The 55,991-nt window shown below is 65.8% G+C and carries 50 protein-coding genes and 1 pseudogene (1 of these 51 running past the window's edge); 24 read left to right on the forward strand and 27 right to left on the reverse strand.

The window, feature by feature from the left end; all coding sequences use genetic code 11:
• Positions 1-263, reverse strand: a pseudogene (locus BMZ48_RS07250) (IS481 family transposase); the annotation flags it as partial.
• A gap of 46 nt (positions 264-309) precedes the next feature.
• Between BMZ48_RS07250 and BMZ48_RS13015 the strand changes: the two are divergent.
• Positions 310-804, forward strand: coding sequence for a hypothetical protein (locus tag BMZ48_RS13015; protein WP_091533441.1), 495 nt, complete (start codon positions 310-312; stop codon positions 802-804).
• Between the two features lie 15 nt (positions 805-819).
• On the forward strand, positions 820-2,646 hold the full coding sequence (locus BMZ48_RS07260; RefSeq protein WP_091533443.1) for a DUF1302 domain-containing protein: 1,827 nt from the start codon (positions 820-822) through the stop codon (positions 2,644-2,646).
• A 143-nt stretch (positions 2,647-2,789) separates the two neighbouring features.
• Here BMZ48_RS07260 and BMZ48_RS07265 read toward each other — a convergent pair whose 3' ends face one another.
• From BMZ48_RS07265 to BMZ48_RS07280, 4 genes are read right to left on the reverse strand one after another with little or no spacing between them, the layout of a single operon-like run.
• Entirely contained in the window at positions 2,790-3,467 is a 678-nt protein-coding gene (locus tag BMZ48_RS07265; protein ID WP_091533445.1) for a SanA/YdcF family protein, read from the reverse strand.
• A complete protein-coding gene (locus BMZ48_RS07270; protein ID WP_234981558.1) occupies positions 3,464-3,865 on the reverse strand; it encodes an MAPEG family protein in 402 nt (133 codons plus the stop codon). The genes BMZ48_RS07265 and BMZ48_RS07270 overlap by 4 nt, the downstream gene beginning before the upstream one ends.
• 33 nt (positions 3,866-3,898) lie before the next feature.
• Positions 3,899-5,671, reverse strand: coding sequence for a metallophosphoesterase family protein (locus BMZ48_RS07275; protein WP_143383653.1), 1,773 nt, complete (start codon positions 5,669-5,671; stop codon positions 3,899-3,901).
• A 27-nt stretch (positions 5,672-5,698) separates the two neighbouring features.
• Positions 5,699-6,877, reverse strand: a complete 1,179-nt coding sequence (locus tag BMZ48_RS07280; RefSeq protein ID WP_091533619.1) for a vWA domain-containing protein — start codon at positions 6,875-6,877, stop codon at positions 5,699-5,701.
• Positions 6,878-7,037: 160 nt separating this feature from the next.
• Between BMZ48_RS07280 and BMZ48_RS07285 the strand changes: the two genes are divergently transcribed.
• Together BMZ48_RS07285 and BMZ48_RS07290 are read left to right on the forward strand one after the other, a co-directional pair.
• On the forward strand, positions 7,038-8,102 hold the full coding sequence (locus BMZ48_RS07285) for a porin (protein ID WP_159431113.1): 1,065 nt from the start codon (positions 7,038-7,040) through the stop codon (positions 8,100-8,102).
• Between the two features lie 123 nt (positions 8,103-8,225).
• Entirely contained in the window at positions 8,226-8,864 is a 639-nt protein-coding gene (locus BMZ48_RS07290) for a DNA-3-methyladenine glycosylase family protein (protein ID WP_091533449.1), read from the forward strand.
• A gap of 23 nt (positions 8,865-8,887) precedes the next feature.
• On the opposite strand, the gene BMZ48_RS07295 is transcribed toward BMZ48_RS07290, so the two are convergent.
• The 4 genes from BMZ48_RS07295 to BMZ48_RS07310 all read right to left on the reverse strand — a co-directional run bounded on the left by BMZ48_RS07295 (position 8,888) and on the right by BMZ48_RS07310 (position 13,381).
• Positions 8,888-9,718 carry a UDP-2,3-diacylglucosamine diphosphatase gene (locus BMZ48_RS07295; protein ID WP_091533450.1) on the reverse strand — a complete coding sequence of 277 codons (831 nt, stop codon included), beginning with the start codon at positions 9,716-9,718 and terminating at the stop codon, positions 8,888-8,890.
• Between the two features lie 177 nt (positions 9,719-9,895).
• Positions 9,896-11,092, reverse strand: coding sequence for a hypothetical protein (locus tag BMZ48_RS07300; RefSeq protein WP_143383654.1), 1,197 nt, complete (start codon positions 11,090-11,092; stop codon positions 9,896-9,898).
• Positions 11,093-11,404: 312 nt separating this feature from the next.
• Positions 11,405-12,265: a hypothetical protein gene (locus tag BMZ48_RS07305; RefSeq protein ID WP_091533452.1), complete on the reverse strand. Its 861-nt coding sequence runs from the start codon at positions 12,263-12,265 to the stop codon at positions 11,405-11,407.
• A 45-nt stretch (positions 12,266-12,310) separates the two neighbouring features.
• Positions 12,311-13,381 (reverse strand): OmpA family protein, encoded by a 1,071-nt coding sequence (locus tag BMZ48_RS07310; RefSeq protein WP_091533453.1) that lies wholly within the window; start codon positions 13,379-13,381, stop codon positions 12,311-12,313.
• Between the two features lie 308 nt (positions 13,382-13,689).
• On the opposite strand from BMZ48_RS07310, the gene BMZ48_RS07315 reads away from it, so the two are divergent.
• From BMZ48_RS07315 to BMZ48_RS07345, 7 genes are all read left to right on the forward strand, one after another.
• Positions 13,690-13,944 (forward strand): hypothetical protein, encoded by a 255-nt coding sequence (locus BMZ48_RS07315; RefSeq protein ID WP_143383655.1) that lies wholly within the window; start codon positions 13,690-13,692, stop codon positions 13,942-13,944.
• Positions 13,945-14,022: 78 nt separating this feature from the next.
• Positions 14,023-14,940 carry a hypothetical protein gene (locus tag BMZ48_RS07320; RefSeq protein ID WP_143383656.1) on the forward strand — a complete coding sequence of 306 codons (918 nt, stop codon included), beginning with the start codon at positions 14,023-14,025 and terminating at the stop codon, positions 14,938-14,940.
• A 108-nt stretch (positions 14,941-15,048) separates the two neighbouring features.
• Positions 15,049-15,504 carry a hypothetical protein gene (locus tag BMZ48_RS07325; RefSeq protein WP_143383657.1) on the forward strand — a complete coding sequence of 152 codons (456 nt, stop codon included), beginning with the start codon at positions 15,049-15,051 and terminating at the stop codon, positions 15,502-15,504.
• Between the two features lie 121 nt (positions 15,505-15,625).
• A complete protein-coding gene (locus BMZ48_RS07330; protein WP_091533457.1) occupies positions 15,626-17,440 on the forward strand; it encodes a long-chain-acyl-CoA synthetase in 1,815 nt (604 codons plus the stop codon).
• A gap of 111 nt (positions 17,441-17,551) precedes the next feature.
• Positions 17,552-18,040, forward strand: a complete 489-nt coding sequence (locus BMZ48_RS07335; RefSeq protein WP_091533621.1) for an SRPBCC family protein — start codon at positions 17,552-17,554, stop codon at positions 18,038-18,040.
• Positions 18,041-18,057: 17 nt separating this feature from the next.
• A complete protein-coding gene (locus BMZ48_RS07340) occupies positions 18,058-19,353 on the forward strand; it encodes an acyl-CoA dehydrogenase family protein (protein WP_091533624.1) in 1,296 nt (431 codons plus the stop codon).
• A 10-nt stretch (positions 19,354-19,363) separates the two neighbouring features.
• On the forward strand, positions 19,364-20,572 hold the full coding sequence (locus tag BMZ48_RS07345; RefSeq protein ID WP_091533458.1) for an acyl-CoA dehydrogenase family protein: 1,209 nt from the start codon (positions 19,364-19,366) through the stop codon (positions 20,570-20,572).
• Positions 20,573-20,585: 13 nt separating this feature from the next.
• Here the strand turns inward: BMZ48_RS07345 and BMZ48_RS07350 are convergent, their stop codons facing one another.
• Positions 20,586-21,422: a metal-dependent hydrolase gene (locus BMZ48_RS07350; protein ID WP_200769559.1), complete on the reverse strand. Its 837-nt coding sequence runs from the start codon at positions 21,420-21,422 to the stop codon at positions 20,586-20,588.
• Between the two features lie 205 nt (positions 21,423-21,627).
• Between BMZ48_RS07350 and BMZ48_RS07355 the strand changes: the two genes are divergently transcribed.
• On the forward strand, positions 21,628-22,479 hold the full coding sequence (locus BMZ48_RS07355) for a MerR family transcriptional regulator (RefSeq protein ID WP_091533459.1): 852 nt from the start codon (positions 21,628-21,630) through the stop codon (positions 22,477-22,479).
• 24 nt (positions 22,480-22,503) lie between these two features.
• Here the strand turns inward: BMZ48_RS07355 and BMZ48_RS07360 are convergent, their stop codons facing one another.
• From BMZ48_RS07360 to BMZ48_RS07390, 7 genes are all read right to left on the reverse strand, one after another.
• A complete protein-coding gene (locus BMZ48_RS07360; RefSeq protein WP_091533460.1) occupies positions 22,504-25,083 on the reverse strand; it encodes an efflux RND transporter permease subunit in 2,580 nt (859 codons plus the stop codon).
• Positions 25,084-25,105: 22 nt separating this feature from the next.
• Complete coding sequence (locus tag BMZ48_RS07365; RefSeq protein ID WP_234981560.1) at positions 25,106-26,059, reverse strand: WD40/YVTN/BNR-like repeat-containing protein; 954 nt, start codon at positions 26,057-26,059, stop codon at positions 25,106-25,108.
• Between the two features lie 193 nt (positions 26,060-26,252).
• Positions 26,253-27,800: a DUF1329 domain-containing protein gene (locus BMZ48_RS07370; protein WP_234981561.1), complete on the reverse strand. Its 1,548-nt coding sequence runs from the start codon at positions 27,798-27,800 to the stop codon at positions 26,253-26,255.
• Between the two features lie 96 nt (positions 27,801-27,896).
• Positions 27,897-30,086, reverse strand: coding sequence for a DUF1302 domain-containing protein (locus BMZ48_RS07375; protein ID WP_091533462.1), 2,190 nt, complete (start codon positions 30,084-30,086; stop codon positions 27,897-27,899).
• Positions 30,087-30,206: 120 nt separating this feature from the next.
• Entirely contained in the window at positions 30,207-31,232 is a 1,026-nt protein-coding gene (locus BMZ48_RS07380) for a hypothetical protein (protein WP_091533463.1), read from the reverse strand.
• A gap of 5 nt (positions 31,233-31,237) precedes the next feature.
• Positions 31,238-31,450 carry a hypothetical protein gene (locus BMZ48_RS07385; protein WP_091533464.1) on the reverse strand — a complete coding sequence of 71 codons (213 nt, stop codon included), beginning with the start codon at positions 31,448-31,450 and terminating at the stop codon, positions 31,238-31,240.
• A 128-nt stretch (positions 31,451-31,578) separates the two neighbouring features.
• Positions 31,579-32,589 (reverse strand): AraC family transcriptional regulator, encoded by a 1,011-nt coding sequence (locus BMZ48_RS07390; protein ID WP_091533465.1) that lies wholly within the window; start codon positions 32,587-32,589, stop codon positions 31,579-31,581.
• Between the two features lie 213 nt (positions 32,590-32,802).
• On the opposite strand from BMZ48_RS07390, the gene BMZ48_RS07395 reads away from it, so the two are divergent.
• Positions 32,803-34,035, forward strand: a complete 1,233-nt coding sequence (locus BMZ48_RS07395; RefSeq protein ID WP_091533466.1) for a DUF445 domain-containing protein — start codon at positions 32,803-32,805, stop codon at positions 34,033-34,035.
• Between the two features lie 5 nt (positions 34,036-34,040).
• Positions 34,041-34,475 (forward strand): DUF4282 domain-containing protein, encoded by a 435-nt coding sequence (locus tag BMZ48_RS07400; protein WP_159431116.1) that lies wholly within the window; start codon positions 34,041-34,043, stop codon positions 34,473-34,475.
• A 46-nt stretch (positions 34,476-34,521) separates the two neighbouring features.
• On the opposite strand, the gene BMZ48_RS07405 is transcribed toward BMZ48_RS07400, so the two are convergent.
• Positions 34,522-34,923, reverse strand: coding sequence for a gamma-glutamylcyclotransferase family protein (locus BMZ48_RS07405; protein WP_091533468.1), 402 nt, complete (start codon positions 34,921-34,923; stop codon positions 34,522-34,524).
• Positions 34,923-35,537: a 2-hydroxychromene-2-carboxylate isomerase gene (locus BMZ48_RS07410; protein ID WP_091533469.1), complete on the reverse strand. Its 615-nt coding sequence runs from the start codon at positions 35,535-35,537 to the stop codon at positions 34,923-34,925. Before BMZ48_RS07410 ends, BMZ48_RS07405 begins: the two co-directional genes overlap by 1 nt.
• 186 nt (positions 35,538-35,723) lie before the next feature.
• On the opposite strand from BMZ48_RS07410, the gene BMZ48_RS07415 reads away from it, so the two are divergent.
• Positions 35,724-37,544: an acyl-CoA dehydrogenase C-terminal domain-containing protein gene (locus BMZ48_RS07415; RefSeq protein ID WP_091533470.1), complete on the forward strand. Its 1,821-nt coding sequence runs from the start codon at positions 35,724-35,726 to the stop codon at positions 37,542-37,544.
• 65 nt (positions 37,545-37,609) lie between these two features.
• Here the strand turns inward: BMZ48_RS07415 and BMZ48_RS07420 are convergent, their stop codons facing one another.
• The gene (locus BMZ48_RS07420) at positions 37,610-38,215 is read right to left on the reverse strand and encodes a Slp family lipoprotein (RefSeq protein WP_159431117.1); all 606 of its coding nucleotides are present in this window, start codon (positions 38,213-38,215) and stop codon (positions 37,610-37,612) included.
• A 296-nt stretch (positions 38,216-38,511) separates the two neighbouring features.
• Between BMZ48_RS07420 and BMZ48_RS07425 the strand changes: the two genes are divergently transcribed.
• Positions 38,512-39,183, forward strand: coding sequence for an HDOD domain-containing protein (locus BMZ48_RS07425; RefSeq protein WP_159431118.1), 672 nt, complete (start codon positions 38,512-38,514; stop codon positions 39,181-39,183).
• Positions 39,184-39,199: 16 nt separating this feature from the next.
• Positions 39,200-39,361 (forward strand): hypothetical protein, encoded by a 162-nt coding sequence (locus BMZ48_RS13020; RefSeq protein ID WP_159431119.1) that lies wholly within the window; start codon positions 39,200-39,202, stop codon positions 39,359-39,361.
• A 28-nt stretch (positions 39,362-39,389) separates the two neighbouring features.
• Here BMZ48_RS13020 and BMZ48_RS07435 read toward each other — a convergent pair whose 3' ends face one another.
• On the reverse strand, positions 39,390-41,438 hold the full coding sequence (locus BMZ48_RS07435) for an NADPH-dependent 2,4-dienoyl-CoA reductase (protein WP_091533474.1): 2,049 nt from the start codon (positions 41,436-41,438) through the stop codon (positions 39,390-39,392).
• Between the two features lie 138 nt (positions 41,439-41,576).
• On the opposite strand from BMZ48_RS07435, the gene BMZ48_RS07440 reads away from it, so the two are divergent.
• On the forward strand, positions 41,577-42,374 hold the full coding sequence (locus BMZ48_RS07440; RefSeq protein WP_091533475.1) for a crotonase/enoyl-CoA hydratase family protein: 798 nt from the start codon (positions 41,577-41,579) through the stop codon (positions 42,372-42,374).
• 61 nt (positions 42,375-42,435) lie between these two features.
• Here the strand turns inward: BMZ48_RS07440 and BMZ48_RS07445 are convergent, their stop codons facing one another.
• Positions 42,436-42,975: a thioesterase family protein gene (locus BMZ48_RS07445; protein ID WP_091533476.1), complete on the reverse strand. Its 540-nt coding sequence runs from the start codon at positions 42,973-42,975 to the stop codon at positions 42,436-42,438.
• A 263-nt stretch (positions 42,976-43,238) separates the two neighbouring features.
• Here BMZ48_RS07445 and BMZ48_RS07450 point away from each other — a divergent pair, with 263 nt between their 5' ends.
• Positions 43,239-43,502 carry a hypothetical protein gene (locus BMZ48_RS07450; RefSeq protein ID WP_091533477.1) on the forward strand — a complete coding sequence of 88 codons (264 nt, stop codon included), beginning with the start codon at positions 43,239-43,241 and terminating at the stop codon, positions 43,500-43,502.
• An 8-nt stretch (positions 43,503-43,510) separates the two neighbouring features.
• Here BMZ48_RS07450 and BMZ48_RS07455 read toward each other — a convergent pair whose 3' ends face one another.
• A complete protein-coding gene (locus BMZ48_RS07455; RefSeq protein ID WP_091533478.1) occupies positions 43,511-44,731 on the reverse strand; it encodes an EAL domain-containing protein in 1,221 nt (406 codons plus the stop codon).
• A 157-nt stretch (positions 44,732-44,888) separates the two neighbouring features.
• On the opposite strand from BMZ48_RS07455, the gene BMZ48_RS07460 reads away from it, so the two are divergent.
• Complete coding sequence (locus tag BMZ48_RS07460) at positions 44,889-45,170, forward strand: acyl-CoA-binding protein (RefSeq protein ID WP_091533630.1); 282 nt, start codon at positions 44,889-44,891, stop codon at positions 45,168-45,170.
• Positions 45,171-45,180: 10 nt separating this feature from the next.
• On the opposite strand, the gene BMZ48_RS07465 is transcribed toward BMZ48_RS07460, so the two are convergent.
• Both BMZ48_RS07465 and BMZ48_RS07470 read right to left on the reverse strand, forming a co-directional pair.
• Positions 45,181-45,870, reverse strand: a complete 690-nt coding sequence (locus tag BMZ48_RS07465) for a TetR/AcrR family transcriptional regulator (RefSeq protein WP_159431120.1) — start codon at positions 45,868-45,870, stop codon at positions 45,181-45,183.
• 104 nt (positions 45,871-45,974) lie between these two features.
• Positions 45,975-46,637, reverse strand: a complete 663-nt coding sequence (locus BMZ48_RS07470) for a hypothetical protein (RefSeq protein WP_091533480.1) — start codon at positions 46,635-46,637, stop codon at positions 45,975-45,977.
• 80 nt (positions 46,638-46,717) lie between these two features.
• On the opposite strand from BMZ48_RS07470, the gene BMZ48_RS07475 reads away from it, so the two are divergent.
• A complete protein-coding gene (locus BMZ48_RS07475) occupies positions 46,718-48,763 on the forward strand; it encodes a S46 family peptidase (RefSeq protein ID WP_091533633.1) in 2,046 nt (681 codons plus the stop codon).
• Positions 48,764-48,807: 44 nt separating this feature from the next.
• Here the strand turns inward: BMZ48_RS07475 and BMZ48_RS07480 are convergent, their stop codons facing one another.
• Positions 48,808-49,290 carry a MarR family winged helix-turn-helix transcriptional regulator gene (locus BMZ48_RS07480; RefSeq protein WP_091533481.1) on the reverse strand — a complete coding sequence of 161 codons (483 nt, stop codon included), beginning with the start codon at positions 49,288-49,290 and terminating at the stop codon, positions 48,808-48,810.
• A 79-nt stretch (positions 49,291-49,369) separates the two neighbouring features.
• Between BMZ48_RS07480 and BMZ48_RS07485 the strand changes: the two genes are divergently transcribed.
• The 3 genes from BMZ48_RS07485 to BMZ48_RS07495 are packed head-to-tail and all read left to right on the forward strand — an operon-like array spanning position 49,370 to position 54,995.
• Positions 49,370-50,497, forward strand: a complete 1,128-nt coding sequence (locus BMZ48_RS07485; RefSeq protein WP_159431121.1) for an efflux RND transporter periplasmic adaptor subunit — start codon at positions 49,370-49,372, stop codon at positions 50,495-50,497.
• Positions 50,494-53,622 carry an efflux RND transporter permease subunit gene (locus tag BMZ48_RS07490; RefSeq protein ID WP_091533483.1) on the forward strand — a complete coding sequence of 1,043 codons (3,129 nt, stop codon included), beginning with the start codon at positions 50,494-50,496 and terminating at the stop codon, positions 53,620-53,622. The genes BMZ48_RS07485 and BMZ48_RS07490 overlap by 4 nt, the downstream gene beginning before the upstream one ends.
• Positions 53,619-54,995 (forward strand): efflux transporter outer membrane subunit, encoded by a 1,377-nt coding sequence (locus BMZ48_RS07495; RefSeq protein WP_091533484.1) that lies wholly within the window; start codon positions 53,619-53,621, stop codon positions 54,993-54,995. Before BMZ48_RS07490 ends, BMZ48_RS07495 begins: the two co-directional genes overlap by 4 nt.
• Before the next feature lie 593 nt (positions 54,996-55,588).
• On the opposite strand, the gene BMZ48_RS07500 is transcribed toward BMZ48_RS07495, so the two are convergent.
• Positions 55,589-55,991, reverse strand: partial view of an acetyl-CoA C-acyltransferase gene (locus BMZ48_RS07500; protein ID WP_091533485.1) — the 3' end only. It continues 785 nt past the right edge of the window; only the last 403 of its 1,188 coding nucleotides appear in the window; the start codon falls outside the window, past its right edge; it ends in the stop codon at positions 55,589-55,591.

Genomic DNA, 55,991 nt, shown 5'->3' on the forward strand with positions numbered 1-55,991 from the left:
ACTGCCAGCAGGTCATCCAGCGAAAGGCCCAGGCTTTTACGCAAGACGAGCACGATGGACTCCTGGGCCGGCGTCAGCGTGGTTTGCAGTCGATGAGGGGTATGGGAGGCGTCATGAACCGATGCACGCTTCTTCCAGCGAGCGATGGTGGAGACACTCACGCCAAAGCGCTGGGCCAGAACCCTCATGGGCTCCTTGCTGACCTGGATCTCGGCGCGGATCCTGGGTGTCGTGGTGGCGTTCTTGTGCAGCCTCAGATGCATCGTTTCAGCTCCAGCATGACCTCTCGCGCCAAGAGTAAACCACGGCGTGAACCAATTAACCAATCATCCGGGACACGACACCTACGAAACCTTCCTGCGCTTCGCCCAGACCATCGTCGACGATGGCGATCCGATCAACTACGCCGCGGCGGCCACGGCCCATCGTGCCACGCTGATGTTCGAGGTGCGCGGCGACACCGTCGTCCCCAACTGCACGATCGCCGGCGACCCCAACTGCCCGGCGATCGACACGCTGCCGATCTCCGCCTGGCTGTCCGGCACCGATCCGCTCGCGCGCGTAATGGGGCTTGACTTCCTGCCCGGACCGACACAGTTCGACGGTTATGACGTGCCGCTCGCGGCGCAGACCCTGGTCGATGCCGCCGGCATCGATGCCGTCGTGCGTTTCAACCAGGGCGATCACGGTTCGATCCTGAGTCCGGTCGCCAATCCCCTGGTGACCTGCGAGATGCAGAAACAAACAGCGGTGTATCTGGCCAGCAACGGTGCGCAGCTTGCGCTCGGCACCTGTGCGAACTGAGAGGAGAACGACAACATGAAGCGGAATCTCATCGTGCTCGCCGCGGCGTCCCTGTGCACGGCGAGCGGCAGTGTCGCGGCGTTCAGCACCGAGCGCGCCGGGGTCAACATCCAGCTCGACAACAAGCTGTCGGCCGGTGTCGCCTGGCGCGTGGCCTCACGCGATCCGGATCTCGTCGGCAAGGGCAATGGCGGCAACGCCTATTCCACGAACAGCGACGACGGCAACCTGGCATTCGATCCGGGCGACGTCGTCTCCGCCGCCGCCAAGATCACGTCCGATCTGACCCTGACCAGGGGCGCTTTCGGGATCTTCGTGCGCGGCAGCTATCTGTTCAATGACCGTCTCCACAACTACGACTTCTTCAATCCCGACAACTACTACACACCCGGCGCGGTGGACCCCGGCGTGGGGTTGACCCCGACCGGCCGCCCGTCGGAGGTGCCGATCGCCGTCTACCACGCGCGCACCGCCGAGGTGCGCGATGCCGTCGGCAGCGACGCCGACCTGCTCGACGCGTACGTGTTCGGCAGCCTCGATCTCGGCGTCCGTCAGCTCGCGTTCAAGATCGGGCGCCAGGTGATCAACTGGGGCGAATCGACCTTCGTCCTGCACGGCATCAACAGCATTCTGACCTTCGACCAGAACCAGCAGCGTGTTCCTGGGTTCGAGATCGAGGAGCTGCTGCTGCCGACGTCGATGGCCTGGTTCTCGATGACCTTGTTCGAGGGTGTCTCGGCCGAGGCGTTCTACCAGCTCGATTGGGATCACACGACCATCGATGCCGCTGGCACCTACTGGTCGACGAACGATTTCGCCGGCATCGGCGGCAAGCGCGCCAACATCACCTTCGGCCTGCCGCCGGAGAACTTCCCCGGCACGACGATTCCGCGCGCGCCCGACCGCAAGCCCGGCGACGACGGCCAGTACGGCGGCAAGCTCAGCTTCCTGATTCCGGCGCTCAACGACCTCGACCTGTCGCTGTATGCGATGAACTACCACAGCCGGCTACCGCTGGTCAGCGGCACGTCGAAGGCGAGCTTTGCGGCACCGGCGAGCACCGGCAGTTATTTCATCGAATACCCCGAGGACATCCAGCTCTACGGCCTGTCGTTCAATACTGCGATCGGTGACTGGTCGCTGCAGGGGGAATACAGCTACAAGGTCGATCAGCCGCTGCAGATCGACGACGTCGAGGTTCTGCTCGCCGGCGTCGGCTTGCCCAGCCAGCTGACGCCGCCGCCGGCCCCGGCCTTCGGCTCCGCGCTCGGCGGCAAGTATCTGCGCGGCTGGCGGCGGCACGACGTCAGCCAGGCTGACCTGGGCGTGACTTATCTGTTCGGGCCGTCGGCCTGGGCGGGGTGGGATCAGCTCCTGTTCCTCGGCGAGGTGGGAGCCGTGTACGTCCATGACCTGCCGCCGTCGAGCGTGCTGCGCTACGAGGGACCCGCCACCTACACGCCGGGCGATGCCGCCACCGCCGCGCTGGTATCGGCCTCGACGGTGCCGGCCTTCGGCTCCGCCGTGCCGCAGGAAACCGGCGGCTATGCGACGGATTTCTCCTGGGGCTACAAGCTCGTTGTGCGGGCGCAGTACAACAACGTTTTCGGCGTATTGCGGGTCGAACCCGGCCTGCGGTTCGATCACGACGTGCGCGGCGTGACGCCGACGCCGATCACCAATTTCATCGAAGACCGCATGATGCTCACGACCACCCTGGCCGTGCACTACCTGCAGGAATGGTCGTTCGAGGCCGGCTATACCAACTACTTCGGAGCCGGTCGCCGCAACCTGCTGGCCGATCGCGACTTCGTCGATCTGGTCGTCAAGTATTCGTTCTGAAGCGGGTCGGCCGGGCACTCTGCAAAGGCCGGCCTTGCCGGCCTTTGCGCGTTCATGTCCGGCGCATGCCCGGATGGCCGCGACCTGCCCCGCGACGGATCAAGAGCATGCTGGGGGTGCGCGGTCGGATCTGGTCTGCGTGCTCAGGTCTGCTCGGCTTCCGGCGAGATCCGGATCGGTTGTGGTTCACCGAGGAAACGCGGCGAGGTGCGCAGCAGAAAGATGTCGAGCACGGCCTTGGTGCGCGCAAAGATTTCGCGCGGTGGATTGCGCATCCCCATGCCGCCGTCGCTGGTCGCCGGTGCGAGGTAGGCGACCACGTTGAGCCCGAGTTTGCGGCCGATGAACACGGCGCGGTAACTGTGATAGCGCTGGGTGATAACGGTGAAGCGATCGAGTCCGAATACGGCTTGTGCGCGCACGATCGAATCGAGCGTGCGGAAACCGGCAAAGTCCATCGTGATCGCCCGCTCCGGGACGCCGAGCTTGACCAGCTCCTGATACATGAACCTCGGTTCGTTGTAGGTCTCGTCCGGATTGGCGCCGCTGACGATCAGATGCTTGACCTTGCCGTTGCGGTACAGCTCTGCGGCCGCCTCGATGCGGCCGCGGAATTCGGGGCTGGGTCTGCCGTTTTCCAGGTACTTGCTGGTGCCGAGCACCAGCCCCACATCGTTGAACGGCAACAGCGCCCAGCTCTTGAATACATAGGCGTCCGTGCTGTTGATGACCCAGCGATTGCTCAGCAGCACGACCAGGACAAAGGCGACGGCGCCGCCGATGATCCAGCGGCGCAACAGCCGACGTGTCGAGGGCTTCAAGCGGCCAGACCCCACAGCAGATAGGCGAACAGCGCGATCTGGATCGCGAAGAACGTCGCCCGAATCAGCACGAGGATATGCGAGGTGCCGACCAGGTGGGTGACGCTCTGGGCGATGCGCGCATACAGCACCCAGGCGGCGACGGCATCGACCATCGGCGATTTGCCGATGGCCTGTGCGACGAGCACGATCACCGCGAACACCGGCAGGTTCTCCAGGCAGTTGAGGTGCGCATGTTCGGCGCGCTTGACGAAATCCGGGGTTTGCGCGGCGGCGCCACGCGTCCAGCTGTTGGCGGGTTTGCCGCGCAGCACCTCGATCACGCGCCAGACCACGACGAGCGCAACCAACACCAGCGTCCATGCCGCGAACCCGACCAGCGCCATCATGCCGCTCATATCCGTGTTCTCCGTTGGGTGGACGGTCGCATTCTACCGGTCCGGCATGCGGAACATCAGCTCGACGTTGCGGTCACCCGGCGTGCCCGGGCGGATACCACCTTGCAGGCACAATCCGGCGAGGCCGGCCTCGCTGATCGCAGCCGCGACCGCCGCGGGATCGCTCAAATACAGCGCGCAGCGATCGTCGGCCGCAGCCAGCGCCTTGGCGCGTTCGAAGCGGTGTTGCAGCACCGAGGCGCGGATCGTGCCGGTGCCGTCACCGTTGTCGAAGATTTCGATCAGACGTTGTTCCTGTGGATGATCGATCAGCGAGGCGGTCTCGATCTGCCAGAAACCGCTGCAGGCACCCTCCCGTTTGCACTGGACCGGAACTTCGACGGTACCATTGCGGCCGATGCCGGTTTCGACCTTGAACGCGCGGATGCGGTGTTGGTGCGTATGTCCGGCGATCCACGCGATCAGGTGAGGCCAGCTCGCCAGTTCGGCGTCGAGTTCGGCGGCGGTGACCTCGATCGGCACGAGGCTCGAGAACATGCCGTACTCGGCGAACGTCAAATCCGGATGGTGGGAGAACACCAGCGCGAGTTGGCCACGCGCCCACGACATCGCCAGCTCGTTCTTGAGCCAGTCGAACTGGGCGCGGTCGATCGAGCCGTCGGACAGGGCAAACGGGTTGCGCAGCACGTCGAGCGGTATGCGTGGGTCGACGCCATCGATGATCGTGTTGAGCACGATCAGGCGTACGGATCCGCCAGCGGCGTCGGTGGCGTAATGGCCATCGTTGCGCCGGTCGTCGTCGAGGCGCCGCGCCATGTCGGCGAAGTTGAAGCCATGGCCGACCGGCCCGGGGATGGGTTGGGTAAAGAAGAACTCGTCGATGAATTCGTGCGCATCGAACATGTAATGGCGCCCGGTGAGCTGCGACAGCTCATTGACGCCGAGCACCAGCGCGACAGTGCCGCGCAGATAGCCGTCGTGATTGCCGAAAGCGACATACCACGGCATCTGCAGGGCGACATTGGCACAGCCGGGACCGGCATTGCAGCGCAGCACCTCGGGCAAGCCCGGCGAGCGTGTCGCCGTCTGCCGTGCCGGGTCGGTGGAACCGTCGGCGGCACGCCCGGCCAGCGCAGCCTGCTCGGTGGCGAGCAGCTGGCGCAGGCTGCGGCTGAGGATCAGCTGGAAGCTCGGATCCGACGGATCCGGGTCGGGGGTCTGCGTGTCGGCGACGCCGCGGCCGGTGAAACGTGTGCACTGCAGCGCGATCTGCTCGGCGGAAGCCCCGGCGCCCAGTGCGGCCACGCAGGCCGTCTCGAAGGCGCTCATCTGATCGAAGCGCCCGTCGAGGTTGTCGATGAACCGCCGGGTTTCGGCGACGGTGGTCAGATCGGCACTGTCGCCGGTGACGATCATGAATTCGGCCGGATACTGCCGGTGGCACTCGTTGACCTGGATGATCATGTCGTTGAGTACTTCATCGGTGTACTCCTCCTGCAGCCGCTGCGCCGCCTCGAAGCTCGGGTGTAGCGGGTCGAGGATGGAGGCGCCGTTGATCGCCTGGCCGTCGTCGTCGAGGATGTGGTCGTCGCTGAACTGCACGAAGCGCAGTACGAGCCGAGCGTCGTCGCGCCGCTGTCCAGGCGCGAGCTCGGTGCGGGTGACGTAGTCCTCGGCAGCGATCGCGGCGCACCGCGCGCTGCCGCCGGCTGGCTGTACCGGCGCGCGGGGCTTGCCGTCGCCCTGGCCGCAGGCGGCGAGCATGAGTGCGATGCCGAGCATCGCGCTGGGTCGGGTGGCTGTCATCATCGTCTCCCTGCGTCGGTTGCGCGGTCAGTGCGCCAGCCGGCGCATTGCCTGCTCCAGCCCGGACAAGGTCAGTGGGAACATGCGCGCTTTGCCGAGCAGTTCCTGGGTGAGCTGGATCGATGGGGTGTAGTCCCAGTGCGATTCCGGTTCGGGATTGAGCCAGACCAGATGTGGGAAGACATCCAGCACACGCTTGAACCAGACGGCGCCGGGCTCTTCGTTCCAGTGTTCCACGCTGCCGCCGGGATGCACGATCTCATACGGGCTCATCGTCGCATCGCCGACGAAGATCACCTTGTAGTCCGGCGTGTACTTGTGGAGGATGTCGAACACCGGGATTTTCTCCGAATGCCGGCGCGCGTTGTCCTTCCACACCGCCTCGTAGAGGAAGTTGTGGAAGTAAAAATACTCAAGGTGCTTGAACTCGGTCTTGCACGCGCTGAACAGTTCTTCGCAGACGCGCACGTGCGGGTCCATCGACCCGCCTACGTCGAAAAACAGCAGCACTTTTACGGCGTTGCGCCGTTCCGGGACCATTTTGATGTCCAGGTAGCCGGCGTTGCGCGCGGTGGCCTGGATGGTGTCGTCGAGGTCGAGCACCGCAGGGGCGCCCTCGCGCGCGAAGCGGCGCAGCCGGCGCAGCGCGAGCTTGATGTTGCGCGTGCCCAGCTCGACGGAGTCGTCGAGATTGCGATACTCGCGCCGCTCCCAGACCTTGACGGCGGAACGCTGCCCGCCGGGACCGCCGATGCGGATGCCCTCGGGGTTGTAGCCGCCGTGGCCGAACGGCGAAGTGCCGCCGGTGCCGATCCATTTGCTGCCGCCCTGGTGCCGGCCCTTTTGCTCTTCCAGCCGTCGCCTGAGCGTCTCGATCAACTGGTCGAGTCCGCCGAGCGCCCGGATCTTGGCTTTTTCCTCGTCGCTGAAATGGCGGTCCGCCATCTTGCGCAGCCATTCCTCGGGGATGTCCCCGAACAGCTCGCCGGTGAGCGTCTCGACCCCCTTGAAATACGCGGTAAAGGCGCGGTCGAAGCGGTCGAACTGAGTTTCGTCCTTGACCAGCGCCGCACGCGCCAGATGGTAGAAATCCTCGAGAGAGAAAATCGCCACATGCCTGGACAGCGCTTCGAGCAGCGTCAAAAACTCGCTCAAGGACGGTTTGAGTCCGGCAGCTCGCAGAGTGAAGAAAAAGCTCAAGAGCACGGCAGCGCACGCTTGCAGGCCTGGGCCATTGTAGCGGCGCATCCGGCGCTGTGCCGTGTGTATCCATGGGGCCACGTATCGCGTATGATCCGTCGGCGAGCACTTCTGCTCGGAACCACTGGGGAAGAACAAGATGAAACGGATCAATGCTTGGATGAGGATGTCGAAGACGATTGGACTCGCGCCTTTGGCGCTGGCGGTGCTGCCGGCGGCCGTACAGGCGGCAGCCACGGTCGAAGGCGAGGTGTATGCCGATCTCGGCTATGCCTACAGCCACTATGACGACAAGGGCGCGGCGCCGCGCAGCAATCTTTTCGATGACACGAACTCGCACGCCGGCGTGGCCTTGACCACCCGCGAGGGGGCGTACTCGGCGACACTGGTTTACGAGCGCGCCCTCGATGCCGATAGCGTCAGCAACGCGGATCTGGTGCGTCAGTCCTATGTGCGCGTCTCGACGCCGGTCGGTACCGCGCTCTATGGCCGCGCGCCGACGGCGTACAAGCTCTCCGGCGAGGCCCTCGACCCCTTCTACAACACCGCCGTCGGCACGATCAACGGTGCGGCCTTTGGCGCAGCCACGGCCGTCGTGCGCGGGCCGAGCTATGGCCTTTCCGCGCTGACCAGCGATGCGCGCGGCAATGGCTTTGTCGCCAACCAGCTCGCCTATGTCTCGCCGGCGTTCGGCGGGCTGCGTGTCAATGCGGCGTTCTTCATGAACGAAAATCCCGCACCCGCGGACGATCACGATTATGGTCTGGGCGCCGAATGGAGCGGCGACTGGATGGGCGGCGAGGCCACCGCCGGCGTGCAGTATCTCGATGTGCGCTCATCTGCGAACTTCTCGGCGATCGGCATTCCTGGCAGCGGTGCGGTCAAGGCGACGCGGGTGTATGCCGCGTATGGGCGCAACGATTGGGGGCTGAGTGCCTCCTGGGAGCCGCTGGATCTCAAGTCCGGCGCCGCCGATCGCGACTATGTGTTCGCCGCCGGCTGGCTGGGGTTGACCGAGCAGACGCGCGTGGCCCTGGCGCTGGGGTACACCGACAACACCCCGTTCGAAGGCAACAGCGCGACACTCGGTGTCTTCCACAAGCTGTTCACGGGCTTTGAGGTGTATGCGGCCGCGCGTTACACCGACCGCGATGCTGCCCCCGAGCAGTCGAACAACCTGGCCGTGGGCGCGACGTACACCGTTCGCTTCAAGGGCTCCAAGACGCTGTGAGCGTCTGATCCGGCGAGGTACCGGCGCGGACGGGGCCGCGACGCCCCGTCCGCGTTGTTTTGTTGTGGATCGTCCCCGCGCCGCTCCGGCTTGGGCGGCGGACGTCGCACCAACCGCCCATCCATGCCTTCGATTCATCAGACCCTGCGTCTGGCCGAGCGTCGGCTCGCCGAGGTCGACCCCGTCATCGGCGGCCTGATCGCGCGCTATGGCCCCTGCCAGCTCGCCGCCCGTCGGCGCGAACCATTTCAGGTGCTGTGCGCCTCGATCGTCAGCCAGCAGATTTCGAGCCGCGCGGCGGATGCCATCCTGGCCCGCATCACGGCTGCTTTTGGCGAGCGTGGCCGTATCCGCCCCGAGCGTCTGGCCGAGGCTTCAACCGAGGCGCTGCGCGCCTGCGGGCTGTCGCATTCCAAGGCGAGGTGGTTGCAGCATCTGGGCGCGGCGACGGCGAGCGGGGCCCTGGATTTCGCCCGGCTGCGCGCGATGGACGACGAATCCGCGATCGCCCAGCTCGATGCCTTGCCCGGCATCGGCCGCTGGACCGCGGAGATGTTTCTGATCTTCGCCCTGCACCGCCTCGACATCTTCGCGATGGACGATCTGGGCCTGCGCCGCGGCGTCGACACGCTCTATGGCAACGGCCGCCGGCTGTCCGATGCGCGTACGCTCAAGATCACGCGCACATGGGCACCCTACCGGTCGGTGGCGAGCTGGTATCTCTGGCGCCTGGCCGATCCAGACACCCAGACCTGGGATTGAGCGGCGGTTTGCCCGCCGGTCATTCAGGCCGCGACCGCACGACCGCGGCGCAGCGGCGTGACTTTGGCCGAGGACTGTCCGTGATCGATCCGCGTCCAGCGGATCACCTCGATGCGCCCGTTCATGTCCTCGCCCAGGGCCGTGCACGACTCCACCCAGTCGCCGCAGTTGTAGTAGGCCACGCCGTCGATGCTGCGCACCTCGGCGTGATGGATGTGTCCGCAGACGACGCCATCCAGACCGCGCCGGCGGCATTCGCGTGCCAGCGAGGTCTCGAACGCCGAGACGATGTTCACCGCGGCCTTCACGTGCTGCTTGGCGAAGGCCGACAGCGACCAGTACCGCATGCCGAGCATCGCCCGCGCCCGGTTGAACCAGAAGTTGAAGCGCATCGTGCCCTCGTAGAGAGCGTCGCCGGCGAGCGCGATCCATTTGTGATAGCGCGTGATCACGTCGAAGGCATCGCCGTGCGTGACGAGCAGGCGCCGGCCGTCCGCGGTCTCATGCACGGCCTCGTTGACGAGGGCAATGTGGCCGATCTCGAGCCGGTAACCGACGAACTTGCGCAGGAACTCGTCGTGGTTGCCGGTGACGTAGATCACCCGGGTGCCGCGCTTGGCCTTGGTCAGCACCTTGCGCACGACGTTGGTGTGCTCCTGCGGCCAGTACCAGGCCGTGCGCAGCTTCCAGCCGTCGATGATGTCGCCGACCAGATACAGCCGCTCGCACTCGTGCTGCTTGAGAAAATCGACCAGATGATCCGCCTGACAGCCGGGCGTTCCCAGATGCACGTCCGAGATCCAGATCGTGCGGTAGCGTCGCTTGCCGGAGATGGGTGTGGGCTGGCCGTTCATGGCGCCGGTAGGATCGCAGCACAAGATGATCGGCACATGACAGCCGGATGAAGCGGGGATGACAGGTGGCGATGGGTGTGTGCCCGGCCGCGCGAGGTGCTGGGCCGGCCGCCGGATTGCGCGCATGAAAAACCGGGCGCCACCGGCCGGTGGCGCCCGGCGTGGGCGCGCAGGGATTTACGCCTGTCCGCAGAGCAGGGACAACAGCGGCAGACCGGCGAACGGGCAAGTGGTGCCGCCGCCTGGCAGGCCGCCGAGGAGTGTGCCCAGCAGGCTGTCGACGAGGTTGACGACCGACGCCAGCGGGGTCCCGGCGAAGATGCCGCTGAGATCGTCGAGTCCACCGCTGGCGAGCGCATCGGCGAGCGCGCCGAGCAGGGTCGGCAGCAGTTCGTTCTCGATTGGGCCGAGCACCGGATCCAGCGCGCCAGCGAGCAGTTGCGCGAACACCGGCGCGGTGACGGTGCCGGCCACGGTGGCGACCTGGGTGGCGAGTTGTGCCGCCGCCGATTCGATCCGGCCGGAAATGACGCCGGGCTGGCCTGCCTGCTCTTCGATCGTGCGCAGCGGCACGACGTGGGTGAGCAGGCCGACGAGGGCGTGGTCGAGCAGGTGCTGAAGCCCTGTGCGCGTCGCGTTGCTGTCGTAGGCGATCACTGCATGCACGAGGCTGCGGGTGTCGTCGAGCGCGGTCGAGAGCGTATCCAGCGCCCCGCCGACGACGGGTGCGGCCTGTGCCTGCGCCGGAATTTGTGCAAGCGCCAGCTGCAGCGCCGCGTGCAGCTGATCGAACAGTTGGGCGAGGGTGTTGAGCTGTACGCCGCCGCCTCCCGTGCCGCTGCTGCCGCTACCGAGTGCGGCGATCTGTGCAAGGATCGGGGCGAGTTGCTCGCCCAGCGGCGCCAGCGGCGTGCCGGCGAGCGGATTGCTGCCCAGACTGCTGGCCGGCAGCGAGCCGGTCAGACAGGCCTGGGCATCGCCGGCGAGCGCTTCGAGCAGGCCTTGCAGGCTGACCGCGAGCGTCTGCAGCGCGGCGGTGAGCCGTGCGGGATCGGGCGTCGGTGCGGCTGCGCCAGACTGCAACGCGGCGAGCAGGGCATCCGCGATGTCGAGCGTGCCGTAGGTGACCGTTGCGTCGGTGCAGCGGATCACGCCTGCGAGCGGCGTGCCTGCGAGCGTATCGCCCAGCGGGCTGAAGACCGCGTCGCTCAATTGATCTTGCAATGGGTCGAGCGGACCCTGGACACGCTGGACAGCGATATCCCCACCGCCCGGCCGCGGACCGTTGTTCGACGGATCCGATCCGCCTCCGCCGCAGCCGGCCAGGAGAATGAAGCTGCCAATCGTGACGGCATACATGCATCGCTTGAACATGACTGCTCCCTGAAATGAGCACGCTGGATTTGCGCGTCACCACCTTACGAAGGGAGGGTGTAGGAAAGCGCAGATCCTGCCGCGAACGGTCGCATTGCGTTCCTCAGCGGTCGTTTCGGCTGTTGTCAATGCCATCGATCCGTTGCTGGCTGCATTTCGTCGGCCGAGCAATGGCCGCTTCCGGCTTTTTCCGACACGGATCGTCAGGGATGCCGTCGGGGAGAACCCGGAAACGCGGCGAGCGCCGTGCAAAGCGTCGGGCAAAAAAACACCCGGCCGTAGCCGGGTGCTTCGTGCATCGCGGCGCGGCGCTCAGGGCGCACTGATGATGCGGCCGCCAGTGCACAGTTCGTGGACGTACATGGCTTCGCCGATGTCTGCGGCGAGCAGATCCGCCTGCAGGCCGATCGTCGCGCGGTCGTAGGGGCGGGTGACCTTGCGGCCGATGAAGGCATACCGCGGGCCGGCGACGCCCTGACCGAGCAGGTCGAGCGCCGTGGCATCGAGTGTCACCGGCGGTTCCTGCTGTGCGTCGCCGAGATAGGTCGTCACTGTGACGGAGGTGAGCAGCCCCAAGTTGAGCAGCCCCGGTGGGAACGAGACGGCAAAGACGGCGTAATCGCCCGCGTTCACACGGGTGCCGTTCGGCAGACGGATCGTCTGGTCGACGCTGTCGACGATCCCGCCGAGCAGGCTGGCGGTCAGTGTGAACGTCGATGCGGTGCGCAGCGTGCCGTCGATCGCCAGCTCCTTGTCGCGGACGCTGTTGAGCAGGGCCGTCGCACTGGCGCCGCCGAGCAGGTTCAGCAGATCGGTCAGCGGGCCGCCGACCAGGCCGTTGGCGCCGACCGAGGTCGTCGCGCCAAAGAACGACTGCGCCGTCGCCGTGCAGATGAAACGGCCGTTGGTGCCGTCGCCGGCGATCGGGGTGTCGCCCTCGACGACGGTGCCGCCATCGACGCTGCCGTCGTTGGGGAAGCCGGTATCGGTATTGCCGCCGTCTCCCGTGGGGTTGCCGTTGTCGTCGATGCCGTCGTCCGGATCGACCGGCGCCGTGCCATTGCCATTCGGGCCAGCCGTCAGCGAGCCGTCGCTGTCGGCCCGGCAGCCCGCGATCCCCAGCGTGAGCAGCGCCACGGCCAGAGAGGTCTTGATCAGTCGATGGGTGTTCATGGTCCGGTGTTCTTCGGTTGATGGTTGATCGAGCGGGCGTTCTGCTCAGTTGAGGATGCGCAGTTCGACGCGACGGTTGCGCTCGCGGCCTTCCGCGGTGTCGTTGCTGGCGCGAGGCTCGGATTCGCCGTACCCCTTCACGCTGAGCTGCGTCTCCGGCACGCCGTGCTCGACGAAGTAATCCTTCACGGCCTGCGCACGGGCCTCGGAAAGCCGCCGGTTGTAGGTCTCCGTGCCGATGCTGTCGGTGTGGCCGGCGATCTCCACCTGCATGTCCGGATACTTCTTCAGGATCTCGACCGCCCAGTCGAGGATGGTCTGGGCATCCGGACGCAGGCGGGTCTTGTCGAACTCGAAGGTCACACCCTTGAGTTCAATGATCTTTTCCAGGGTGCAGCCGTTGCCGTCGACGCGATCGCCGGCGGGTGTGTCGGGACACTGGTCTTTCTCATCGATCACACCGTCGCCATCGGTGTCGAGCAATCCGGTGGGGACTTGTACGACCCGGGTTTCCTCGCGCATCGGGGGTAGCGCGATTTCGCGTTCCTCGAACAGCGGGATTTCGATGCCCAGGGCAAGACGCGGCTCGGCATAGCCTTCACCGAAGTCATCGTAGACATAGCGGCCCTCACCGCGGATGCGGATCTGGCCGCGCCGGGTCACTGGCTTGGTGACAAAGCCCACGCCTGCGTTGACGAACCAGGACCAGTCATCCTGGCTGTCTGGTAAGGCGTCGTTGTAGGCGCCGCCGATGCCGGCGATCAGATAGGGCGTGAACGCGCTGCGGTCGCCGAAGGCATAGGTTGCGTCGAGCCCCAGCCCGTGCCGGTAGTAATCGACCGAAACCGTCTTGTCGGTTTCGAAATTGTCGAAAAAGTAACCGATTTCGTAGCCCCAGCGGCTGTTCTCGAACATCTGTCCGTAGAGCAAATGGATGCCGGTGGCATAGTCGAGATCATTGCTGCCGCGCTGGTCGTCGGCGAGGGTGTAGGTCCCGAGGGCGGCGAGATGGGCGGGGGCGACCAGTTGCGAAGTGGTCTGGGCGAACGCCGTGACCGATGCGGCCGCAACCAGTGCACCGGCGATGCAGGCGGATGGTGTCGTTTTCGTTTTCATGCGGGATTCCCTGGACAGTTGGGGGGCGTGCCGCAGGGGAACACGCGGATCCACCGAACCTGGTCACCGTGCGGCACGGCGTTATGCCAGAGTTTTATATTATAAGCGGTATGGACTTGTGCCCGCGCCAGCCGGGATGCGACCAGAGCTGTCGGAGAAATCCGTCTGATGGATCAGGGTTTCCCTGACGATTCGTGGACTTGAAGGCGCATCGTGTGGACGGATCTGCCGCGGCGATGCCAAAGGTGATATGGTGCGCAGCCCTTGGCGGCCCCTTAAGAGAAAGCCGCCGGTTTTTCGATGCATCCATGACCAAACCCCGAATCACCGCTGCGATGCTGCGCAAGCGCCCTGCCGCGCCCTCCGCGCCGCCCCCGCAGCAGGGCGATGCCGGTGAACGCGCATCGCCCGCGGATCTCCAGCCGTGGGATCCGGACGACTCGCTCGTGCATCATCCGTCGTTTCGCGCGCCGCAGTTCGGTATCCGACCGCGAATGCCGGCACCGGTGAGCATCACCGTGCAGCGTGCCGGCCGGCGCAGACCGCACGGCGAGTCCAACTAGCCGCCGTTCGTCCGCCGATGTGAGCCGGCCGGATGGTGCCACGGCCGGTGCGCTGTCGTGCGGCCGTACAGTCGCGGCATGAGCCGTGATGCTTGCGCGCAGTCCGCCCGTTTTTCGCCCACCCCTGCCACGTGGGCCGCGTGTGCGGCCGAGGATGCCGCTGCCCAGCGGCTGTGGTTCAACGTCCTCGTCGCCGCCGGCCACGAGGCTGAGATACAGCCCCTGCAGCGGGTGCTCGGTCATGCCCAGGTGCTGCCCTGGCGCTCTGCCGAGGAAGTCGAGCGCGAGGTCGTTTATCTCGCACTGCGTCGTTGCGGACGCCGCATCGAGACGCTGGATATCGAGGACGTGCTGCGCGCCTGCGAGGAAGTCGAGGCACGGCATCTGATCGAGGATGGCGCCATCGCACGCCATTTCCGCAGTTTGTGGCATATCTCGAGCGCGTATTGCAGGTACTTCATGCGGGGTTTGCTCGCACGGCGCCCCGGTGATGTGGCCGCGGCGGTGCGTGCGTCAGCCGCCGGCGGGCCGTTCCGCGAGGGGTTTTCGCTGGCGCGGATCGTCTTGCCGCCGTACCGGGTCTTGCAGGGGTCTTACCGTTACGCGGGCCGTAGCTGGTGCCGGCGCCACTGGGGCACGCCCGAGGATGCGCAGCGGGTCACGCACCACGTCGAGCGCGTGGCGGCGGATGTCTGCTTGGCGGTTTATCAGTTCGAAACCGTCGATGGTGCGCCAGTGGGCGTGCTGCGCCGCCTCGGCGAGCGCTACGCCGCCCTTGCGTTCGGCTGGGTGGCCGTCGAAGCCGGCAGCGGACAACGCTGTGCCGGTCGCCTGGGTCGGCAGGCGCCGGCGCAGTTCGAACCGCTGGCCGCGGTGCCCATGACGGGCGGGGGATTGCGTGCCTGCGGCTATGTCGAGACGCTCGCGCTTGCACGCGAGCTGGCGCTGTCACGCCTGGTGCCACATCCCGGAGACGCGCATCGTGTCGCCGCCTGATCCGGTCCGCGCGGACCCGCTGCCCGCCCCATTTGGGGGCATGCGCCGGTGGCGGCGCTGTGGCGAGAATCGTGCGTCGTCTGCCGTCTGCTGCATATCCACGAGTCCATGATGGGCGTCACTTCGTCGCCGCAGGAGGTTTTGCACACCGGATTCGACGCGCGCGGTTTTCTCGAGGCGCTACGCAACCGCGTGCTGAGGGTGACGCTGGCGATGCGTCCAGGCGTGCAGCGCCTGGAACTGGCCATCGAGGTGTTCTGGTACGCCGCGTTGGAAACAAAGGCCGGCGAGCAGCCAGTGCCCTGGTCGACGTATGCGCGGCCCGATCATCCGCAGCGGGGATTGCTCGTGCCGGTGCGACTGATGCTGCGCTCCGAGCTGATCCACTGCGGCATTGCCCGGCCCGATTCCATCCTGGACGAAGTGATGGGCCGCCTGCTGGCCGTGGCCCAGGAGGAGGCGCGCCTGGGTCGGGCGCAGCCTGCGCTGCGCGAGCGCTTCTTCGCCTGGCTGCGGGCAACGGTGCGCACGGCTTCGCCACTGGCGGTGGAGCCGGTCGGCTGAACGCCCGCGGGTACGCTGGCAATGCCGCCACGCGCCGGCGTCGGCGCAGCCCTTGCACGTGCGCATGCATCCGCGCAGTCTGCTGGCTTTGTGTCGGATCAGTCGAGGAGCCAGGACGCCCATGCGCCGTTCCGAAGATATCGTGCGTTTCCGTGATCTCGTGCGCGGTGCGCTCAAGGGATTGCCCGATGCGCTGACCGTCCAGCGCGGCCTGCTCAACCTGGCGCTACTCAAGCCGGACAAGGCGCATTCGATCGGCAGCGTGCTCGCCACGCTCGCACGGCGGCAGCCGCAGGCACTGGCCCTGCGCTTTGAGGATCGGTGCTGGACTTACGCGGAGTTCAACGCCTGGGCCAACCGCATCGCCGCCGTGCTGCGCCGCCACGGCGTGCGCCGCGGCGAGGCGGTGGCGATCCTCATGGAGAACCGTGCCGAGGTCCTGGCCTGTGTCGCGGCCACGGTCAAGCTCGGTGCGATCGCCGGCATGCTCAACCACCAGCAGCGCGGCGAGGTGCTCGCACACAGTCTGCGGTTGACCCGGGCGCGCGTGCTCATCGCCGGCGCGGAATGTCTCGAGGCTCTGCAGGATTGCGGTTACGTCCCGGGCCGGGTCGGCGGGCTGTGCGGACTCTACGACGGCGACGGACCTTGCCCCGAGGGCTGGATCGACCTGCGTGCCCTGACCGCCGGGGCGGACGACGCCGATCCGCCGGAAACCGCCCTGGTGAAACTGCGCGACCCTTGCTTTTATATCTTTACGTCCGGGACCACGGGTTTGCCCAAGGCTTCGGTGATGACCCATTACCGCTGGCTGCGTGGCATGGCGGGTCTGGGCCAGGCGACGCTGCGCCTGAAGCGCGACGACGTGCTCTATTGCTGTCTGCCGCTTTACCACAACAATGCCCTGACCGTGTCCTGGGGCGCGGTGCTCGGCAGCGGTGCAGCGCTCGCACTCGGCCGCAAATTCTCGGCCTCGCGTTTCTGGGACGAGATCCGCCGGCATGATGCGACGGCGTTTTGTTACATCGGCGAGCTGTGCCGTTATCTGCTCAACCGTCCGCCGTCGCCGGACGATCGCGCGCACCGCGTGCGGGTGATCGTCGGCAATGGTTTGCGCCCGGAAATCTGGGAAGCTTTCCAGACGCGCTTTGGGATTGAGCGGATCTGCGAGTTCTACGGCGCCAGCGAGAGCAATCTCGCCTTTGCCAACGGCTTTGGTCTTGCGCGCACCGCCGGGTTTTGCCCGTTGCCGTTTGCGATCGTGGCCTACGACGCCGACAGCGAGGCACCGCTGCGCGGCGCCGATGGCTATATGCGCAAGGTGCGGCGCGGCGAGGTGGGTCTGCTGATCACGGAGGTCACCGACAAGGCGCCGTTCGACGGCTATACCGACGAGGCAGCCAGCGCCGCCAAGCTGCTGCGCAACGTCTTCAAGCCCGGTGATTGCTGGTTCAATACTGGCGATCTGGTGCGCGATCAGGGATTTCGCCACATCCAGTTCGTGGACCGTCTTGGCGATACCTTCCGCTGGAAGGGCGAGAACGTGGCGACCACCGAGGTCGAGGCAGCATTCGCCGGTTTCCCCGGCGTCGGGCAGGCCGTGGTCTATGGCGTGCAGGTCCCGCACGCCGACGGCCGCGCCGGCATGGCGGCGCTCACCCTCGAACGTGCGCCCGACGCCGCGTTGATGCAGGCGCTGGCGCAGCACCTCGTGCAGGTCTTGCCGCCGTATGCGGTGCCGCTGTTTGTGCGTATCCGCCGCGCGCATACGCTGACGGCGACGCTCAAGGCGCGCAAGGTCGAGCTCAAGCGTGAGGGCTTCGATCCCGGCCGTATCGACGAGCCCCTGTTCGTGCTACGCGACCGCAAATCCGGCTACGAACCGCTGACGCCGGAACTCTACGCCGCGATCGTCGCCGGCGAGCTGCGGTTCTGAGCACACCGGTTACTCGCGATTGGCCGCGTCGCAGATGCGCCTGTTCTGGCGGCCAAAGGCGCGGGGGGCGGCAACTGCCATGCTCACTGCAGGTAGTCAAGCGAGATGGTCATGAAGGTCAGCATCAGCATCGCGCGCAGCGTCGAGGTGCCGGCGCCCGGTGAGCGCGTGCGGACCCTGCTGCAGGATTACGAAAGCGCGATCCGCCGTTTCCCCAAGCTGCGCAAGCTCACGGCGCTGGCCCCCAACACTTACCTGTGGGAGATGGCGCCGATCGGATCGCGCACTGCGGGGATCGCGCACGAGGTCAGCTATGCGGCGCGCTACCACGTCGATCTGCGCGCCGGTGTGCTGCGCTGGGAGCCGCTGCCTGGGCATGGCAATGCGACGATCGAAGGCCAGATGCGGCTCGAAGAGCGCGGGCCGTCCACGCGGCTGTTCTTCGATGTGCGCGGCGAGCTGCGCGACGTGCCGGTGCCGTTCATGTACCGCCTGGTCGCGCCGCCGTTCATCCAGGGCACGTTCACGCGGCTGGTGGATGTGTTTCTCGAACAGACGCGCGATGCATTGATCTTGAGCGATAGCGGAACACGACGATGAGCATCAGCGGCAAGGCGATGGGACTGGGGTTGCGGGCGCTCAACCGGTTCGCGGGTCTGCCGTGGGTCGACCGCTTCGGTTTGCGCAAGCCCGCCGAGCGCGTGCTCTTCCACGGCGCAAAACTCGGCTTTCGCACCGCAGGCGCGCTGGCGCGCCGTTTCCGCGCGACGCAGCAACTGCTTGCGCCGGTGCGGCCGGCGCCGGCGCAAGCGCCCGCATTGTTCGATCTGACGCCGACCGAGGAGCAGCAGATGCTGCGCGAGGCCGCGCTCGGGTTTGCCCTCGAGCGCATGCGGCCGGCCGCGCAGGGCGCGGACACGGCGGGCGCCGCACCCGACGACATCCTCGCGGGTATCGCCGAGCTGGGAATCGCGCAGATGGCGATTCCCGAGGCGCTGGGCGGTGTCGGCGGCGAGCGTTCGGCCATCACCAACGTGTTGATCGCCGAGGCGCTCGCGCAGGGCGACATGGGGCTTGCGGTGGCGGCCCTGGCGCCGGTTGCGGTTTCGACGGCGCTCGTGCTCTGGGGCGACGAACATCAGCAGGCGACGTATCTGCCCGCGTTCGTCGGCGAACGAGCGCCGGCCGCGGCCTTGGCCGTGCTCGAACCGCGGCCGCTGTTCGATCCCCTGGTGTTGCAGACACGCGCCCGCCGCAGTGGCACCGACTATGTGCTCGACGGCGTCAAGGCTCTGGTGCCGCGTGCGCAGGCCGCGGAGCTATTCGTCGTCGCGGCCGAGCTCGAAGGCCAGGGGCCGGCGCTGTTCATCGTCGAATCGTCGAGCGCGGGGCTCAGCGTCGAGCCGGACCCCGCGATGGGGCTGCGCGCGGCATCGACCGCCCGGCTGCATCTGGAGGGTGTGCGGCTTCCGGGAAATGCCCTGCTCGGTCAGGCCGACGCGGCGATCTACCGCGACTGTCTGCGCCTGGGCAGGGTGGGCTGGTGTGCACTCGCGGTCGGCACCGCGCAGGCGGCCCTTGACTATGTCATCCCGTACGTCAACGAGCGCGTCGCGTTCGGCGAGCCGATCAGTCACCGGCAGTCGGTTGCGTTCGCCGTCGCTGACATCGCGATCGAGCTCGAAGGCATGCGGCTTGCCACCTGGCGCGCGGCCAGCCGCGCCGAGCAAGGGCTGGATTTTGCCCGTGAGGCTGCGCTCGCCCGGCGGCTGTGCGCCGACAAGGGGATGATGATCGGCTCGCAGGCCGTGCAACTGCTCGGTGGACACGGTTTCGTCAAGGAACATCCGGTCGAACGCTGGTACCGCGATCTGCGCGCTGCCGCAGTGATGGAAGGCGTGCTGCTGGTGTGAGGGATACGCGATGATCAATCTCGAAACCCCGAAGAAGTTCCGCATGCTCGTCGAGCAGGCGCACCGCGTCGCCGAGGAAATTTTCCGGCCCAACTCGCGCCGCTATGACCGCGCCGAGCACCAATATCCCAAAGAACTGGACATGCTCGGTGCCCTGCTCGATGGCATGAACGCCAGCGGCAGCGGCGAGGGCGCCGGCGCAGCCGGGGTGCGCCGTTCTGGCGATGGCGACACCGGCAACCGCAACGGCAGCAACCTGGCGACCGTGCTCGGCACGATCGAGTTGTGCTGGGGCGATGTCGGGTTTCTGCTGACCATGCCCCGGCAGGGTCTGGGCAATGCTGCGATCGCCAGCGTCGCCACCGATGAGCAGCTCGAGCGCTTCAAGGGCAAATGGGCGGCGATGGCCATCACCGAGCCGCACTGCGGATCGGATTCGGCGGCAATCCGCACCACGGCACGGCTCGACGGCGATCACTACGTGCTCAATGGCGACAAAATCTTCGTCACTGCCGGCGAGCGGGCCGATCTGATCGTGGTCTGGGCCACGCTCGACCGCAACGCCGGCCGCGCAGCGATCAAGTCCTTCGTCGTCGAGAAAGGCACACCAGGGCTCGAGCTGGTGCGGCTCGAACACAAGCTCGGGATCCGCGCATCCGATACCGCGCAGTTCGCACTGCGCGACTGCCGTGTGCCCAAGGAAAACCTGCTCGGTGATCCGGAAATCCGCACCGACAAGGGCTTCGCCGGCGTCATGCAGACGTTCGACAACACCCGCCCGCTGGTTGCGGCGATGGGGGTGGGGCTGGCGCGCGCCTGCCTCGAGCAGACGCGGCAGTTGCTGCAGCAGGCCGGTGTCGATCTCGATCCGGACCGGCCGGCCTACGCGCAGCATGCCGCCGCCGCCGAACTGTTGCGGCTGGAGGCCGACTTCGAGGCCGCGCGTCTGCTGACCCTGCAGGCAGCCTGGATGGCCGACAACCGTAAGCCCAATTCGCTACAGGCTTCGATGGCCAAGGCCAAGGCCGGCCGCAGCTGTGTGGAGATCGCGCTCAAGTGCGTGGAGCTGTGCGGCGCGCTCGGCTATGCCGAGACCGAGCTGCTGGAAAAATGGGCGCGCGATGCGAAGATCATCGACATCTTCGAAGGCACCCAGCAGATCCAGCAGCTGATCGTCGCGCGCCGCCTGCTCGGCAAGACCTCCGCGGAATTGAAGTAAGCCCGCAACCGCATCACGCGGCTGCGGGCAGCCTGCCGTCCACGGCGGCGACGACCGCATCGACCTCGCGCAGCAGCGCGCGGTTGTCGTGATCCCAGGGGTGGAAGCTGGGCCGGAAGTAATCCAGCCACGGCCGCAGCAGCTTCGGGAACAGGCCGCGGCGGGGGCCGTAGAGGAAGGCGAGCATGCGTCCCCAGCCGCGCAGCCGCGGGGTCTTGCGGTCGGCCGCGATCAGGCGCAGGTGGAAGGCGAACACCAGCGGCCAGAACACCAGCGAGGCGCCGAGCAGCCCGATCGCGCGCACCACATAAGCGCGCACGCCGCGCCCGAACACCGAGTCGTAAACATCGAAGGCAACCGCCTTGTGCTCGGTTTCTTCGAGTGCATGCCAGCGCCACAGCGCCGTATAGCGCGGATCCGCCCCTTCGATGAAGTGCGGGTTGCGCAGCAGCGCGTCGGCCATGATCGCGGTCAGGTGTTCGAGTGCGATCGTCGCCGACAGTTGCAGTTGCGGCGGCAGGCGTCGCTTCAGGCGCTCGAGCAGGCGGATGACGATGCCCTCGAGCTGTTGAACGGGCAGGCCGGCCTCGACCAGCGCGCGGTTGTAGTCGCTGTGCTCGCGCCCATGCATCGCTTCCTGGCCGATGAACGCGGTGACGGCAGCCTGCAATTCCGGATCGGCGATGCGGTCGCGGTAGTGGCGCACGCTGTGGATGAAGAAGCGCTCGCCTTCCGGAAAGAAGATCGACAGCGCGTTGTAGAAGTGCGTGATCTTGCGGTCATCGGGATGCCAGTCGCAGACACGGGCGGGGTCGAGCTGGAAGCGGATGTCGCGGCGGATCGGCTGCATGATCGTGCTCCGTGCTTGAGGTAATTGTTACATCAAACGATGTCAAATAACCGCCGGCCTGTCAATCCCGTGGCTGCCGCTGCCGCGCCGGCGGGGGCGGCTTGTTTTGAGCAGACTTCTCCGCGGCTGCCGGGAAACCTTGTCAGTGAATGCTGGCAAGGTTGACGTGGATTCTCGAGACGGGGCTGTCGGCTATCATGACCGGATGGCCAATGCACGAAGATCGAAGAACCCGGCGGGGGAGCAACAGCCGCCAGCCGTAGCTGGGGATCCTGCGCGTCCGGCGCTGGAATACAGCATTGCCGAACTGGCGCGCGCGGCGCGCACGACGGTGCGCAACATCCGCGCCTACCAGGACCGCGGATTGATTCCGCCGCCCGAGCGGCGCGGGCGCATCGGTGTCTACAACGAGGGGCATTTGTCCCGGCTGCGCATCATCGGTCAGTTGCTTGCACGCGGTTACACGCTCAGCAGCATCGGGGAATTGCTGGAGGCCTGGGAGCGCGGTTCGGACCTGAACGGCCTGTTCGGGCTGGAGTCTGCGGTGTCGAGCCCGTGGACCGACGAAGTCCCCCGGGACTATTCGCTCGCCGAACTGGTCGAGATGTTCGGCGGCCATTTCGATCTGCGCTGGCTGGTCAAGGCGGCGGACCTGCAAATCCTCGTGCCCGAGGGTGCGCGCTTTCGCGCGCAAAGCCCGCGCATGATCCAGGCGGGTGCCGAGCTGGTGAAGGCCGGCATTCCCCTCGATGAAATGCTCGACGTCGTCGCCCAACTGCGCGCGAACGTGGAGCAAGCAGCCGACCGCATGGTGCAACTGGTCGAGCATTACCTGTTCGACCGCTATGGCAAGGCGCTGCCGCCACCGCAGGACGCGCCGGAGCTCGGCCGCATCATTTGGCGTCTGCGTCCGCTGGTCGAGATGGCGGTGCATGCCGAGGTTGCGCGCGCGATGGAGCTCGCGGCGACACGCCATCTGGGCGACCGGCTTGCCGCCATTCTCGACCGGCTCTCGCAGCCGGGGCGCAAGGCGGCAAAGAGAGCGGGTACCGCATAAGCCGCAGGTACCCGCAGGATCGTTTCAGGATGCTGGGCGGTCCCCGGCCGGCTGGGCTTGGTCCCGCGGCGCATGCGGGTACAGGAAAGATGCGATCGCCGGCAACACGAAGATGGCGCCGAGCATGTTTGCAGTGAACATGAACAGCAGCAGCCGGCCCATGTCGATCTGGAACTGCAGCTCGGATATCAGCCAGGTCAGCACCGAGGCGCCCAGCGTCGCGCCGGTGAAGATCACGGCCTTGCCGGTGCTGCGCAGCGTCTCGTAATAGGCCTGACGCAGGGACTTGCCTTCGTTGAGAGCGCTGATCATCACGCCATAGACGTAGATGCCGTAGTCGACGCCGATGCCGACGGCCAGGGCCAGCACCGGCAGCGTCGCCACTTTCATGCCGATATCCAGTGTGGCCATGACGCCATAGCCCAACTGCGACACCAGCGCCAGTGGGATGACGATGCAGGCGATCGCGCGCCAGTCGCGGAATGACAGCCACAGCAGCACCAGGATCACGGCGTAGACCCACAGCACGATCTCGCTTTCCTTGTCCTTGACGACCTCATTGGTCGCCGCCATCACGCCGACATTGCCGGTGGCGAGGGCGAAATTGACCGGGCAGTTCTGGTCGAAGGCTTCGTATTCGGCGAGCAGGCGGTCGCGCTCGGCGCTGGCGGCGCGCTGCGCCTCGGCATCGATGCCGCTTTGGTCCACCAGCTCGAAGACGCGCGCATGGGCCTTCTTGTAAGCCTGGAATGCGGCGTACTTGCGGTCGCAGTACTCGGGAGTGACCTCGGGATGGCGCGCGAAGAAATCCTCGCGGTTGGCGGCGTTGAACTTCTTCACCTCGTCCACGATGTGGCTGATCGTCTCCGCCCGGTGGTCCTTGGTGAACATGAAGACGGCGAGCGCGTCGCAGTCGTCGTTGAGCAATCCGGTGCTGGTCGGCACCAGTGCGGTGGCCTGGGCCAGTGCGTACTGGTTGCGCGGGAGCACCAGTGCGTTGAGGCGACCTTCGGACAACCCTTGATAGACGAGCTTGGCGAAGGTCAGCAGCGACAGTGTGGATTGCACGCCTGCGGTGTTTTCCATCTGCCAGGCGAAGCGGTCCACTTGTTCCATCAGCTCATAGTCGATGCAGCCGTTGGGGCGTGTTTCCGCGATGACCTTGAAGATGTCGACGGCGATCTGGAAGTTGTCGGTGATCGCGTTGAAGTCTTGGTTGAAGCGCGAATCCGGACGGAACTCGGGCACGCCCTTCAGGGCATCACCGATTTTGAGATCCTTGGCCGCCCAGAACGACCAGCCGGCGACGATGGCGCAGACGACGATGACCGCAGCCGCCACGGGAGTGCGCGTCACGCCGGACATCCACCACCAGGCTTTGTCGAGGACGGCGTCGCGCTTGTTCTGCCGCGCGATGAAGGCATCGACGTTCTTGATGCGGATCATCGTCAGCCAGATCGGCACGAACAGCTTGTTGGCGACGATGATCGCAAGTCCGCCGAGCACGGCGTTGATCGACATCTCCCGGATGATCTGGATCTCGATCAGGTAGATCGTCGCAAACCCGGCGACGTCGGTGGCGAGCGCGATGGTGCCGGCGATGGCCAGGCGCCGGAAGGTCTCCAGGGACGCATCGTAGTTGGAGCGGCCGGCATGGATCTCATCGACCCAGGCGTTGACGTACTGCACGCCGTGGCTCACCGAGACTGCGAGAATCAGGAAGGGAACGAGGATGGCGAATGGATCCAGGCCGTAGCCGAGGGTCCGCAAAAGACCCATTTCCCAGATCACGGCGATGATCGACGAGCCCAGTGGGATCAGCCCGAGCACAAACGAGCCACAGTACAACCACAGCAGGATGCCGGTGATCACCAGCGTCAGACCAAAGAAGGCGGCGATTTCCAGCGACGCCTTGGTCATGTCGTCGACGATCTTGGCGAAGCCGATGATGTGAACGGTGATCCCGTCTTTTTCATACTTTGCGCGCAACTGTTCGAGGTAGTTGCCGACTTCGCGGTAGTCGAGCTTCTCGCCGGTGCGCGGATCGATCTCGAGGAGCTCGGCCATGATCATCGCGCCGCGCTGGTCGTTGGTGACCAGCCGGCCGATGACCTGGGCCTTGGCGACGTTGGATCGCACTTTCTCCAGCATTTCCGGGGTGGGCTGGTAGTCCGGCGGGATCACGGTGGCGCCGGACAGTCCACCCTCGACGTTCTCGACGTAGTTGACGTTGGGCGTGAACAGCGACATCACGCGCGCCCGGTCCACGCCGGGCGTGAAGAAGACGTCATCGGTCGCCTTCTGGAGGATGTCCATGAAGTGTGGGTTGTAGATGTCGCCCTCTTTCTGGATCAGCGCGAACAGCACCGTATTGGCGCCGCCGAAGTCGCGGTAGTACTCGCGGAACTTCTGCATGTACGGATGGTTGAGCGGCACCGACTTGAGCCAGCCAGCGTCCGGTTCGAGCCGGAAGGTCTGTACCAGGAAGAAGGCAGTCAGTGCGATCAGAATCGCGTGCGTCAGATGACGCCGGCCATAGACGATCGGCTCGACGACGCGCAGGATGCGTTCGGTGATCGGTCCGCTGATGGCGGCTCCAGCCATGTCGATATCCCCCGGAAATGGTTCAGCGTGTGAGCGGCAGGCGCTGCACGCCCGCGGTGCCGACGACGATCAAATCACTGCCGGCGAGGCGACCGGCGTTCAAGTTGCTCTCTGGCGCGGCGGGCAGACGGTGAAGGCGCCTTGATGTCAAATCCACCTGCATCACATGGCCATTCATGCCAAATAGCAGCACGCGGCCATCCGCGGTCACTGTGCCGCCAAACAGACTCTCGTAATCATCGTTCTCCAGCCTGGTCCAACCGCTGACCTCGCTTACGGGATTGATGTGGGCGGCGGCGGCCGTGGGGTCGAGCGCGGCTTCGCGCAGCGCTTGTGCCGCCTCAGCGCTGAGGACTTCCGCTGCCCGCAGGTCAGCGGCATAAAAAGCATGGCCGCGCAGGCCGAAGATCACCACGCCCTGTTCACCGACGGGCAGCGCGCCAAAGTAAGACCCGCTATACGGCGAACGCAGCCGCTGCCAGGTGGTGCCGCGATCGGTCGATCGCGCCAGAAAGCCCCGTTCTCCGGCCAGCAGCAGGCTGCCATCGCCCAGAGCCGCAAGACTGTACAGGTTGGGACCGTCCTCGAGCACCGGTGTGTCGATGCTCTGCCAGGTTTGTCCGCCATCCGCGGTGATCATCAGCGCGCCATTGGTGCCGGCGAGCAAGATGTGTTCGGCGTCGAGAAACAACACATCGAACCACGGCTTTCCCCATTGCGGATCGAAGCGCAGCAGCGTCCAGCTGCGGCCACCATCGCGTGTTTCGAGGACGGCGCCGTCATAACCGAGCGCCCAGCCGCGCGTGTCGTCGAAAAAGCGGACGCGGGTGAGCATCACATCGACCGGAGACGGCATTTGCTGCCAGTGCTGGCCGTCGGACGAACGCAGGATGACGCCGCGCTGGCCGACGACGATCCAGTGTTCGCCGGCACGCGCGATGTCCAGCAACAGCGAAGTGGCCGCGCGCGGTGCCATGACCGCAGGGCGGGGAGCGAGCGTGGGGTCAATGTCCGCCGCGTGCTGGGCGGCAGCAGGCAGCGAGACAGCCCAAAGGCAGGCGAGCACGAACCGGCGCAGCGCCGTGCGCATGCGCCGGCCGTACGTCGCCGCACGGCTGTTTGGGCCAGCAATCCCGTGCCGGCCGAAAAGCAGTGCGTGAGCGTCCATATCAGCGGCTCTGTGCCCGGCGCGTAAGGCCGTTGGGGGCGAAATCCTTGTCCTCGAGCTTGATCTTGAAGTCGCTGATGCGGTCCTCGTTCTGCAATGCGGTGACGAAGTAGCGGCCGCTTTGCAGGTCATAGATGATCTCCGGGATGCCGGTGACCGTCGGTACGAAAGGCACGGTCAGCAGCTGCGCTTCCTGCACTTTCCACAGCTGATCGCGGTTGTCGTAGCAATCGACCACGGCCACGGCCCAGCTGTCTTCGTCGACGTAGAAGCGGCGCTTCTTGAACTGGTGACGCAGCCCCGGACGCAGCGTGGCCTCGACGATCCAGACGCGGTGCAGCTCGTAGCGCGACAGGTTCTGGTTGATGTGTCCCGGCCGGATGATGTCCTTGTACTTGATCAGCGGCGCATTGATCAGGAAGGAGTTGTACGCAATGAACATCTCTTTTTTGCCGACCAGTTTCCAGTCGTAGCGGTCGAGCGCGCCGTTGAACATGTCGACCTGGTCGTTGAACTGCTCGCCGTCGGTGCCGATGTAAGGGTTGTCGTAGCCGACATCGGGCGCACGGTTCACGCGGCCCAGGCCCGGGTTGTAGATCCAGGCGTCGCGGCCGCTGCCACCGGCGCCGGAGGTTTCGTGCACGAGCAGCAATTGCCCGGCCACGCGGGGCGGCGACAGCACTTCGGAGAGGTAGTACAACAGGATCTTGGTGCCGGGATTGGGTTCCTCGAGGTTGGCGTATTTGAACTTCACGTCCTCGATCAGCTTGCTGATCTTGTAACTGCCGTCGAGCTTGACGATCGCCTGGTTGTTGAAACGGCGCACTGCCGAGCCGCGGAAGCGCATCTTGTGGTTCCACAGCACCTCGGCGCCGCTCTTGGGGATGGGGAAGGGGAAGCCGAGCACCGCGCCTTCGACCTCGTCGGTGCCCTTGAGCACCGCCGTGGACGCATTCTTGATCGTCGCCTGCTCGATTTCCGGCGGAAAGAACGCGGTGCGCAGCGTCGGATAGACGATCATCTTGTAACCGGGGTACTTGGCGAACATCGCCTTGTGCCCTTCGGTCAGCTTGTCCGCGTACTGGGACATGTTGTCCTTGGTGATGATAAACAGCGGCGCTTCGTATTTGCCGCCGCCGCCGATCTGCTCGCGCTGCTTCTGCGCAAGCGCCCGCTGTTCCGGAGGCAGCTTGGAGATGATCGTGTCGATCTGTTTCTTGATCGTCGGATAGTCTTCGATCTTGAACGTATCGAGGTACTTGAGCAGCGCGTCGAAGTCGGCGGGATTTTTGGCGCGGGCTGCCTCGAACTGCTGCCGTACGTCTTCGAGGCTCTGCGGTGTCTGCGTGCGCACGACCTCGTCGAAATACTTGCCGCCGACCCATTCGCCAATGGTGCCGTCGGCATTGCCGGCGCGCACGGCGCCGATCGGCGTGAGTTCCTTGCCGAGTTTGGCCACCTCATCCGGCGATGCCTTGGCCCAGGCTCCGGCATTGATGCCGATGCCGGCCGTCGCGGCCAGTGTCAACCACCATCCCGTCTTACGCATGTCGTATTCCTCGCTGCTATCTCATCAAAGCGCGTGCCGCGACATGCACCGACGCTGCCGTGCCGTTGCCTGCCGCGGTCCTGGGCGCCTACTCACCTAGAACGTATAAAAAACCGCAAAACCCGCAAAATCCCGGTCACGATAGCCGTTGACCGTGCCGCCACCCGTCCAGCCCTGGTAGAACAACTGTGCGCCGAGCTTCTGCGTAATTTCGATGTCGGTGGCGATCTGCCAGAGCTTGGTGCCCTCGATGAAGTTTTGGGCAGGCGTGATGGCGATGCCGTTGATGTCGTGCGACCACACCAGTTGCGGCTTGAAGGTCCAGCCGAACAGGAGCTGGTTGTATTCCATGCGCATGATGATGCGGTAACCGGCGGCGAATTCGTCGGCAAAGCCCTTGCGCTGCTGGGTCGGGTTCAGGCGCTGCGTGGGTTTGGTCGTGGCCGGATCGGACCCGGGCGGATCGCCGCTGCCGTCGGCGCCCGGGCTGTAGTGCGTGTTGTTGTAGTCGCCGCCCTCGAATTGCAGGACGTCGCGGTCCGGCATGTCGAGTACCCAGGTGAACCCGGCTTCGGTGATCAGCTGCACCTGATCGGCGCCGATCGGGTTTTCGCTGCTGCCGAAGATACGGATGCCGGTGAGGTCGACCTGCATCACTTGCAGGCGTTCGTAACCGCGGATGAGCTGGTTGGGCTGCACCGTGTCCCAGCCGCGGTAGGCTTTCAGATAGCTCGGCACGGCCCGGTCGCGCGGCGGCAGGGCGAAATCGTTTTCGGGGTTGGCGATGAGCTGGCTCAGCAGATCGAGGGTGCGTTCCGACGTCAGCACGGCCAGGGCCGTGCCCGGATCGAGCCCGGCAGCGATCAGGCTGGCCGGATTGAGTTGGCCGACCGTGCCCAGGCCGAGCAGGATCTCGTTCTTGGGCAGCGCCGGCTGTAGCGCGGTGAAGCCCACGTCGGTGATGTGGATTTGCGCGGGCAGGTTCGGCCGGTACGACACCTCTCCGGCGAGCGACCACTTGCCGACCGTGGTGTTGAAGCTTGCGCCGTACATCTGGATGTCCTCGGGGTAGTCGAGGAAGATGCGGGCGCTGTCGATCGGTAAGGGTTCAAGGCCGTCCGGCGTCAGTTTCATGCCGCGGCAGTCCACCGTCGCCTGCAGCACGTCGGTGGTCGTGTCCTGGATGCAGGTGTGATCCGCCGCATACATGCTCAGGTACGGCAAGCGGCTGTGATAATTGAGCGCGTAAAAGCTCAGCTCGGTGCTGATGTCGGCGAGATAAGTCGTCAGCTTGAAGCCGAACTGGCCGCTGTCGCGGGGTTCGCCTTCGTGCTGGGCAACGGGCACGGTCACCGAGGTCTCCGAGATGTCCTTGGCGATGCCGGGCAGGCGCTGCCGGCGATCCGGATCCTCGTGGAACTGGCCGAGCGTGAACATCGCGTAGTTCTGCCCGATGACGTCGAAGGGCGCAAAGAAGCTACCGCCCTTGGGCACCTTGACCCCGCGCCAGCCGAGCAGGTAGACCAGGTCCAGCGTGATGCTGTCAGACAGCGCCGTCGACAGCACCGCCGCCGGCGTGGTCTGGAACACCGCGGCGATCTGGGTGCCCGGCTGGTACAGGTAGCGGGCATCGGGGGCGTTGATCTCGTTGATGCTGTTGAGCGCGATCAGGGTCGATTCGCCCCAGCGGATCTGCTGGTAGCCGATCGCCGCGGCCACTTCGTGGTCGAAGACGTCGAAGACGCGGCTGACCAGCAGATTGCCGATCGTATAGTCAAAGCCGACGTTTTCCTTCACGGCGCGGTCGCGCGGGGTACGCCGCGGCTGGTATGTCGTATCCGGATGGAATTCGTCGAAGTCGTAGTTGACCGGATCGAAGAACACCGTACCGCCGGCCTTGAACGCCCAGTCGCCCCAGCTTGCCGACAGTTCGCTGCTGAGCTTGGACACGGCGGCGACGAGGTCGCCGGGGTCGTAGTTGAGGTTGCCGTCGTCCTTGTTGATGGCGAAATAGGCCCCGGGCGCGGCGATCAGCTTGGCGTTGGGGTTGGGATCCTCGTTGAACGACAGGCAGGCGTCGTCGACGCCGGTGCCGCACAGCGTGGGGTTGAGGTTGTTCTTGTCGATCATCCGGTTGTCGCGCCCATCGACGCGCCAGGATGCACCGAGCGAGATGCGGGTGCGCACACTGCCGCTGATTTCGCCGTACTCGAAGTCGATGGCGACGGCCGGTCCGCTGGCGAGCGCGACGGCAAGGCCCAAACCCAACAAATCCCGTTTTTGCATCGTGTCTCCTCAGCTATCTCAGGTTCGGACGATCTGGCCGTCCGATGACCCCCGCCGCGATGGTGATCGAATCACTATGACATCGTTCAATGACACTGTCATCCACCGATGGCGAGGATTCTACGCCGTTGCCGCGACGCCGCGCAGTGCTTGATTGAGATGCTGCACGACGGCGGGACCCAGACGTTCGGCCACGCGTGCCGCCCGCGTCTGGACGGCGGCATCCATGCGCGCGACCAGCGGCAGCAGTTGTGGATAAAGCCCCTTGCGGTCGGCGGCGAGGATCAGCGCCTCGAGCACACCGTCGTCGGCCAGCGCCGGTACGTGTGCCAGACGGTCGTGATGCGCGGCATCCATCTCAGCGACGATCGGCAGCAGCCATTCCCACAGGTCCTGCGCCTGCGTGCGCTCGATCAGGTGCGCAAGATGGGCGTCGTCGAGCGCGGCGGCGATCGATGCCACGCGTCGCCGCTGCTCGGCAGGAATGGCGTTGATCAGGGCCAGCGCTTCGGCCCAGAGGGCGGCATCGTCGTCGAGCGCGGCGACGATCATGTTGCGCAGGCGCGTGGCGGGAAGTAGGTCGATGACCGCGCCGAGCGCCGCCGGATCCTCGACGAAAAAGCCGATCCGCAGCAGCACGGTATCGTCGCGCAGCGCCTCGATGATGCCGCGCAGCGCCGGTTGCGGCAGACAGTCGACGAAACGCGCCATCGTGATGTACTCACGCCGGCGCGCCAGTTCCAGCGCCACGGCGACTACGCGGTTCACCGGCACATCGGCGATCAGCGCGCGTACCTGGCGCGGGTCGAGTTCGATGCACACGTCGGCGAGAAAGCGGTCGTCCAGACGCGTGGCGATGTCGGCGGCACGCTGGGCCGGCAGCAGGCCGGCGATGCGTGCACACAGCAAAGGCCCGAGCGCTTTTTCGGCGATCAGCGCAGTCACTGCGGCGGGCAGCAGCTTGCTCGACGCGGCCAGGCGCTGGAACAGATCGCGGTCGGCGTCGAACAGCGTTGCGGTTACGTGCGCGCGCAGGGCGCGCAGTGCCATGACATCGAGCTTGGCGAGAAAGCCGAGCCGCTCGGGCGTCGTGCGCAGCAGCCGTGCGAGTTTGAGCAGCTCGGCCTGTTGGGCGAGAGTGGCCATCTGGATCAGGGCGACAGGATCTTGCGCACGGCACCGCGCAGCAGCAGCGGGACATGGGTCAGCGCAGCATCGAGGGCGTGCCGGAGTTGCTGCTGCTGGTGCCGGCGGGCCTCGCGGATCAACTGGGCAAGGGTGTCGATCTGCGCATCGTCGAGTGTATCGAGCGCGGGCATCGGTCGGCCACGCAGCTCGGCGGGCAATGCGCGCGGTTTTGACATCGGCGGCTCCTCCAGTGATCGCGGCAGCGGATGCGGCGGCTACGCTTGCATCCGCCGAGCCTAAGACGGCGCCCGTGTATCGTGCATTGACCGTAGGGCAGACCCCGATGTCCGCCTGGCCGGTCGGCTCAGGCCGATGGCGACTGGCGATGCTTTTCCCGGTATTGCACCGGCGTCATTCCGCACCAGCGCTTGAACGCGCGGTAGAACGTGCTCGGCTCCGAAAACCCGGTCAAGTAGACGATGTTGTCGATCGGCTCGTCGGTGCGCGCGAGCAGCCGGCGCGCCAGGGCGTAACGGAAATCGGCGACGATCTGGCTGAAGCTCGTGCCGGCGCGCGACAGCTCAAAGCGCAGCCGCCGCGGCGGCAGACCGACCTCGCGGGCCACGTCTTCCAGGTCGCAGGATTCCAGTTCCAGCCGCTGCGACAGGACGGTGCGGATTTTTTCGATCAGATCACGTCGGTGCAGGTCGGACAAACGTTTTTGTGCGAATTCTTCGTGCAGCCTGAGTAGATCCGGATCCCAGCGCGGCGAGCGGTATTCCAGCAGCGCGGGGTCGAACCAGATCTCGCTTTCCGAGCCGTCGAAGGCCACCGGGCAGCCGAATACCGTCTCGTACTCCGTCTGCGGACTGCGCCGGCTGCAGCGCAGCTTGATGCGCAGCGGCGCGAAACGACCTTCGGTGACCGAGCGGGCAAACTGGATCAGCTCGTAAACCACGCAGATTTCGGTGTGCCGCAGCTGCGGCGCATCCAGGGTGCTGCCGATCACGCCGATGCGGGCGCCGTCTGCGTCGTGGATCAGTCGCACCGACAGGGCGTCGCTGACCAGACGGACGTATTTGAGCGCACGCAGGATGCCCTCGCCGAAGGTCGGGCTGCTGAACATCAGGTATTCGAGCACTTCGCCGCGGAACAGCGGCAGGTGCGGGCACAGATGCAGGCCGATGTCCGGATCACCGGAGACCCCCTCGACGACCTGCCAGAACAGCGCCTGTTGCTGGTGTGGGGTGCGCAGTTCTTTGAGTGGCAGCTTTTCGGCATCGTAGCCCAGACGCGTGTAGATCGCGTTCACGTCCAGGCCGGCCTTGACCATGGCCTCGTGTACGACCAGCAGAAACTGACCCGAGTCGCGCATCGCCCTGTCGCCTTGTTCGCTTGATCCGGTGCGTCGGCTGCTTAGTTTGCCGGAATGACAGTATGCGGTCATGGCGCGGTCAATTGGCGGATCCGGTTTGTGGTGTTACCTTGGGCAAGGGCGCAGGGGATGGGGATACCGTTGTCGGCGCCCGCCAAAGCCGCCATGACCCATGAGCGGCGGTGCTTTGTGCGCCAGCCGCCCGCACCTGCCATGCTGGACGTCGCCGCCGATCCCTCGATCTGGAAAACATTGAGCATCCCCGTGGTCGCGGGCTTCGTCGGCTGGTCGACGAACTGGCTTGCGGTGTGGATGACCTTCCATCCGATCGAATTCGTCGGCATCCGCCCGTACCTGGGTTGGCAGGGGATTATCCCGTCGAAGGCGCGGCGCATGGCGGGTCTTGCCGTGCAGTCGATTCTCTCCAAGCTGATTTCCCAGCGCGAAATCATCGAAGTGCTCGATCCGCGCAAGCTTGCCGCCCAGGTGGTCGAATCCTTCGATCCGCTGCTCGAACCCTGGGTCGATGAACTGATGCACGAGCACTACCCGGTGCTCTGGGACAATCTGCCGGTGTTCGTGCGGCGCCAGGTCTATGCGCGTGTGCGCGCGGAGCTCCCCCGCCGCGTCGATGCCTTGATGCAGGACATCGCCCTCAACATCGACCATCTGCTCGATCTCAAGCCGATGGTCGAGGATCATCTGGAGCGCAACAAAGCCCTGCTCAACCGCATTTTTCTCGAATGCGGGGCGCGGGAGTTCCGCTTTCTCGTACGCTCCGGCTGGTGGTTTGGGGCATTGTTCGGCGTGATCCAGGCGCTGCAGTGGCATTTCTTCCCGGTCTGGTGGACGCTGCCGCTGGCCGGGTTGATCGTCGGCTATGCCACCAACTGGATCGCGTTGAACCTGATTTTCCGGCCGCTCGAACCGGTGAAAATCGGACCGGTCACCGTGCAGGGTTTGTTTCTCAAGCGGCAGAAGCAGGTGTCGGAGGCATTCTGCCGCATCGTCATCGAGGAGATCGTCACGCTGCCGCGGTTGATCGACGCAATGCTCAACGGCACGTACAAGGAGCGTTCGCGCGCGCTGCTGCGCCGGCACGTCAAGCCGCTGGTCGATCACGTCGTGGGCGGTCTGGGTGGGGTGACCAAGCTCGCGGTGCAGACCGCGCTCGGGCCCAGCGGATTCGCCCAGATCAAGGAGTCGGTCGCGAACAAGGCCCAGGCCGAGGCGCAGCTACCATTCGAGGATCGGGATTTCCTGCGCGACCGCGGCGCCGAGATGCAGCAGGTGATCCAGTCGCGCATGGAGAAGCTGCCGCCGGCCGAATTCCAGGATTTGCTGCGACCCTGCTTCCAGGAAGACGAGCTCAAGCTGATTCTCGTGGGCGCCGCGCTCGGTGCCGCCGCTGGGTTTATGCAACTCATTTTGATCTTTGCCGCCTGATGCCGATGTCTGATTCCGATCCTGGGTTCGACGAAGGCGCCGTCTCCTTGCGTGCGCGCCTGCGCGAATTCAGTCGCGGGTTGTTCGATCTGCAATTCCAGCAGCTGCTGGCGCCGCGGTTGCTGCCGACGATTTATCTGCTGGCCATTGCTGCCTGTGCGGGCGCCGTGATCCTGCATGCGATCGAGGGTTTCGCACGCTCGCCGTGGCTCGGCACATTCCGCCTGCTCGTGGTCGCCCCGGTCGGGTTCATCGTTCTGGTCACGGTGGTGCGGGTGACCCTGGAGTTTCTGCTGGTCGTGTTCCGCATCGCGGTCAATGTCAGCGAGATGGCCGGGCACACCGGCGACATCGCCAGCGGTTTGCCGCGCATTCAGTTCTGGCGCGGGCTGCTCGGCGGGGACAAAGCCGGCCATCGTCGCCGCGAGAGCAGGCGTTGATCGCCGCTTTGTGGCGGCGACGCAGAAGCTTTGTTGCGCGACGTCGTTATGGCCTTGGACTTGTGTCCGGAAGGCCGCGCGCGCTGGTGGCGTGGCGCGGTATCTGCCAGGGGCGCGCCAGGGCATAGCGCCGGCAGCGTGGGTCGAGCACGTAGGTCTGCGCCGGCAGATGGCCTTGCGCGCAGCGCACCTGCACGCAGCGCCGCAGGTAAAAGTCGTCCTCGTAGCGGTCGAGGCGGCGCAGCTCGCGCGGGCTGACTTCGATCAGCGCGCCGGGCGTCTGTGCCGCCGGATCCGGCAACAGGCCCGGGAAGCGTTGGCCGCGCAAACTGCAGCGGCGGTAGCCATCGAGCACTGCAGGGCGATAGGCCGGCGTGCGGCCGAGCACCGCGCAGGCGACCGGTCCGACCAAGAGGCTGCCGTAAACGAAAAGCCTGATCCGCCGCATCAGCGCTGCAGGGGATGTTCGCCACGCGCCCAGGCGAGGGCGTCCTCGAGCCGGTCATTGCCCCAGAACAACTCGCCGTCCACGAGAAAGCTCGGGGCACCGAACAGGCCCAGGGCCGCGGCGCGCTCGGTCTGCGTGCGCAGGCGGCTTTTCAGGGGGTCGGTTTGCACTGCGGCGATCCGGGCTGGGGCGCTTTCGCCGCAGGCAGTCAGGCAGTCGGCGACGACACGGTCATCGCCGATGTCGCGGTCGTGGGCAAAGTTCGCCGTGAACAGCGCGCACACAAAACGCGGGACCCAGGGCTCGTCCTGGAAGGCGCAGGCGATGCGGGCCCCGAGCACGCTCGTGCGTGGAAACGCCGACGGCTTTCGAAAAGGAATGCCGGTGCGCGCGCAGATACGTTCGATGTCACGCCACATGTACCGCCCCTTGGCCGGGAACTGTACGAAGGGCGAGCTGGCATATCCCTGTGCCTGGAACAGCGGTCCGAGCAAGAAGGGCCGCCACAGCACCCGGACACCGGCAGAGCGCGCCAGCTGCTCGATGCGCAGCGCCGCCGGGTAGGAGTAACTGCTGGCGAACTCAAACCAGAATTCCAGACAGCAACCTGCCACGGTCGAATCGTCGAGACCAAGAGGGGGCGCAGTGTACCCCGCGTCGCCTGGGCCGTGCGGGGGCTGTGCTTCCGACTTACCGCGCAGACGCGCGCGTGCTTCGCCGCGGCCAATGGCGCGTCTCTGGCGATCGGCCAGACTGGTGGTGTTCTACGGTTCTTTCCGGATCCGATTCCGAGGTCAGAAATGCCGGCTTACAAAGCTCCGCTGCGCGACATACGCTTCCTGCTCAACGAGGTGTTCGATTACCCCAAGCATTACGCCGGGTTGTCGAACGGCAAGGATGCCGATCCCGACACCGTCAATGCGATCCTCGAAGAGTGCGCCAAGTTCTGCGAGCAAGTGCTCTCGCCGCTGAACCGTTCCGGTGACGAGGAGGGCTGTCATTTCGACAATGGCACCGTGACCACGCCCAAGGGCTTCAAGGAAGCCTATGCCGAATACGTGGCCGGCGGCTGGCAGGGGCTTTCACACCCGACCGAATACGGCGGTCAGGGCATGCCGATGTCGCTCGGCGTGATCAAGACCGAAATGCTGGGTAGCGCGAACTGGTCGTTCAACATGTACCCCGGGCTTTCGCTCGGCGCGATGAACACGATCATGCAATACGGCGACGCCGCGCAGAAGGCGTTGTACATGCCGCCGCTGACCGAAGGCCGCTGGACCGGCACGATGTGCCTGACCGAGCCGCAATGCGGCACCGACCTCGGGCAGATCAAGACCCGCGCCGAGCCGCAGGCCGATGGCACGTATCGCATCACCGGCACCAAGATCTTCATTTCCGCCGGCGAGCACGATCTGGCCGAGAACATCATCCACATCGTGCTCGCACGCCTGCCGGACGCGCCGCCGGGTACCAAGGGCATTTCGCTGTTCATCGTGCCCAAGATCAAGGTCAATGCCGACGGCTCGCTGGGCGAGCGTAACAGCGTCGTGTGCAGCGCGATCGAGCACAAGATGGGTATCCGCGCCTCGGCCACCGCCGTGCTCAACTTCGAGAACGCGACGGGGTACATGATCGCCGAGCCCAACAAGGGCCTGGAGGCGATGTTCACGTTCATGAACTCGGCGCGCATCGGCACCGCGATCCAGGGTGTCTGCCATGCCGAGCTGTCCTACCAGGGCGCTCTGGCCTATGCCAAGGAGCGCCGCTCGATGCGCGCGCTGTCCGGCAAGAAAGAGCCGGACAAGGTCGCCGACGCCATCATCCATCACGCCGACGTGCGCCGCATGCTGCTGACGCAGAAGGCGATCGCCGAGGGTGGCCGCGCGATGATCTATTTCGCCGCGCAGTACGCCGACCACATGGTCAACGGCATCCTCGAAGGTGACCAGAAGAAGTACAAGTACTGGGACGACAAGCTCGGCTTTCTCACGCCGATCCTCAAAGGGTTTCTCACCGAGATGGGGCTCGAGGCCGCAAACCTCGGTATCCAGATCTACGGCGGCCACGGCTACATCAAGGAGCACGGCATGGAGCAGATCGCGCGGGATGCGCGAATCTCCACGCTCTACGAGGGCACGACCGGCATCCAGGCACTCGATCTGCTCGGCCGCAAGGTGCTGCTGATGACCCGGGGCAAGGCGGTGCGCGAGTTCACTGCGCAGATCGCCAAGTTCGCCGTCGAGCACATGCGCAATGCCAAGCTGCGCCGTTTCGCCGCGGATCTGGCGCGCTATGCCGCGGAGTGGAACGTGCTGACCATGCGTGTGATGCTCGCGGCGCGCAAGGACCGCGATTCGGTCAGCGCCGCTTCCCATCACTTCCTGATGTATTCCGGTTACGTGACCATGGCCTATTTCTGGGCGCTGCAGGCTGCGGTCGCGAGCCAGAAACTCGCGCAGGGCGGTGAAGAGAAGCCGGAGTTTTACAAAGCCAAGATCGCCACCGCGCGGTTTTATTTCGACCATCTGCTGCCGCGTGCCAAGGGCCATGCGACGTCGATGGTCAAGCCGAGCAAGTCGGTGATGAAGCTGCCGGTTGAGGCATTCTCCTTCGATTACTGAGACACTGACGCTGGAAACGTCGAGGGCGCCTGTGGGCGCCCTCGACGTTGATGCGGAACGTCACATCAGCAACCGCTCGGCTCCGGTGAAGTCGCAGCAGCCTTGGATTCGGGCGCAGACGTCTGAGCGTAACGTGCGACCGGACGGAAGGCCGGGTAATAGTACGGATAAGGATAGAAAAAAGGACCGTAGAAGAACGGATCCACGATGTATGTGGCCGGCGGATCCCGACGTTCGCGCCACAGGTAAATGTCCGCGGCCGTGACCTTCGGGTAGGTGTAGGAAAACTCGCCGATCTTGCGCGTCTCCACGCCCGCGAGCGTGCCGACGATGGTGACCTCGCGTCCGGGCTTGAACACCTCGGGATCCTTGAAGCCCTTGTAATAGGCCAAGAAGCGCCCTTGCTCCTGGTCGCCCTCGACCGGCCGCCCCGAGTAGTCGAGCGGGCGACCCAGGATTTCGAAGCAGCTCTCCTCCTGCGAATTCTTCATCGACAGAATCGTTCCGCCCCAGCGGACCCGGCTCGGCGTGGTCGCGGTGTCATTGCGCTGGTTCTGCGCGACCTGCTGGGGAGTGAGTTCGGCGAATTCGCCACGCAGCACAGCCGGTGTGGCGCAGGCGCTCAAGAACAAGGCTGCGAACCCGGCGGCGATCATCGATTCAAACCGCATGTGCATTCTCCGGGGGGATATGGAGACGAAGGACACCGGCGGGGGCGGGGGCGACCAGCATACGCGCTGGGGATCGTCGGGCAGGGTCTCTGTTCCCTGGAGCGTGTGGACCGCAATCCGCCACCGGCCGTCGGTCCGTGGATGTTGTAAACGGGCAGGCATGAACCGGCTCTGAACGCGGGGCTTGGGCGGTACCGGCGGTTCGTGCGCCCCGATACCTCCGGTGGTCGGGTACGGCCTTGAGCGCCGGATCGGCCTGCCGGCAGCATCGCGGTCACGGGAGGCGGGAGATGCGCATGGCCGAGGCCGATGTTTCCGAGTCCCTGCTGTCACGGCTCTGGCAGCAGTTGCTCGACGATGCAGTTCGTTTGCCGACGCTACCGGACCTGGCGCTGCGTCTGGATGCGCTGGCCCGGCGCGAGCGGCTCGACGCCCGCCATCTCGCCGACGAAATCCGTAAGGATCCGGCCATCGCCGCGCAGGTTGTGCGTATGGCCAACAGTGCGGCTTACCGCGGCGGCGTTCCGGTCAGTCAACTGCAGGCCGCCGTGACCCGGATCGGTGTCGAGGCGACGCGCCAGCTCGTGTCGGGCCTTGCGCTGCGGCAACTGTTCGCGTCGGCGTCGGTCGTGCTGCAGTCGCGCCTGCACGCGATCTGGGCGGAGAGCCTCGAAGTCGCGGTTTGCGCGCAGCTGCTGGCGCGGCAATGTCGAAGGCTCGATCCGGAAACGGGGTTGCTCGCAGGGCTCGTGCATCGCATCGGCGCGCTGCCGCTGCTGCGCTTGCTCGAGCAGCATCCGGACCTTACCCGCATCCGCCGATGCCGTCGATGCGGTGCTGGCCAGCCTGGGCGGCCGGGCGGGCGAGCTGGTGCTATCGAGTTGGGGGTTCCCGGCAGCGCTGCTTGCAGTACCTGTACGAAGCTTGGAGTTCGGCCGCAGCCATCACGGCGCGGCCGATTATGCTGATCTGGTCGGGGTCGCCGTGCTCGTGCTCGATCGGCAGTACGAAGGCCCCTATTCCGGAATCGACCGCCGCCGCGTCGGAGCCTTCGCCAGGCTCGGTTTCGATGCCGACACAGACTGGTTCGCGCAGCCCGGCTTCGCCGATCAGTACCACGAGCTGCTGGCGGCGCTGACCCACTGACGCGATGCGCGAACCCGCGCCGGGGCGGCTACAGCGTCGCCGCGAGCCGCGACCCCTGTTCGATGGCGCGCTTGGCGTCGAGTTCGGCGGCGAGATCTGCCCCGCCGATCAGATGCACCGGCACGCCGGCGCTGCGCAGTGGCTCGTGTAGCTCCCGCAGCGGTTCCTGGCCTGTACACAGCACGATCGTGTCCACCTCGAGCAGCGTCGGTTTTTCGCGCTTTTCGCCAAAACTGATCCAAAGCCCGCGATCGTCGATGCGCTCATAATTGACGCCGCCGATCATTTCGACCTGCTTCATTTTCAGTTGCGTGCGGTGGATCCAGCCCGTGGTCTTGCCCAGGCGCTTGCCCAGGGTTTCGGCTTTGCGCTGCAGCAGGATCACCTGGCGCGCCGGCGGTGCGATCTGCGGCCGGGCCAGCCCGCTACGCGCGATGGCGGGATCGGTGACGCCCCACTCGCGGTTCCAGCCGGCGGCATCCAGTGTGGGCGAATGTCCGTCGTGGACCAAAAACTCGGCGACGTCAAAGCCAATGCCGCCGGCACCGACCACGGCGACCCGCCGGCCGACCGGTTTGCCCTCGCGCAGTACGTCCACATAGCTCAAGACCTTGCCCCGGGCCTGTTGCTCGGCCTGCCCCGGGATGCGCGGGTTGCGCGGCACAACACCGGTGGCGAGAATGACCTCGTCATAACCGCCGGCGATGAGCCGTTGCGCATCGACGCGCGTGGACAGCCGCACATCGACACCGGTGATTTCCAGCCTGCGGCGGAAATAGCGCAGGGTTTCGTGGAATTCCTCCTTGCCCGGAATGCGCTTGGCCATGTTGAACTGACCGCCGATCGCGTCGGCGGCTTCGAACAGTTCGACGCGGTGGCCGCGTTCGGCGAGCACGGTGGCGGCCGCAAGCCCGGAGGGTCCGGCACCGACGACGGCGATGCGTTTTTTGCGCGCAGCCGGCCGGTAGACCAGTTCGGTTTCCCGGCAGGCACGCGGATTGACCAGGCAACTCGCGGTCTTGCCCTGGAAGGTGTGATCCAGGCAGGCCTGGTTGCAGGCGATGCAGGTGTTGATTTCGTCGGCGCGGTTCTCGCGCGCTTTCTTCACGAACTCCGGGTCGGCGAGCAGAGGCCGCGCCATCGACACCAGATCGGCCTGACCGCTGGCGAGGATGTGCTCGGCGACTGCTGGATCGTTGATGCGGTTGGTCGCGCATACCGGGATGCCGACCTCGCCTTTGAGTTTGTGGGTGACCCAGGCAAAAGCGGCGCGCGGCACCGATGTCGCAATCGTCGGGATGCGAGCTTCGTGCCAGCCGATGCCGCTGTTGAGGAGGGTGGCACCGGCTTTCTCGATGGCCTTGGCGAGCCGGACCGTTTCATCCCAGGACTGACCGTTGGGAATCAAATCCAGGATCGACAGACGGTAGATGAGGATGAAGTCGCGCCCCACCGCTTCGCGCACACGCGTGACGATCTCCACCGGCAGGCGCATGCGGTTCTCGAAAGATCCGCCCCAGGCATCGGTGCGCCGGTTGACGTGTTCGACGAGGAATTGGTTGATGAAGTATCCCTCCGAACCCATGATCTCGACGCCGTCATAGCCGGCTTCGCGCGCCAGGCATGCGCAGCGCACGAAAGCCCGGATCTGGCGCTCGATGCCCCTGGGACTCAGCTCGCGCGGCGTGAACGGCGTGATCGGCGATTTCACGCGCGAGGCCGAGACCGAGATCGGCGTATAGCCGTAGCGGCCGGCATGCAGGATTTGCAAGGCGATCTTCCCGCCCTCGGCATGCACCGCGGCGGTGATCTGGCGGTGCGCGCGCGCCTCCGCATGCGTGGTGAGCTTGGATGCGAACGGAAACAGCCAGCCTTCGATGTTCGGCGCAAAGCCGCCGGTGACGATCAGGCCGACCTCGCCGCGTGCGCGCTCGGCGAAATAGGCGGCCAGGCGGGGGAAGTGCTTGGTGCGGTCTTCCAGGCCCGTGTGCATCGAGCCCATCAGCACGCGGTTCTTCAGCGTGGTGAATCCCAAATCCAGCGGGGCGAGCAAATGGGGGTAGGGAGATGCAGACACCGGCGGCTCCTGGAGTCGTCATGGCACTCTGGGGCGCGCATGGTACTGGCAGATTGGCTGTAATGCCGCTTACCGGCGCGCGCAGGCCGGCCTGCGCTCGGCGACAATGAGGCATCCATTTTGATCTGGAGACAATCGATGCAAGCGCGCGTGCGCGTCGAGGTGGAAGATGGCGTCGCCACCGTGACGATGGACCGGCCGGACAAGCTCAACGGCCTGGATTATGCGATGTTCGCCGGTTTGGTCGATGCGGCCCGGCGGATCGGGCGCGACCGGGCGGTGCGCGCCGTCGTGCTGCACGGTGCGGGCCGCGGCTTTTGCGCTGGACTCGACTTCAAATCCTGGGGCGAACAGCGTCTGCGCATGCTGCACAGCTTCATGAAATGGGGCGTGAAGAAGACCAATCTCTACCAGGAGGCGGCTTATGGATGGCGCCGCCTGCCGGTGCCGGTGATCGCCGCCATCCACGGCGTTTGCTATGGCGGCGGTCTGCAGATCGCCCTGGCCGCAGACATCCGCATCGCCGCACCGGATGCCGAGCTGTCGATCATGGAGGCGAAGTGGGGCTTGATTCCCGACATGACCGGCAGCATCACGCTGCGCGACCTTCTGCCGATGGATCAGGCGCTCAAGCTGACCATGACCGCGGAACGTTTCTCGGGCCTGCGCGCCCGCGAGCTCGGTCTGGTCACCGAAGTCGCCGACGATCCGCTCGGCGCGGCACAGGCGCTCGCGCGCGCGATCGCGGCGCGTTCGCCGGATGCGGTTGCGCTGGCCAAGCGGCTGTTCCAGCAGAGCTGGCATGCCTCCGAGCGCCGCGCCTTGCGCATCGAGAGTGCGCTACAGCTCAAGCTGCTGCTCGGCCGCAATCATCGGGAGGCGGTACGCGCGAACATGGAAAAACGCCCGCCGCGGTTCGCGCCGCGCAGTGTCTGACCCCCGCAGTCAGATGCGGACGGGTGTCGGCACCGGCACACAGGGCACTCTCGCCGTGCGCTCATGCCGATCCGGCTTTGAGCGATGCGGTCAGTTGTTCCTGCGCTTGGTGCCAGTGCAGAACCCAGTCCGGTAGTGGCGGTGACACCGCGTCGTAGCCGCACATCTGCAACACCTTGGTCGGCGGTACCTTGCCGCGGCGGCTGAGGAAGAGATAGCGCACCAGTACGACGGCGCAGACGCGCCCGTTACGTACGAAGCAGTGTTCGCAGAAGAACCATTTCTCGTTCCAGCCGAGCAGGCGCGAGTCCAGCCGGTAGCGTTGCAGCGGTTGCAGCGAGATGCTGAAGCGCGCATTGGAATCGCCTGCAACCGCGCGCCAGCCGTGGCGCAGCGCGCGACGCCAGAGCCCCGAGCGCAGGCCCCAGTCGAGCCGGCCGATGTCGGCGGCGGAGAAGTAACGGCCGTTGTTCATGTGCAGGTTGAAGTCGATCTCACCCGGCATCACGCGCAGCGTGATGCTGCTGGGGTCGAACAGACCGACAGGGCCGCGCAGGCGCCAGCTCAGCAGCACCCAGATCGTTCGCCAGAAACCCACCATGTATGTTTGTCCGGTTGTCGTGGCCGGCAGCTTAGACGGCACAGCGGCAGGGACCATTGGCTGATGCGACGGCGGGTTGCGGCGCTACGAAAGCGCCGGTGTCTGCGCCGCTCGTCGTGTGCGCGCGACCGCTGCCGGTGGCGGTCCGATCAACGGCAGGCTCCAACCGCGCCGATGGTCTGCCGCCCGATGCCGGCGTGCCGTTGAATGGAAGCAGATGAAGCGAAAGCTGTGATCAGTCGCCAGCGCATGTGGAGCGTGTCATGAATGGAACGGTATCGATGATGGCGGATCGGATCGGGCATCGGCGATTGTCGGTACGACGCGTCCGCGCGGCTTTCGTGCGCATGCCGATGCTGCTGCTCTATGGCCTGTTCGGCCTTGCCGGTGCCGCGCTCTGGGTGATCATGCACTTGCCGGTCGGAACGCGCGCGCGGGACACGCTGGTCTATGCGATGGCCGGCTGCATCGGTATGTTCACGCTCGGCTGGCGTTTACTGCGTGCCCAGGCGCGGGCGCAGGACTAGGCGCGGGATCAGCGCCCGGCGGCGAGCGCGGCCTGGGCATCGGCGAGTGCCAGCGGGCGGCCGAAGAAATAGCCCTGGCCATAGCCGATGCCGATGTTCCGGCACAGTGCCGCCTGCTCCGGGGTTTCGATGCCCTCGGCCACGGCATACATATCCAGATCCGCGGCGAGCCGGCCAATCGCACGGACGATGTGCAGGCCGCGTTCGTTCATCGCCAGGTCCTTGATGAACGAACGATCCAGTTTGAGGCCATGGACCGGCAGCCGATGCAGGTAAGACAGCGCGCTGTAACCGGTGCCGAAATCGTCGACGACGAGTTTGCAGCCGAGGCTGCGGCAGCGCGTCAGCAGTTCGACTGCGGTCTCGAAGTCGTCGAGCACCGCCGATTCGGTGATCTCCAGGCGGAGCTGTTCGGGGGCAAGGCCGTTGTCGTCCAGCGCCCGTTCGATCGTCGCGAACAGGCTGCGGTCGCCGAACTGCCGGGCCGAGAGATTGACCGAGCAGAACAGACGTTCTTCGCCGCACCGGGTGGGGCGGTGCACGGCCTGCAGCGTGCGCAGCCCTTCGGCCGCGGCGCGCAGGGTCCAGCGGCCGAAGGCGAGAATCAGGTTCGAATCCTCGATGACCCACATGAATTCGGCCGGAGAAACCGGTTGGCCGCTGCGGTGCCAGCGGACCAGGGCTTCGAAGCCGGCAGTGCAGCCGGCCGCAAGATCGACGATCGGCTGGTAGAACAACTCCAGTTCCCCGCGCTGCAGCGCGTCGGTGAGTGCCTGTTCCAGGCGCAGCCGTTTGACGGCGAGGTCGCGGTCGGCCGGCGCCTCCGTGGGGGCGGACGGGCGCGTGATCGGCAAGGTCTGATGCCCGTCCCCGGCGGTGCCGACCCGCCGCAGCGTGTCGCGCCAACGGCCGAGCGCAACGCGCAACAGATGTCGCAGCACCGGCGATGTGCGCGCGAGCTGGTCGGTCAGGGTTTCGTGCGTGATCACGGTCAGGACCGTCGGTTCGAGGGCGCGCGCACTGGCGCTGCGCGTCTGGTCGCCGATCAGTGCAAGTTCGCCGAAGATCTCGTCGGGGCCCAGGCGCGCGAGGACGTGACGGCCGTCTGGCCGATCGACGAAGATTTCGATCAGGCCCGATTCCACCAGATAGGCTTCGCTCCCACGCGCACCTTCGTGGAACAGCATCTCGCCTGATGCCAGGCGTCGTTGCGTGCCGTTTTCATCCACGTTGAAATCTCCGGTGGAGTCTGGCGTGATTATGATCCCCCGTCGCGGCTGGGTGACCACGGGTTGGGATCGCGGTGCGGAGTGCTGGCGGCGCAACCGATGCGACCCATGCTAGTCCGTGGCAAGCTGCGAGCCCTCGCCGATGCCGAGGATGACGATGAGCAAGAATCTGCAGCAACAATTCGAGATCGCGGTCGAGAAAGTGCGCAATGCGCCAGCCGATGGGCCGTTCAAGCCCGACAACGAATTCAAGCTGCGCATGTATGCGCTCTACCGGCAGGCCACCGATGGTGACGTCCAGGGCAAGCGTCCCGGTATGCTCGATGTGGTCGGCCGGTTCAAGTACGACGCCTGGGCCCGGCTCAAGGGCATGAGCCGGGAAGAGGCGATGAGGCAGTACATCGCCGAGGTCGAGGCCATCGAGAAAAAATACGGTTGACGCGCCACCATCAGCGTGCATCGGCGCACCGGGCGTTGCGCCGTTCGCGCTGACCGCGCCAGTGCCGGAAAGCGGGCAGAGAAAATGCCAAGAATAGCTCGCGCACCCGCTCGACCGGGACTTCCGGATGCTCCAGCCACCAGCGCGACAGCGCCTCGCCGGCCCCGAACAAGGCATACGACAGTGGTTCGGCGGCACGGCGGCCTGCGGGTGTCGGGTCGCCGATCAATTCGGCGATGGTCGTGCAGGCGCCGGCGATCATCTGTGCGCGGAATGCCTGCACGCTGCGCGATACCGGCGAGTCGCAGCCCACCACTTCGTTGAACAGCACCCGCCAGAGATCGCGGTAACGATCGACGAAGCCGAGCAGTGCGCCGATCGCCTGTTCGAGCCGGTATGCCGGGTCGGGCTCGCGGCGGATGCGGGCGACGTCGTCCATCAAATGCCGGCCCGCGCGCTCGATCAACGCTATGTAGAGCCCTTCCTTGGACGCGTAATAGCGGTATAGCAGCGGTTTGCTGATATCCGCTTCGCGGGCGATCTCATCCATCGATGCGGCGTGATAGCCACGGCGCGCGAATACCCGTGCGGCCGCGTGCAGCATCTCTTCCATGCGCTGGTCACGCGGCATGCCGCGCGTGCCCAGGCGGCTGCGTCCGCGCAGCGGCCGGCGCACCTGTGTCCGCTTGCCCCCAGCCATGGTTTGCTGTGAATGGTTGTTGTTGTCGTCAAGGTTCAGCGAGCCATTATCGAGGGGCGCGGCATATGGAGCAGACCTGCGCGCCCCACGAGCTGTGAACCGGATCACAGAACACGCGTGTGCAAGCGAAAGCCGGTGGCGCCCCAGGCCAGGCCAATCAGGCCGTGGAACAAGGTCATCAGCAAGGCATACACCCATTCAAGGGCATTCATCGCGCGGTCTGCATCGCTTGCGAAGTGCTGCAACGGAATGCTGGCCAGGCCGAGTCCGAGCAAGGCGCCGGCGAAGCCGAGCATCGTGCGCCGCAGCCCCTGCGGCAACGGTGCGACCGGTTGCAACAGGGCGACGACCAGCATCTGAGCGAGCACACCAAAGGCGAAAAACACGGTAATGCCGTAGCGGCGCAGCCACTGGTAGATCGTTCCTTCGACGCCGAGGAAGGTCGCATACAGGATCAAGAAGACCGCCGCGATCAGTCCGAGCGTCAGCACCGCAGTGCGCCGGCGGGGGGCGTCCGGGCGCAAGGCTCCCAGCCACAGCCAGGTCAGGCCCCAGAACATCATCAGCTGCGCGGCATGCGGCAGCATCAGCGCACGGAACAAATGGTTGGCCAGCCCATGGCGCCCGGCGCGGCTGATCGAGGTGCAGCCGTCCCAGTAGGGCACGCACCAATCCACGTATCCGGCAGTGGCCGAGACGAAATACGCAAGATGCGCGGCGACGATGGGTATGAGTGCCGTCGACCAGGCGAACCAACGCAGATCCATGCGATTCCCGAACTTCCAGCAGCGCGGATGAGTCAGGATATCCTGTTGGTCCGCGCCTGCCGATCCTGCGAGAGATGCCGATGAAGCAAGCCTGCGTTTTCCTGCTGCTCGCCGTTGTGGCGGGGCCGCTGTCCGCCGCCGAGGGTATGTGGACGCTCGACAACCTGCCGCGCGCGGCGCTCAAGGAGCGCTACGACTTCACGCCAGACGCGCAATGGGTCGATCATGTGATGAAGGCCTCGGTCCGGCTCGCCAGCGGCTGCTCGGGCTCTTTCGTTTCCGCCAACGGTCTGGTGCTGACCAATGCGCACTGCGTGCTCGACTGCGTGCAGGCCTTGTCGGGTCCGCAGAGTGACTATGTCAATCGTGGCTTCATCGCGCACCGGCGGGAGGCCGAACGCCAGTGCCCGTCCGAGGAGCTGAACCAGCTCGAAGCGATCAGCGATGTCACCGAGCGCGTCCGCAAGGCGACGGCAGGCTTGTCCGGCCAGGCCTTCATCGATGCGCGCAATGCCGAGACAGCCCGGATCGAATCCGAGTGCGTCGGTGCGGCTGCGGCGACGCGGCGCTGTGATGTCGTCGAGCTTTACGGCGGCGGGCTTTACCACCTGTACCGCTACCGACGCTATGCCGACGTGCGCCTGGTGTTTGCGCCGGAGTACCGCATCGGTTTCTTCGGTGGCGACCCGGACAACTTCAATTTTCCGCGCTACAACCTCGACATGGGCTTGCTGCGCGTGTACGAGGATGGCAAGCCGGCAACCACGCCGCAGTTCTTTCCGATCCGGCGCGAGGGTGCCGCCGTCGGCGAGCTGGTCATGGTCACCGGGCATCCAGGCAACACCAAGCGCCAGCTCACGGTGGCCCAGCTCGAACGGCTGCGCGATGCCGACCTGATCGACCTGCTCGCCTACTATTCCGAGCGCCGCGCGTTGCTGTGGCAGTACGGCCGCCAGAGCGCCGAGGCAGCGCGCCAGGCGCAATCGGACCTGACCTATACGGAGAACAGCCTCAAGGTGATCCGCGGCCAGCTCGACGCGCTGCTCGAGCCGGCGCTGCTGGCGCACAAGCGCATGGAGGAAGAGCGCCTGCGACAAATTGCCGGGGCATTACAGCCGGACCCGTGGGCGGCGATCGCGCAGGCGCAACAGGTCTACCGCACCTTGCGCCGGCCCTACACATTGCTGGAGAACCGCCGTGGGTTTTATTCAGAGCATTTCCGCATCGCGCGACATCTGGTGCGGGCGGCCGAGGAGCGTACCAAGCCCAATCACGAGCGCCTGCCGGAGTATCAGGACGCGGCTTTGCCACGGCTGCAGCAGACGCTTTTGTCACCCGAGCCGATCTACCCGGCGTATGAAAAAACCAAGCTGGCCTGGTCCTTGACCAAGCTGCGCGAGCAGCTCGGTGTCGACGATCCGCTGGTCAAGCTGGTGCTTGGAAACGAATCGCCCGAGGTGCTGGCAGCCAAGCTCGTCGACGGGACGCGGTTGTCGGATCCGGCGGAGCGTCGTCGGCTGTGGGAAGGTGGTTTCGAAGCGATATCGGCGTCCACCGATCCTTTCATCCAGCTCGCCCGCGCCATCGATGCGCCTTCCCGCGAGTTGCGCAAACGGTACGAGTCGGAGGTCGAGGCGGTCGAAAACAAGCAGGCGGCGACGATCGCCCGCGTGCGCTTTGCGCACGACGGGATGCAGGTCTATCCGGATGCGACGTTCACGCTGCGGCTATCCTACGGCGAGGTGCGCGGCTGGCAGGAAGACGGACGCACGATTCCGCCGTTCACGACGTTCGCGGGTCTGTTCCAGCGAGCCACCGGTACCGATCCGTTCGCGCTGCCGGAATCCTGGCTCAAGGCACAGACCCGGCTCGATGGCCAGACGCCGTTCAACTTCGTTACCACCAACGACATCATCGGCGGCAACTCCGGCAGCCCGATCATCGACCGTGCGGGCCGTATCGTCGGGCTGGCGTTCGACGGCAACATCCATTCCCTCGGCGGCAGTTTCTGGTATGACGAGGCGCGCAACCGCTGCGTGGGTGTGCACAGCGCGGCGATGATCGAGGCGCTCGACAAGGTTTACGGGGCAAAAGCCCTGCTGCGCGAGCTCGTCGTGCAGCCCTGATCGAGCGGCGCTCAAGGCCCGAGGCACGCGTGCCCCGGCCGTGCTTACCTGGAGCTGCGGCGCGCCGCCGGATGTGCCCCGTCGCCGGCGAGGCGCGCCACCTGGTCTCGCACGCGGCTCAGCGCGTCGATGCACGCGCGGATCTCGCGCTGCGTCAACACGCCGAGGATCTCCGCGCGGGTCGCCGCGAGCACCCGTTCGATTTCGGTACACGCCTTGCGCGCTTTGGTAGTCAGGACGATGTGATAGGCGCGTCGGTCCAGCGGATTCTGTCGGCGCTCGACCCAGCCATCGTCGGCAAGACGGTCGATCAGGCGGACGACACTGGGGGCCTCGATCTTGAGCGCGTCGGCGAGCATCGCCTGCGTCATCGGCTCACCACTGCGCAGCAACACGACCAGCGGTTCCCAACGCGAGGCCGACAGTCCGAGCGGTTCGAGTCGGCGGTCGATCACGCCGCGCCATAGCGCCGAAACCTCGCGCACGAGATAACCGAAACGTTGCTCAGGTGTGCTGGCGACCATCATGGGTTATGCTTGCCGGCTAACTATTAGCACGCTAACATTATTGCCGCGGTGCCGCAAGCCTGCCCGCAGGAGTTTTCCCGTGTCGTCTCGTTCATGGATGTCGATCGCGGCATTGTCCGTTCTGGCCGCCTGCACGGCGCCCACGCCACCGGCGCCGCCCCCGGTTGCGGTCACGGTGATGACCGTCTTGCCTCGCCCGGCGACGGTGGAGGCCGAATACGTCGCCGAGCTGGCGGCATCCAACACCGTCGAGATCCGCCCGCGTGTCAGCGGGCTGCTTGAACGGCAGGTGGCCGTGGAGGGGCAGGCGGTGAAGAAAGGGCAGGTGTTGTTCGTCATCGACCGTCAGCCTTATGTCGCCGCGCTCGAGCAGGCCAAGGCAGCACTTGCGCAGGCCGAGGCCACGCTGCAGCAGGCCGAGCGGGATCTGGCCCGCGTGCAACCGCTGTCCGAGCTGGAGGCGGTCAGCCAGCAAGAACTCGACGCAGCGGTCGCGCGCGAGCGCGCGAGCCGCGCCGCGGTTATTGCCGCGCGCGCTGCGGTCAGGACTGCGGAGCTCAATCTCGAATACACCGTCGTGTCGGCGCCGGTCGATGGGATCGTCGGACGTGCGCAGTTCCGCGTCGGCGGTCTGGTCACCGCCTATCAGTCGTTGCTGACGACGCTCTATGACACCGATCCGATGTACGTCAATTTCAGCATCAGCGAGCAGCGCATGCTGGAGCTGCAGCGCCGTTTTGGCGCGGATGCGGCGGATCACTACCGCAATCCGGACAGCTTTCGCATCCTGCTCGCCGATGGTTCGGTCTATCCCCATCCGGCACGGCTGACCCTGGTCGATGCCGCCGTCGATCGCCGAACCGGTACACTGCCGGTCCGCCTTGAGGTCGCCAATCCCGATGGCCGTCTGCGCGATGGCCAGTTCGCGCGGGTGATCGTCGCCGTCGATCATATCGACGATGCGTTGCTCGTGCCCCAGCGTGCCGTGCAGGAGCTGCAGGGCAAGACCTCGCTCTGGGTGGTTTCAGCCGACAATCACGTACACAACCGTGATGTGCGCATGGGGCCACGCATCGGCGCGGACTGGCTCGTTGCCGAAGGCCTGAAGCCGGGGGAGACCATCGTCGTCGATGGACTGCAGCGTCTGCGCCCCGGGATCGAGGTCAAACCGGAGTCTCTGTCCGCACCGGCCGGAGATTCGACGTGAGCCGCTTCTTCATCGACCGGCCGATTTTCGCGACGGTCGTATCAATCGTCATCACGCTTACCGGTGCGATCGCGCTGGCGCAGTTGCCGATCGCCCGCTATCCGCAGATCACCCCACCGTCGATCGTCGTCAGCGCGAGCTTCCCCGGCGCCGATGCCGCCACCGTCGAGCAGTCGGTGGCAGCGCCGATCGAGCAGCAGGTTAACGGCGCTCCGAACATGCTGTACATGAGCAGCAAGAGCGGCAACGACGGCTCTTACAATCTGACGGTCACTTTCGAGGTCGGTACCAATCAGGATCTCGCTGCCGTCGAGGTGCAGAATCGCGTCGCCATTGCGCAGCGTAGCCTGCCGCAGGAGGTCCTGCGTCAGGGCATCACCGTCATCAAGCGCCAGCCACAACCATTGCTGTTCATCGCGCTGCGTGCGACCGATCCGCGCTATGACTATCTGTTCCTGTCGAATTACGCGACGCTCAATCTCGTCGATGCCCTCGCGCGGATTCCCGGTGTCGGCCAGGTCACCGTGTTTGGTGCACGCGACTACGGCATGCGTATCTGGCTCGATCCGGAGAAGATGGCACGCCTGGGGGTCACCACACAGGACGTCAGTGCCGTGCTCCAGGAGCAAAACGTGGTTGCCCCTGCCGGCACGATCGGTGGCGAGCCAGCGCCGCCGGGTCAGCAAAAGCAGTATGCGGTCAGCGTGCGCGGTCGCCTGAGCGATCCGGCGGAGTACGAGAACATCATCGTGCGCGCCCGTCACGACGGCGCGTCGGTGAAGCTGCGCGACATCGCCCGCGTCGAGCTCGCAGCCACCGATTACACGCGCTCCAGCCGTCTCAACGGCGAGCCGGTCGCCAACATCGGCATCTTCCAGTCCGCGGATGCCAACGCGCTGGATGTCGCGCGCGGTGTCCGCGAGACCATGGAGCGGCTGGCGCGCAGCTTCCCGGAAGGCATCACTTACTCGATTCCATTCGATACGACGCTGTTCGTGTCCGAATCGCTGCATGAGGTGATCAAAACGCTGTTCGAGGCTGGCGTACTCGTGCTGCTCGTCGTTTTCCTGTTCCTGGAGAGCTGGCGTGCGACCCTGATCCCGATGCTGACCGTTCCGATCGCGCTGATCGGCACCTTCTCTGCCTTCGTCGTCTTTGGGTTCTCGATCAATACGCTGACGCTGTTCGCGATGGTGCTGGCGATCGGTCTGGTCGTCGACGATGCCATCGTCGTCGTCGAGGCGATCACCGAAAAAATGGACAGCCACGGTTTGTCGCCGCGTGAGGCCGCCTATGCGGCGATGCGGGACGTTTCCGGCCCGGTGGTTGCGATCGCGCTTGCTCTCACCGCCGTATTCGTGCCGGTGGCGTTCATCCCGGGGCTCACCGGCGAGTTCTACCGGCAGTTCGCACTGACGCTGTCGGTCTCCGTACTGATCTCGGCGCTGGTTGCGCTGACCTTCACCCCGGCGTTGTGCGCGCTCCTGCTGCGGCCGAGCGCGCAGTCGCACTGGCACGGCCCGCTCGGCCGATTATTCACGGGCTTCAATCGTTTATTCCGGCGCGGCACCGAACGCTACACCGAGGCGGTGCGCCGCCGCGCCAGCCGGCCTGCGGTCGGACTCGCCGTGTTTGCGGGTGTTGTCGTCGCACTGGTTTGGCTCGTCGCGACACGTCCGAGTGGCTTCGTGCCGGAGGAAGATCAGGGTTATCTGCTGGCAGCGGTGACACTGCCACCGGGATCCTCGCTGCAGCGCACCGAGGCCGTTCTCGATCGTTTCCGTGAAATCACCGCGCAGATGCCGCAGATCGAATCGACGGTCGCGATCAGCGGTTTTTCGCTGCTCAGCGGTGTGGCTTCGCCTTCGACGGCAACTGTTTTCCTCGTGCTCAAGCCGTGGTCCGAACGCGAAGTGAGCGCGCAGCAGACGATCGCCCAGCTCAGCGCACAGACCGCGCGTTTACGCGAGGCGAACTTCGTGCTGATCAATCCGACGGCGATTCCGGGCATCGGTTCGGCCGGAGGGTTCGAGTTCATCGTACAGTCGCGCAGCGGCAGCGATCTGTCCGGACTCGTCGCCGCGGCACAGGACGTCATCGCGCAGGCGCAGCGACAGCCGGAACTGACGCGCGTGTTCACGCAGTTCAATGCCAGCACACCGCAGATCGAGTATGTGATCGACCGCGAGCGCGCCAAGGCGCTCGGCATCCCGCTCTCCGATATTTTTTCGTCGCTGCAGATGTTTCTCGGCGGCAGCTATATCAATGACTTCAACCTGTACGGACGCACTTACCGCGTGACTGCGCAGGCCGAGCCTCGCGCGCGGGCAACCCCCGATGCAGTAAACCAGCTCTACGTCCGCTCCACGGCTGGCGAAATGGTGCCGTTGTCGACGCTGGTGCGTATCCATCCCCGGCAGACTCCCGATTACATCGAGCGTTTCAACGTCTATCGCGCGGTGACCGTGCTCGGCTCGGCGGCGCCGGGCGTGAGTTCCGGCGATGCCGCGGCGGTCATGGAACGCATCGGCGATGCGCTGCCGCCGGGCTATGGCTATGAGTGGTCCGGGGTCATGTATCAGCAGAAACGGTCCGCTGGGCAGACACCGTATATTTTCGCGGCAGCGGTGATGTTCGTTTTTCTCGTGCTGGCGGCGTTGTACGAAAGCTGGGCAATCCCGTTCGCCGTACTGCTGTCGATCCCATTCGCGATCGTGGGGGCTTTTGCCGCGCTTGCGGTACGCGGCATGGCCAATGACATCTATGCCCAGATCGGCCTGGTCATGCTCGTCGGCCTGGCGGCGAAGAATGCGATTCTCATCGTGGAATTCGCCAAGCTCGAGCATGAACGCGGCAAACCGTTGCTGGAGGCGGCCGTTGCCGCGGCGCGCCTGCGCCTGCGGCCGATCCTGATGACCTCGTTCGCTTTCATTTTCGGTGCGGTGCCGATGATGCTCGCAACCGGTGCGGGTGCGGCCGCGCGCCAGGTGCTGGGGACGGTCGTGGTCTGGGGCATGTCGGCGGCTACCTTGATCGGCATCTTCCTCGTGCCGATGTTTTATGTGCTGATCCAGGGTGCGGTGGAACGCTGGCGCGGTGCGCCCGCGGCGGAGTCACGCGTATGAACCGGCGTGTCTGCATGTGCATCGTCGTGGGGATGCTCGCCGGCTGCACGCTGGGGCCCGATTATGTGCGGCCGACCCCGGATGTGCCGGCGCGATACCGTGGCGACGCCGAGGCATCGGAGGCTTCGTTCGGTGATGTTGACTGGCGCACCGTCTATACCGAGCCCGCCTTGCAGGCACTGATCGAAGAGGCGCTGCATGCCAATCTGGATCTGCGCATCGCCGTGACGCGGATCGAGCAGGCGCGCGCGCAGCTCGGTGTTGCCGGCATCGGGCAGTGGCCCCGGATCGAGGGCAGCGGCGCGCTGTCGCGCGGGGAAACGTCCGCATATGCGCGTGCGGCTGGACAGCCGCGCATCGGTGAGCGTGCCGAGCTGTCGTTGACGCTGTCCTGGGAACTGGATTTCTGGGGCCGTCTGCGGCGGCTCAGCGAGGCGGCGCGTGCGGAGCTGCTGGCCACGCAGTATGCCGCCCGTGCCCTGCACGTCGGCTTGATCGCCGATGTGGCCAGCGCCTACTACAGCCTGTGTGCGCTCGACGAGCGCGCGGCCGCGGCGCAGCGCGGCGTGCAGTCGCGCGAGGCCTTTCTCGAGCTGACCCGCGCCCAGTTGCAGCGTGGCGTCATCAGCGCATTGGATGTCGTCAGCGCCGAGGCACAACTCGCCGCAGCGCAGGCCAGCGTGCACGACATCGCGCGGGCGCGCGAGCAGGCGGAAAACGCACTGGCATTGCTGCTCGCCCGTCCACCGCAGGCATTGGCGCCGGGGGATTGCCGCGCGCCTGCGCAGGTTCCCGCCGGTCTGCCGTCGCGACTGCTCGAGCGACGGCCCGATGTGCTGCAGGCCGAGCAGGTCTTGATCGCCGCCAATGCTCGTGTCGGGGCGGCGAAGGCGGCACTGTTCCCGAATCTGGCGCTGACCGGTGCATTCGGCGCGCTGAGTACCGATGTTTCCGAGCTGCTGAGCCGCCCGGCGCAGCAATGGTCGGTCGGCGTCGATTTGTTGCAGCCACTCCTGGCAGCGGACCGCAACGCTTATCAGGTCGATCTGGCGCAGGCGCGCAAGCGCGAGGCGTTGCTTGCGTACGAAAAGACCGTGCGCACCGCACTGCGCGAAGTCGCCGATGCCTTGGTGGCGCAGGCGCGCAGCCTCGAGGCGCTGGAAGCGCAGCAGCGCCAGGTCGATGCGCTGCGTCGTGCCGAGGAGATCGCACAAGCCCGGTACCGCGCCGGATATTCGTCATATTTCGACGTGATCAACGCCGACCGCAACTTGTTCGACGCCGAGCAGGCGTTGGCGTTGGCACGGTTGAGCGCGCGGCGCGCGGTCATCGATTTGTACCGCGCGCTCGGCGGCGGTTGGTCGATGCCTTGAAACAAGGCCGTCATGGCATGACGCGGAACAGCGACAGGCGGTTGCCGTAAGTCGATGCCGTTTCGCCGATCAGGTTTTTTCCGTGGCCAGCAGATCGCTCGGTGCAAGCAGCGGCGGATGACTCGTGCGGACCTGTGAGGCGACGCGAAGCTCGCCGGCTCTGTGTTCTTCAGAATCTCGCCGGTCGGTGCAATCAGCGCGATCTAACCGTTGACATGCCAGGTCGCGAGCAGATGCTCTGCCGGCGAGGCTGAGCCTGCGGCCGGCCGTCGAGGCAGTTGGCATACAGCATGTCGCCGCGAGCCTCGGCCGGATGAAGTGGCAGCGGCCGTCGTAGAGCGGGCGGGCAGTGTAGTCATCGCCTGCGCGGACGATCGAGAAGACGTTGGTCCCACCGGAGACGAACAGACACCCATCCGGGGCGAACAACCGGTTTTCCGCATCCGGGATGGTGACCAGGGGAGTTCTGCTGCCGCAGTCGCTGCGCACGCACAGCGCCGTCGCGTCGATCCGCGGAAGCGGATGTTTCCCGTCGCTGTCAGCGCACGCGGGGAGTGCGAGCGCGGCCAGCAGCCGCGATATGCCGCTGCTTATCAGTACATCTCAAGGGCAAGCGCCACGGCTTCGCCGCCGCCGATGCACAGGGTAGCGACGCCGCGCCGGCCGCCGGTTTTCTTCAAGACGCCGATCAAGGTGGCGACGATGCGCGCGCCGCTGGCGCCGATCGGATGACCGAGTGCGCAGGCGCCGCCGTGGACGTTGACCTTTTCGTGCGGCAGCCGGTGTTCCTGCATCGCCGCCATCGTGACGACGGCAAAAGCCTCGTTGATTTCCCAGGCATCGACCTGGGCTGCGCTCCAGCCGGCTTTCTCCAGGACGCTGGCAATGGCATTGACTGGCGCGATCGTGAATTCGGCCGGCAGGCGTGAATGGCTGGCGTGCGCGACGATGCGGGCCAGCGGAGCGATGCCGCGGCGCTGCGCTTCCGATAGCGGC

The sequence above is a fragment of the Fontimonas thermophila genome, assembly GCF_900113085.1.
GTDB classification, from domain to species: domain Bacteria; phylum Pseudomonadota; class Gammaproteobacteria; order Nevskiales; family Nevskiaceae; genus Solimonas; species Solimonas thermophila.

Excerpts from the sequence above, each read along its gene's own strand:
- BMZ48_RS07405 (WP_091533468.1), bottom strand. The coding sequence starts at position 34,923 with ATGCGGCGGATCAGGCTTTTCGTTTACGGCAGCCTCTTGGTCGGACCG.
- BMZ48_RS07310 (WP_091533453.1), bottom strand. The coding sequence starts at position 13,381 with ATGAAAACGAAAACGACACCATCCGCCTGCATCGCCGGTGCACTGGTT.
- BMZ48_RS07275 (WP_143383653.1), bottom strand. The coding sequence starts at position 5,671 with ATGACAGCCACCCGACCCAGCGCGATGCTCGGCATCGCACTCATGCTC.
- BMZ48_RS07475 (WP_091533633.1), top strand. The coding sequence starts at position 46,718 with ATGAAGCAAGCCTGCGTTTTCCTGCTGCTCGCCGTTGTGGCGGGGCCG.
- BMZ48_RS07375 (WP_091533462.1), bottom strand. The coding sequence starts at position 30,086 with ATGCAAAAACGGGATTTGTTGGGTTTGGGCCTTGCCGTCGCGCTCGCC.
- BMZ48_RS07395 (WP_091533466.1), top strand. The coding sequence starts at position 32,803 with ATGCTGGACGTCGCCGCCGATCCCTCGATCTGGAAAACATTGAGCATC.
- BMZ48_RS07330 (WP_091533457.1), top strand. The coding sequence starts at position 15,626 with ATGCGCCGTTCCGAAGATATCGTGCGTTTCCGTGATCTCGTGCGCGGT.
- BMZ48_RS07450 (WP_091533477.1), top strand. The coding sequence starts at position 43,239 with ATGAATGGAACGGTATCGATGATGGCGGATCGGATCGGGCATCGGCGA.
- BMZ48_RS07285 (WP_159431113.1), top strand. The coding sequence starts at position 7,038 with ATGTCGAAGACGATTGGACTCGCGCCTTTGGCGCTGGCGGTGCTGCCG.
- BMZ48_RS07320 (WP_143383656.1), top strand. The coding sequence starts at position 14,023 with ATGAGCCGTGATGCTTGCGCGCAGTCCGCCCGTTTTTCGCCCACCCCT.
- BMZ48_RS07290 (WP_091533449.1), top strand. The coding sequence starts at position 8,226 with ATGCCTTCGATTCATCAGACCCTGCGTCTGGCCGAGCGTCGGCTCGCC.
- BMZ48_RS07495 (WP_091533484.1), top strand. The coding sequence starts at position 53,619 with ATGAACCGGCGTGTCTGCATGTGCATCGTCGTGGGGATGCTCGCCGGC.
- BMZ48_RS07355 (WP_091533459.1), top strand. The coding sequence starts at position 21,628 with ATGGCCAATGCACGAAGATCGAAGAACCCGGCGGGGGAGCAACAGCCG.
- BMZ48_RS07300 (WP_143383654.1), bottom strand. The coding sequence starts at position 11,092 with ATGTTCAAGCGATGCATGTATGCCGTCACGATTGGCAGCTTCATTCTC.
- BMZ48_RS07470 (WP_091533480.1), bottom strand. The coding sequence starts at position 46,637 with ATGGATCTGCGTTGGTTCGCCTGGTCGACGGCACTCATACCCATCGTC.
- BMZ48_RS07305 (WP_091533452.1), bottom strand. The coding sequence starts at position 12,265 with ATGAACACCCATCGACTGATCAAGACCTCTCTGGCCGTGGCGCTGCTC.
- BMZ48_RS07390 (WP_091533465.1), bottom strand. The coding sequence starts at position 32,589 with ATGCGCGACTCGGGTCAGTTTCTGCTGGTCGTACACGAGGCCATGGTC.
- BMZ48_RS07480 (WP_091533481.1), bottom strand. The coding sequence starts at position 49,290 with ATGATGGTCGCCAGCACACCTGAGCAACGTTTCGGTTATCTCGTGCGC.
- BMZ48_RS07295 (WP_091533450.1), bottom strand. The coding sequence starts at position 9,718 with ATGAACGGCCAGCCCACACCCATCTCCGGCAAGCGACGCTACCGCACG.
- BMZ48_RS07315 (WP_143383655.1), top strand. The coding sequence starts at position 13,690 with ATGACCAAACCCCGAATCACCGCTGCGATGCTGCGCAAGCGCCCTGCC.
- BMZ48_RS07465 (WP_159431120.1), bottom strand. The coding sequence starts at position 45,870 with ATGGCTGGGGGCAAGCGGACACAGGTGCGCCGGCCGCTGCGCGGACGC.
- BMZ48_RS07365 (WP_234981560.1), bottom strand. The coding sequence starts at position 26,059 with ATGGCACCGCGCGCGGCCACTTCGCTGTTGCTGGACATCGCGCGTGCC.
- BMZ48_RS07400 (WP_159431116.1), top strand. The coding sequence starts at position 34,041 with ATGTCTGATTCCGATCCTGGGTTCGACGAAGGCGCCGTCTCCTTGCGT.
- BMZ48_RS07415 (WP_091533470.1), top strand. The coding sequence starts at position 35,724 with ATGCCGGCTTACAAAGCTCCGCTGCGCGACATACGCTTCCTGCTCAAC.
- BMZ48_RS07380 (WP_091533463.1), bottom strand. The coding sequence starts at position 31,232 with ATGGCCACTCTCGCCCAACAGGCCGAGCTGCTCAAACTCGCACGGCTG.
- BMZ48_RS07270 (WP_234981558.1), bottom strand. The coding sequence starts at position 3,865 with ATGAGCGGCATGATGGCGCTGGTCGGGTTCGCGGCATGGACGCTGGTG.
- BMZ48_RS07370 (WP_234981561.1), bottom strand. The coding sequence starts at position 27,800 with ATGCGTAAGACGGGATGGTGGTTGACACTGGCCGCGACGGCCGGCATC.
- BMZ48_RS07425 (WP_159431118.1), top strand. The coding sequence starts at position 38,512 with ATGGCCGAGGCCGATGTTTCCGAGTCCCTGCTGTCACGGCTCTGGCAG.
- BMZ48_RS07340 (WP_091533624.1), top strand. The coding sequence starts at position 18,058 with ATGGGACTGGGGTTGCGGGCGCTCAACCGGTTCGCGGGTCTGCCGTGG.
- BMZ48_RS07420 (WP_159431117.1), bottom strand. The coding sequence starts at position 38,215 with ATGCGGTTTGAATCGATGATCGCCGCCGGGTTCGCAGCCTTGTTCTTG.
- BMZ48_RS07460 (WP_091533630.1), top strand. The coding sequence starts at position 44,889 with ATGAGCAAGAATCTGCAGCAACAATTCGAGATCGCGGTCGAGAAAGTG.
- BMZ48_RS07260 (WP_091533443.1), top strand. The coding sequence starts at position 820 with ATGAAGCGGAATCTCATCGTGCTCGCCGCGGCGTCCCTGTGCACGGCG.
- BMZ48_RS07385 (WP_091533464.1), bottom strand. The coding sequence starts at position 31,450 with ATGTCAAAACCGCGCGCATTGCCCGCCGAGCTGCGTGGCCGACCGATG.
- BMZ48_RS07325 (WP_143383657.1), top strand. The coding sequence starts at position 15,049 with ATGATGGGCGTCACTTCGTCGCCGCAGGAGGTTTTGCACACCGGATTC.
- BMZ48_RS07440 (WP_091533475.1), top strand. The coding sequence starts at position 41,577 with ATGCAAGCGCGCGTGCGCGTCGAGGTGGAAGATGGCGTCGCCACCGTG.
- BMZ48_RS07335 (WP_091533621.1), top strand. The coding sequence starts at position 17,552 with ATGAAGGTCAGCATCAGCATCGCGCGCAGCGTCGAGGTGCCGGCGCCC.
- BMZ48_RS07345 (WP_091533458.1), top strand. The coding sequence starts at position 19,364 with ATGATCAATCTCGAAACCCCGAAGAAGTTCCGCATGCTCGTCGAGCAG.
- BMZ48_RS07360 (WP_091533460.1), bottom strand. The coding sequence starts at position 25,083 with ATGGCTGGAGCCGCCATCAGCGGACCGATCACCGAACGCATCCTGCGC.
- BMZ48_RS07445 (WP_091533476.1), bottom strand. The coding sequence starts at position 42,975 with ATGGTGGGTTTCTGGCGAACGATCTGGGTGCTGCTGAGCTGGCGCCTG.
- BMZ48_RS07350 (WP_200769559.1), bottom strand. The coding sequence starts at position 21,422 with ATGCAGCCGATCCGCCGCGACATCCGCTTCCAGCTCGACCCCGCCCGT.